This window comes from Amycolatopsis pigmentata (assembly GCF_042684065.1).
In the GTDB taxonomy this organism is placed as follows: domain Bacteria; phylum Actinomycetota; class Actinomycetes; order Mycobacteriales; family Pseudonocardiaceae; genus Amycolatopsis_E; species Amycolatopsis_E pigmentata.
This window is the reverse complement of sequence record NZ_JBHUKR010000024.1, coordinates 1-57671: the sequence shown is the minus strand read 5'-3', so window position 1 is coordinate 57671 and position 57671 is coordinate 1. Positions and strand designations below refer to the sequence as shown.

General features: G+C 67.8%; 44 protein-coding genes, 1 other RNA gene and 1 pseudogene (1 of these 46 running past the window's edge). 28 read left to right on the top strand and 18 right to left on the bottom strand.

The genetic code is table 11. From position 1 onward, the window contains the following. The 3 genes in view from ACFSXZ_RS37065 to ACFSXZ_RS37055 are tightly spaced (at most 10 nt apart) and all read left to right on the top strand, a layout consistent with a single transcriptional unit that may run on beyond the window. Positions 1-750: the 3' portion of a M16 family metallopeptidase gene (locus ACFSXZ_RS37065; RefSeq protein ID WP_378270807.1), read on the top strand. 633 nt of this gene lie to the left of the window's left edge; the window shows 750 of its 1383 coding nt (coding positions 634-1383); the start codon falls outside the window, past its left edge; it ends in the stop codon at positions 748-750. Then, positions 750-1784 carry an NAD(+) diphosphatase gene (nudC, locus tag ACFSXZ_RS37060; protein WP_378270805.1) on the top strand — a complete coding sequence of 345 codons (1035 nt, stop codon included), beginning with the start codon at positions 750-752 and terminating at the stop codon, positions 1782-1784. The genes ACFSXZ_RS37065 and nudC overlap by 1 nt, the downstream gene beginning before the upstream one ends. 10 nt (positions 1785-1794) lie before the next feature. Further along, on the top strand, positions 1795-2649 hold the full coding sequence (locus ACFSXZ_RS37055; RefSeq protein ID WP_378270803.1) for a cobalamin biosynthesis protein CobD/CbiB: 855 nt from the start codon (positions 1795-1797) through the stop codon (positions 2647-2649). Here the strand turns inward: ACFSXZ_RS37055 and ACFSXZ_RS37050 are convergent. The 3 genes from ACFSXZ_RS37050 to ACFSXZ_RS37040 all read right to left on the bottom strand — a co-directional run bounded on the left by ACFSXZ_RS37050 (position 2552) and on the right by ACFSXZ_RS37040 (position 4906). Continuing rightward, positions 2552-3487, bottom strand: a complete 936-nt coding sequence (locus ACFSXZ_RS37050) for an SURF1 family cytochrome oxidase biogenesis protein (protein WP_378271051.1) — start codon at positions 3485-3487, stop codon at positions 2552-2554. The genes ACFSXZ_RS37055 and ACFSXZ_RS37050 overlap by 98 nt on opposite strands. A 142-nt stretch (positions 3488-3629) precedes the next feature. After that, on the bottom strand, positions 3630-4496 hold the full coding sequence (locus tag ACFSXZ_RS37045) for a fructosamine kinase family protein (RefSeq protein ID WP_378270801.1): 867 nt from the start codon (positions 4494-4496) through the stop codon (positions 3630-3632). Beyond that, positions 4493-4906 carry a low molecular weight protein-tyrosine-phosphatase gene (locus tag ACFSXZ_RS37040; protein WP_378270800.1) on the bottom strand — a complete coding sequence of 138 codons (414 nt, stop codon included), beginning with the start codon at positions 4904-4906 and terminating at the stop codon, positions 4493-4495. The genes ACFSXZ_RS37045 and ACFSXZ_RS37040 overlap by 4 nt, the downstream gene beginning before the upstream one ends. A 302-nt stretch (positions 4907-5208) precedes the next feature. Here ACFSXZ_RS37040 and ACFSXZ_RS37035 point away from each other — a divergent pair, with 302 nt between their 5' ends. The 13 genes from ACFSXZ_RS37035 (at position 5209) to ACFSXZ_RS36975 (ending at position 20558) form a co-directional block, all read left to right on the top strand. Then, the gene (locus ACFSXZ_RS37035) at positions 5209-6042 is read left to right on the top strand and encodes a Nif3-like dinuclear metal center hexameric protein (protein WP_378270798.1); all 834 of its coding nucleotides are present in this window, start codon (positions 5209-5211) and stop codon (positions 6040-6042) included. Continuing rightward, positions 6039-6776, top strand: coding sequence for a zinc ribbon domain-containing protein (locus ACFSXZ_RS37030; protein ID WP_378270795.1), 738 nt, complete (start codon positions 6039-6041; stop codon positions 6774-6776). The genes ACFSXZ_RS37035 and ACFSXZ_RS37030 overlap by 4 nt, the downstream gene beginning before the upstream one ends. Beyond that, complete coding sequence (locus ACFSXZ_RS37025; protein WP_378270794.1) at positions 6773-7915, top strand: bifunctional RNase H/acid phosphatase; 1143 nt, start codon at positions 6773-6775, stop codon at positions 7913-7915. Before ACFSXZ_RS37030 ends, ACFSXZ_RS37025 begins: the two co-directional genes overlap by 4 nt. Before the next feature lie 84 nt (positions 7916-7999). After that, an RNA gene (gene rnpB / locus ACFSXZ_RS37020) (RNase P RNA component class A) lies at positions 8000-8415 on the top strand. Positions 8416-8468: 53 nt separating this feature from the next. Beyond that, positions 8469-9338, top strand: a complete 870-nt coding sequence (locus ACFSXZ_RS37015; RefSeq protein WP_378270793.1) for an SCO6745 family protein — start codon at positions 8469-8471, stop codon at positions 9336-9338. A gap of 537 nt (positions 9339-9875) precedes the next feature. Beyond that, positions 9876-10142: a hypothetical protein gene (locus tag ACFSXZ_RS37010; protein ID WP_378270791.1), complete on the top strand. Its 267-nt coding sequence runs from the start codon at positions 9876-9878 to the stop codon at positions 10140-10142. A gap of 15 nt (positions 10143-10157) precedes the next feature. Continuing rightward, positions 10158-10646, top strand: a complete 489-nt coding sequence (locus tag ACFSXZ_RS37005) for a hypothetical protein (protein WP_378270790.1) — start codon at positions 10158-10160, stop codon at positions 10644-10646. A gap of 5 nt (positions 10647-10651) precedes the next feature. After that, positions 10652-13510, top strand: coding sequence for an ATP-binding protein (locus ACFSXZ_RS37000; RefSeq protein ID WP_378270788.1), 2859 nt, complete (start codon positions 10652-10654; stop codon positions 13508-13510). A 67-nt stretch (positions 13511-13577) separates the two neighbouring features. Beyond that, a complete protein-coding gene (locus ACFSXZ_RS36995; RefSeq protein WP_378270786.1) occupies positions 13578-15641 on the top strand; it encodes a magnesium transporter in 2064 nt (687 codons plus the stop codon). 4 nt (positions 15642-15645) lie between these two features. Then, positions 15646-16239, top strand: a complete 594-nt coding sequence (locus ACFSXZ_RS36990) for a hypothetical protein (protein ID WP_378270785.1) — start codon at positions 15646-15648, stop codon at positions 16237-16239. Positions 16240-16247: 8 nt separating this feature from the next. Further along, positions 16248-17246, top strand: a complete 999-nt coding sequence (locus ACFSXZ_RS36985; RefSeq protein ID WP_378270784.1) for a C40 family peptidase — start codon at positions 16248-16250, stop codon at positions 17244-17246. A 111-nt stretch (positions 17247-17357) separates the two neighbouring features. Beyond that, positions 17358-18302, top strand: a complete 945-nt coding sequence (locus tag ACFSXZ_RS36980) for a hypothetical protein (RefSeq protein ID WP_378270783.1) — start codon at positions 17358-17360, stop codon at positions 18300-18302. Positions 18303-18488: 186 nt separating this feature from the next. Next, positions 18489-20558: a tetratricopeptide repeat protein gene (locus ACFSXZ_RS36975; RefSeq protein ID WP_378270782.1), complete on the top strand. Its 2070-nt coding sequence runs from the start codon at positions 18489-18491 to the stop codon at positions 20556-20558. On the opposite strand, the gene ACFSXZ_RS36970 is transcribed toward ACFSXZ_RS36975, so the two are convergent. From ACFSXZ_RS36970 to ACFSXZ_RS36960, 3 genes are read right to left on the bottom strand one after another with little or no spacing between them, the layout of a single operon-like run. After that, the gene (locus tag ACFSXZ_RS36970; protein ID WP_378271049.1) at positions 20443-21501 is read right to left on the bottom strand and encodes a carbohydrate kinase family protein; all 1059 of its coding nucleotides are present in this window, start codon (positions 21499-21501) and stop codon (positions 20443-20445) included. The two genes, ACFSXZ_RS36975 and ACFSXZ_RS36970, sit on opposite strands and share 116 nt — an antisense overlap. A gap of 5 nt (positions 21502-21506) precedes the next feature. Continuing rightward, complete coding sequence (locus ACFSXZ_RS36965) at positions 21507-21809, bottom strand: hypothetical protein (protein ID WP_378270780.1); 303 nt, start codon at positions 21807-21809, stop codon at positions 21507-21509. Beyond that, positions 21802-23028 carry a CDP-glycerol glycerophosphotransferase family protein gene (locus ACFSXZ_RS36960; RefSeq protein WP_378270778.1) on the bottom strand — a complete coding sequence of 409 codons (1227 nt, stop codon included), beginning with the start codon at positions 23026-23028 and terminating at the stop codon, positions 21802-21804. Before ACFSXZ_RS36960 ends, ACFSXZ_RS36965 begins: the two co-directional genes overlap by 8 nt. A 220-nt stretch (positions 23029-23248) precedes the next feature. Here ACFSXZ_RS36960 and ACFSXZ_RS36955 point away from each other — a divergent pair, with 220 nt between their 5' ends. The 5 genes from ACFSXZ_RS36955 (at position 23249) to ACFSXZ_RS36935 (ending at position 30809) form a co-directional block, all read left to right on the top strand. Continuing rightward, entirely contained in the window at positions 23249-26143 is a 2895-nt protein-coding gene (locus tag ACFSXZ_RS36955) for an ATP-binding protein (RefSeq protein WP_378270776.1), read from the top strand. A gap of 446 nt (positions 26144-26589) precedes the next feature. Next, positions 26590-28002: an RNB domain-containing ribonuclease gene (locus tag ACFSXZ_RS36950; protein ID WP_378270775.1), complete on the top strand. Its 1413-nt coding sequence runs from the start codon at positions 26590-26592 to the stop codon at positions 28000-28002. 15 nt (positions 28003-28017) lie between these two features. After that, complete coding sequence (locus ACFSXZ_RS36945; RefSeq protein ID WP_378270773.1) at positions 28018-28827, top strand: helical backbone metal receptor; 810 nt, start codon at positions 28018-28020, stop codon at positions 28825-28827. Positions 28828-28950: 123 nt separating this feature from the next. Then, positions 28951-29904 (top strand): undecaprenyl-diphosphate phosphatase, encoded by a 954-nt coding sequence (locus ACFSXZ_RS36940; RefSeq protein WP_378270772.1) that lies wholly within the window; start codon positions 28951-28953, stop codon positions 29902-29904. Then, complete coding sequence (locus ACFSXZ_RS36935; protein ID WP_378270771.1) at positions 29901-30809, top strand: cytochrome c oxidase assembly protein; 909 nt, start codon at positions 29901-29903, stop codon at positions 30807-30809. Before ACFSXZ_RS36940 ends, ACFSXZ_RS36935 begins: the two co-directional genes overlap by 4 nt. Positions 30810-30817: 8 nt before the next feature. Here ACFSXZ_RS36935 and panB read toward each other — a convergent pair whose 3' ends face one another. After that, positions 30818-31681 carry a 3-methyl-2-oxobutanoate hydroxymethyltransferase gene (panB, locus tag ACFSXZ_RS36930; RefSeq protein WP_378270770.1) on the bottom strand — a complete coding sequence of 288 codons (864 nt, stop codon included), beginning with the start codon at positions 31679-31681 and terminating at the stop codon, positions 30818-30820. A 128-nt stretch (positions 31682-31809) separates the two neighbouring features. Here panB and lysX point away from each other — a divergent pair, with 128 nt between their 5' ends. Further along, positions 31810-35100, top strand: a complete 3291-nt coding sequence (lysX, locus tag ACFSXZ_RS36925; RefSeq protein WP_378270769.1) for a bifunctional lysylphosphatidylglycerol synthetase/lysine--tRNA ligase LysX — start codon at positions 31810-31812, stop codon at positions 35098-35100. 90 nt (positions 35101-35190) lie between these two features. Here lysX and ACFSXZ_RS36920 read toward each other — a convergent pair. Both ACFSXZ_RS36920 and ACFSXZ_RS36915 read right to left on the bottom strand, forming a co-directional pair. Further along, positions 35191-35852 (bottom strand): annotated as a pseudogene (locus ACFSXZ_RS36920) (response regulator). Continuing rightward, positions 35849-37006: a sensor histidine kinase gene (locus tag ACFSXZ_RS36915; protein WP_378270767.1), complete on the bottom strand. Its 1158-nt coding sequence runs from the start codon at positions 37004-37006 to the stop codon at positions 35849-35851. Before ACFSXZ_RS36915 ends, ACFSXZ_RS36920 begins: the two are co-directional and overlap by 4 nt. 174 nt (positions 37007-37180) lie before the next feature. On the opposite strand from ACFSXZ_RS36915, the gene ACFSXZ_RS36910 reads away from it, so the two are divergent. Next, positions 37181-39334, top strand: a complete 2154-nt coding sequence (locus ACFSXZ_RS36910) for an MMPL family transporter (RefSeq protein WP_378270766.1) — start codon at positions 37181-37183, stop codon at positions 39332-39334. Positions 39335-39421: 87 nt separating this feature from the next. Here the strand turns inward: ACFSXZ_RS36910 and ACFSXZ_RS36905 are convergent, their stop codons facing one another. The 4 genes from ACFSXZ_RS36905 to ACFSXZ_RS36890 are packed head-to-tail and all read right to left on the bottom strand — an operon-like array spanning position 39422 to position 43464. After that, positions 39422-40105: a response regulator transcription factor gene (locus tag ACFSXZ_RS36905; protein ID WP_378270765.1), complete on the bottom strand. Its 684-nt coding sequence runs from the start codon at positions 40103-40105 to the stop codon at positions 39422-39424. Positions 40106-40122: 17 nt separating this feature from the next. Beyond that, entirely contained in the window at positions 40123-41481 is a 1359-nt protein-coding gene (locus ACFSXZ_RS36900) for a sensor histidine kinase (RefSeq protein ID WP_378270764.1), read from the bottom strand. Between the two features lie 29 nt (positions 41482-41510). Then, on the bottom strand, positions 41511-42227 hold the full coding sequence (locus ACFSXZ_RS36895) for a type 1 glutamine amidotransferase (RefSeq protein ID WP_378270763.1): 717 nt from the start codon (positions 42225-42227) through the stop codon (positions 41511-41513). Further along, complete coding sequence (locus tag ACFSXZ_RS36890; RefSeq protein ID WP_378270762.1) at positions 42217-43464, bottom strand: DUF1727 domain-containing protein; 1248 nt, start codon at positions 43462-43464, stop codon at positions 42217-42219. The genes ACFSXZ_RS36895 and ACFSXZ_RS36890 overlap by 11 nt, the downstream gene beginning before the upstream one ends. Before the next feature lie 646 nt (positions 43465-44110). Here ACFSXZ_RS36890 and ACFSXZ_RS36885 point away from each other — a divergent pair. After that, positions 44111-44716 carry a DinB family protein gene (locus tag ACFSXZ_RS36885; RefSeq protein WP_378270760.1) on the top strand — a complete coding sequence of 202 codons (606 nt, stop codon included), beginning with the start codon at positions 44111-44113 and terminating at the stop codon, positions 44714-44716. Here ACFSXZ_RS36885 and ACFSXZ_RS36880 read toward each other — a convergent pair. The 3 genes from ACFSXZ_RS36880 to secA2 all read right to left on the bottom strand — a co-directional run bounded on the left by ACFSXZ_RS36880 (position 44713) and on the right by secA2 (position 49574). Next, positions 44713-45252, bottom strand: coding sequence for a methylated-DNA--[protein]-cysteine S-methyltransferase (locus tag ACFSXZ_RS36880; RefSeq protein WP_378270759.1), 540 nt, complete (start codon positions 45250-45252; stop codon positions 44713-44715). The genes ACFSXZ_RS36885 and ACFSXZ_RS36880 overlap by 4 nt on opposite strands. A 124-nt stretch (positions 45253-45376) precedes the next feature. Beyond that, positions 45377-47107 carry an NAD+ synthase gene (locus ACFSXZ_RS36875; RefSeq protein WP_378270758.1) on the bottom strand — a complete coding sequence of 577 codons (1731 nt, stop codon included), beginning with the start codon at positions 47105-47107 and terminating at the stop codon, positions 45377-45379. Positions 47108-47246: 139 nt separating this feature from the next. Continuing rightward, on the bottom strand, positions 47247-49574 hold the full coding sequence (secA2, locus tag ACFSXZ_RS36870) for an accessory Sec system translocase SecA2 (protein WP_378270756.1): 2328 nt from the start codon (positions 49572-49574) through the stop codon (positions 47247-47249). Positions 49575-49642: 68 nt separating this feature from the next. Here secA2 and ACFSXZ_RS36865 point away from each other — a divergent pair, with 68 nt between their 5' ends. Then, on the top strand, positions 49643-51286 hold the full coding sequence (locus tag ACFSXZ_RS36865; protein ID WP_378270755.1) for an alpha/beta hydrolase: 1644 nt from the start codon (positions 49643-49645) through the stop codon (positions 51284-51286). A gap of 22 nt (positions 51287-51308) precedes the next feature. Next, positions 51309-52904: an alpha/beta hydrolase gene (locus ACFSXZ_RS36860; RefSeq protein ID WP_378270754.1), complete on the top strand. Its 1596-nt coding sequence runs from the start codon at positions 51309-51311 to the stop codon at positions 52902-52904. A gap of 89 nt (positions 52905-52993) precedes the next feature. Here ACFSXZ_RS36860 and ACFSXZ_RS36855 read toward each other — a convergent pair whose 3' ends face one another. Further along, positions 52994-53677 carry an LppX_LprAFG lipoprotein gene (locus ACFSXZ_RS36855; protein ID WP_378270753.1) on the bottom strand — a complete coding sequence of 228 codons (684 nt, stop codon included), beginning with the start codon at positions 53675-53677 and terminating at the stop codon, positions 52994-52996. Positions 53678-53695: 18 nt separating this feature from the next. Beyond that, positions 53696-54649: a GlxA family transcriptional regulator gene (locus ACFSXZ_RS36850; RefSeq protein ID WP_378270752.1), complete on the bottom strand. Its 954-nt coding sequence runs from the start codon at positions 54647-54649 to the stop codon at positions 53696-53698. Positions 54650-54668: 19 nt separating this feature from the next. Between ACFSXZ_RS36850 and ACFSXZ_RS36845 the strand changes: the two genes are divergently transcribed. After that, positions 54669-56000, top strand: a complete 1332-nt coding sequence (locus ACFSXZ_RS36845; protein ID WP_378270751.1) for an MFS transporter — start codon at positions 54669-54671, stop codon at positions 55998-56000. 9 nt (positions 56001-56009) lie between these two features. Next, positions 56010-57353 carry a type I glutamate--ammonia ligase gene (glnA, locus tag ACFSXZ_RS36840; RefSeq protein ID WP_378270749.1) on the top strand — a complete coding sequence of 448 codons (1344 nt, stop codon included), beginning with the start codon at positions 56010-56012 and terminating at the stop codon, positions 57351-57353. Positions 57354-57671 lie beyond the last annotated feature (318 nt).

The window sequence follows — 57671 nt, the reverse complement described above, 5'->3', positions numbered from 1 at the left end:
CCCCGCGGTGCGGTGCTGGTGCTCGTGGGCGACATCGACCCCGAGCAGGTGGTCGCCGATATCCGGAAAGCCTTGCAGGGCTGGCAATCCGACCGCACCGCCTCGGTACTGCCCGAACTGCCGGAACTCGCCGGTGGTGACGTGCTGCTGGTCCCGCGGGCGGGCGCGGTGCAGTCCCAGATCAGGTTCATCGCCCAGGGACTGCCGCGAACGGACCCGCGCTACCCCGCGCTTCAACTGGCGAACCTGGCCTACGGCGGATACTTCTCGTCGCGGCTGGTGGAGAACATCCGCGAGGACAAGGGCTACACCTATCACGCGCATTCCGGGTTCGAATTCACCGGTTCGGCCGCCACCCTGGGAGTCGATGCGGACACCGCGAACGAAGCGACCGCCGCCGCGGTGCTGGAGACGCGGTACGAGCTCGGAAGGCTCGCTCTCGTCCCGCCGGACGCCGACGAGCTCGAAGCGGTGCGCCAGTACGCGGTCGGGTCGCTCGTGATTTCCACGTCGGCCCAGACCGGACTCGCCGGCCAGTTGGCCGCGCTCGCGTTCAGCGGTCTCGGCGTCGAGTGGCTGACGGCGCACCCGGAGCGACTCGCCGCGGTCACCCTCGACGACGTGGCCCAGGCCGCGCTGGACTTCTTCGCCCCGGCGAGGTTCACCGGAGTGGTCGTCGGAGACGCGGCGAGCCTCGCGCCGAAACTGGCCGCGCTCGGCGGTTTCACGGTGGGAGAGCCTGCTTCCTGATGACGACCCCCTTCCGGCTCGACAAGCTGCCCACTCTCTCACGGTCCACTGTGGACCGTCAGGAGGGCTTGCGTGCCAACCCGGACCGGCTCCGGGCCCGCTGGCCGACCGCCCTGGTCGTGGTACTCGACGATCGGTCACGTTCGCCGGTCCGGGAGGGGGAACACAGCCTCGCCACGCGGAAAGCCCTGTCCTTCGGCGATATGCCGCCGGAAGAGGCGGTGTTCCTCGGCGAATGGCGTGGGCTTGATTACTGGTCGCTGCCCGGCGCCCCCGAGGGCGAGACGGAACTGACCGAGACTCGAGGAAGCTGGGGGTTCCGCGAGGAGGTCCCCAAGGCCGGCGACGAGTTCTGGGTGGACCTGCGTGGGTACGGTGACCTGCTCGACGACACGTCGGCGGGCCTGTTCACCACCGCGCAGGCCCTGCGTAACTGGCACCGTCAGGCCCGGTTCTGCGCTCGCTGCGGAGCGCGCACGCGGAGGATCCAGTTCGGGTGGGCGACCCAGTGCGAGGGGTGCGGCCGGGAGGAATATCCGCGCACCGATCCGGCGATCATCTGCCTGGTGCACGACGACGTCGGCGTCAATGGCGAGCACGTGCTGCTCGCCCGTCAGCCGATATGGCCTCCCGGGCGGTATTCGGTACTCGCCGGATTCGTCGAGGCGGGGGAGTCGCTGGAAGGCTGCGTCACCCGTGAGGTGAGGGAAGAGTCCGGGGTCGAGGTCCGGGACGTGCGCTATCTCGGCAGCCAGCCGTGGCCGTTCCCGCGGTCGATCATGCTGGGTTTCGCCGCCCGCGCCGACGCTTCGCAGCAGCCAGTCCCGGCGGATGGCGAGATCGAGGACGCACGTTGGGTCTCGCGGGCTGATGTCCGTGCGGCGTTCGAAGCGGATGGTGAGCCGGTGCCCGTCTCGGGGACGACCGCCACAATGGTTCTCCCCGGCAACTCGTCGATCGCCCGGGTCATGCTCGAATCCTGGGCCCGCGCGGAAGCGGGCACCGCCGCCCGGCCGGAGGACACTGGGCAGTAACCTCCGTCGGGTGAGTGGGGCACGAGCGATCGGACTGCTTTTGGGGGCGGCCGCGGACGGGGTGGTCGGGCAGCCCCGGCAGGTCGAGCGAATGGTCAGGGAAAAACCGAGGGCGCTGGTGGCCGGCACCGCCGTGGTGACCGGTCTCTGCTTGGAGCGGGCGGGCCGGAACCGCCCGATCGTGCAGGCGGTAAGCACCGCGGTGGCGACCTGGGCCGTGCTGGGCGGCGCGCGACTGGCGTCGGAGGGCACCACTCTCGCGCGGGAACTCGAACAGGGCGAACTCGACTCCGCCCGGAGCACACTCGCGGTGCTCGACACCCGCCGCACCGACACGCTGGACCTGATCGGCCTGTCCCGGGCCTCGGTCGAGTCGGTCGCGCGGCACACCGCGCAGACCGTCGTCGGACCGCTGTTCTGGGGAGCGGTCACCGGGGTGCCGGGCCTGCTGGGAGCGCGCGCCATATCCGCGCTGCGCGCCCGGAGCCGGCCTTGCGCGCGGATCCGTGACCTGACCGCACTCCCGTCCACCTGGGCGACCGCCGCGCTCACCGTCGCCGGGGCGCCGGTGGTCGGCGGCTCCGCGAGCGGGGCATGGCGGACTTGGCGGCGAGACACCATCGCGCATCCCAACCCCAACGCCGGACGCGTCGAGGCCGCTTTCGCCGGAGCGTTGGAAATCCGGTTGGGCGGCCGGACGGTCTATCCGTACGGAGTCGAGGAACGACCGGTGCTCGGCGACGGACGCAACCCGGACGCCGGGCACGTCACGCGCGCGGTGGAGCTTTCCCGGGTGATCGGCTGGCTGACCGCCCTGGGCTCGGCTCTTCTGGCGGCCGTGCTGGGGCTTCGCCGGTCTCGCTGACCCCGGCCCTTTCGTGCTCGTCGTCCTCGGCGAGCATCTGCGCGACGGACTTGCGCGACGTGCGCCGTCGCCGGGCGTTCTCGCGATCGCCCAGTTCCGCCAGCACACCCCCGGGTTTGAGCTCGCGCACGGTGAAGTACCCGAGCCCGGCGATGGCCATCACACCGAACGCGATCCATTGGAGCGCATAGGAAAAGAACGGTCCGGAGTCGATTTGGGGGAGCGGAAGGGCGGCGATCACACCGGGCTGGTTTTCGTCGAGCTGAAAGTAGCCCGGCCTGATGGGCAGGCCCTCGGCGCGGGCCACCACCCGCGAGTCCACGATGTAGCTCTGTGGCCGGGGACTGGCCGCGGGATCGGTGAACACGTCCCGGTTCTTCGGGTCTGTCTCGTCCTGCCGGATCCGCGCTTCGATGCGCACGATCCCGCCCGGCGGCGCGGAGTACGGCAGCGCGCTGCCGTGCTCGCCCAGCCTGACGTAGCCGCGGTCGACCAGCACGACCTGTCCGTCGGTGGTGCGCAACGGGGTGAGCACCTCGTAGGCCGGCTCACCCTGCACCGTCCGCAACCGCGCGACGACCTCGTCGTCAGGAAGGTAGGTACCGGTGATGGTGACCCGGCTCCATTCCGTCGTGGTGCTCGGCGCGACGCCGGGCGGCAGCACCACGTTCAATGGCCGCGGGCTCGCCGAGAGAGATGCCTGGATGGCGTTGTTCTGGGCCTCCCGCTCGGCGTTCCGGCCGAACTGCCAGGGCGAGAGGAGATAGAAGCAGGCGAACGCGAAGGCGAGCACGCCCACCACGAGCGCGATCCAGCTGGGGCGGAACAGGAACTTCAGTGACCGCCACACCGAGCGCGAGGCAGGGGCGGGGGAAGCCGGTTCGGGACGCCCGTCCGTGCCCGCGGCTTCACCTTGAGCGCTCACCGTTCACCTCGGAAATCTTCGTCCGACTCACCGTCACGGGCACTGACCCGCACTTCTACGTTAGGCGCAGTGCTTCGCGCGCGGCGTCGAGGGCCTGCCGGGCGTAGCCACCACCGAAGACCGCGGCGTGCATGAGAAGCGGAAACAGCTGGTGCAGCCGGACCCGTCCACGCCAGCCCTCCGCCAAAGGCACTGCGGTGCTTTCGGCATAAGCACCGAGGATGTGGCTCAGGAGGGGAGCGCCGAAGAGTTGGAGCATGGCGAGGTCGCCCTCCCGGTGCCCGCCATGAGCTGCCGGATCGATGAGCCAGACGCCCTCATCCGACCAGCGCACGTTCCCGCTCCAGGCGTCTCCGTGCAGGCGCGACGGCGGCTCCGGCGGTCCGGCCGCGCGCGGCAGCGCCTCGCAGAGCCGGTCGAATACCTGAACCTCGCCGGCATCGAACAACTCCTGGTCGGCGCACATCCGGACGTAGGGCTCGATCCGGTGACGGGCGTAGAAGGTGGGCCAGTCCGGCTGCGGCTCGTTGCGCATCGGCGCGAGTCCCATCCAGGCGTCCGCGGGCCCGCCCGGCGGCGGGCTCCCGTACGCCGGGGCGCCCCGCAGGTGGAGCGCCGCCAAGCCCCGCCCGAGTTCCTCGGCGGCCCGCTTCGACGGGGGCCCTGGCGGAACGTAGTCCATGACGAGCCAATCCTCGTCGTGCGCGTGGACCGCGGGCAGCCGGACGTCCCCGTACTCGGCCAGCCAAGCCAGCCCGGCCGCCTCGGCCGCGATCGCGCCCTCGCCGGTGCCGTGCTTGGCGACGAGACGTTCGCCGCTGTCGAGTGTCACCACGAAGATCGCCCCGCCACCTTGGCGGACTTCGGCCACCGTGCCCCCGTGCAGTCGTTCGACGGCCTCGCGGACCTCCGGTGGGCTCACAACTGCTCCCGGACCCACCCGAGCAGTCCAGGCACGGCGCGTTCGAGCATGTCGAGCACCTCGTCGAAGCCGCCGTCACCCCCGTAGTAGGGATCCGGGACCTCGGCGCCGGGTCCGGCCTCGGGATCGAACTCGCGCAGGAGCCTGACCCGTCCGGGATCCTCCACTTCGCGCCGCAGCATCCGCAGGTGCCCGGCGTCGGCGGCGAGCAGCAGGTCGGCCGTCAGCCGGTCGGCGTCGATCTGCGCGGCGATGTGTTCACCGTGGTAACCGCGCGCGGCCAGCGTCGCCCTCGCCCGCGGGTCGGCTGGCTCGCCGGCATGCCAGGGCCCGGTGCCCGCGCTGGTCACCCGGACCCGGTCGTCGAGCCCCGCGCGCCGGAGATGCTCCCGGAACACGATCGCCGCCATCGGGGAACGGCAAATATTACCGGAACAGACAAAACAGACATGCAGCAGATCGCTCACCCTCACGAGTCTGCCGAACCCCGTCCCGCAACCTCGCGGGAAGGTGCCTTCTTTGTGGAGCAAGGAGCGTTTACTACGGATGATCCGTGCCTAATCGGCGGCCGGACGAAAAGCGTGTCCGGCCGCGTGCAGCGGCCTCCGGCGGACAGCTTTGTCGTGATGGGGCACCGTTGCCGCCTCCGGCCGAGCAAACCCACCTTGCTCCACTTCACAACCCCCGGCGGCGACCGTGCGAGGATCCCGGTATGCCCGCCCTTTCCGAGATGATCAAGGCTCTGGAGACCGCCTACCCGCCCGGACTCGCCGAGAGCTGGGACGCGGTGGGCCTCGTCTGCGGAGACCCCGCGGAGCGGGTGAACCGGGTGCTGGTGTGCGTCGACCCGGTCACGGCCACCGTGGACGAGGCCTTCGAGATCGGTGCCCAGCTGATCGTCGCGCACCATCCGCTGTTGCTGCGCGGCGTGCACGGCGTACCGGCCGACACGCCAAAAGGCCGCCTGGTGCACCGGCTGATCCGTGGTGGCATCGCCCTGTACTGCGCGCACACCAACGCGGACTCGGCCAGCCCTGGCGTCTCGGACGCGCTCGCCGAGGCGATCGGACTGCGCGTGACGCGGCCGCTGGACCCGCGTCCCGACGGCCTGACCGGTCTTGGCCGCATCGGTGAACTCCCCGAGCCGGAACCGTTCAGGGCCTTCGTCGACCGTGTCGCCGCCGCCCTCCCGAGAACCGAGCCCGGCGTGCTGGGGGCAGGCGACCCCGACCGCGTGATCAGGACGGTGGCGGTGGCGGGCGGCGCCGGAGACAGTCACCTCGCCGCGGCCGCCGCGGCGGGAGTCGACGCCTACGTCACCGCTGACCTGCGTCATCATCCCGCCGGCGAGCACCGCGAAGCGGACGGACCCGCGCTCGTGGGCCTCACGCACTGGGCGAGCGAATGGCCGTGGTGCGGGCAAGCCTCGGCCGTTCTTCGCGAGTCCGGTGCGGGTAACGTCGAAGTTCACGTGTCCACGCTCCCGACCGATCCGTGGACGATCCGCGCATCGGTCGCCACCGCTTCGAGGGAGAACCACCAGTGAAGGCAGAACCCGCCGTCCAACGCCAGCTGCTTGAGCTCGCGAAGGTGGACGCCGAGTTGTCGCGCGTCGAGCACCGCCGCCGGACGCTGCCGGAGCTGGCCGAGATCGACGCGGCCGAGAAGACACTGCGCGAGCGGCGGGACGCGCTGGTGTCGGCCCAGACCGCGGCCTCGGACCTGGACCGGGAGATCGCGCGCCAGGAAAAGGAGATCGAGTCGGTCCGCGCCCGGGGCGACCGGGACCGCAAGCTCATGGCCTCCGGCTCGGTGTCGGCCAAGCAGATGACCGACATCCAGCACGAACTCGACACCTTGGCCCGGCGGCAGACCTCGCTCGAAGACGACCAACTGGAAGTCATGGAACGGCGTGAGGCGCTGGAGATGGACGCCAACCGCACCGCCGCCGAGGTCGACCAGGCCGAACAGGCGCTGGCGGACGCCCAGCGCCGCCGGGACGAGACCTTCGCCGATCTCGACACCACCCGGGCCCGGCGCGAGGAGGACAGGGCCAAGCTCGTGCCCCGGTTCCCCGAGGACCTGCTGCGGCTGTACGAACGGGTGCGCGCGGCCAAGGGGATCGGCGCGGCGCTGCTCCGGGCCCGCCGGTGCGGCGCCTGCCAGCTCGAACTGGACCGGAGCACCGTCTCCGAGATCAAGGCGGCTCCGGAAGACGAGGTCGTGCAGTGTGACAACTGCGGCGCCATCATGGTCCGGACTCTGGAATCCGGTCTATGAGCGCCGGGCCGAAGGTCGTCGTCGAGGCCGATGGCGGATCGAGGGGAAATCCCGGTCCGGCCGGCTACGGCGCGGTGGTGAAGGACGCCGAAACCGGGGCAGTGCTCGCCGAACGCCAGGAAGGCCTCGGCGTCGTGACGAACAACGTCGCCGAGTACCAGGGCCTGATCGCCGGCCTGCGCGCGGCAGCCGAGGTCGGAGCGTCCACTGTGGACGTCCGGATGGACTCGAAACTGGTTGTCGAGCAGATGTCCGGCCGATGGAAGATCAAGCACGCGGCGCTGCAACCGTTGGCGCTGCAGGCACGCGATCTCGCGGCCCGGTTCGACCGCGTCCGCTACGAGTGGATTCCCCGCGCGCGCAACGCACACGCCGACCGGCTGGCCAACGAGGCGATGGACGCGCAGGCCGGCCGGGGCGGAAACCCGGGCGGCGACGCGCGGTCCGAAGCGGCGGCCCCGGAGGCCCGGCGAACCACCTCCTCGCCCACCCGGTGGACCGGCGCGCGCGGTGCGCCGACCAGGATGCTGCTCGTCCGGCACGGTCAGACCGAACTGTCGATCGACCGCCGTTACTCCGGCCGGCGCGACGTACCGCTGACCGAGCACGGCAGGCAGCAGGCGGCCGCGGTCGCCAAACGTCTCGCGGGACTGCCCGGTGTGGCCGACGGCGAGCCGGTCCCGATCATCGCCTCACCGCTGAGCAGGGCCAGGCAAACGGCCCAGGCCGCGGCCGACGCGATCGGTGGCCGGGTCACCACCCACCAGAGACTGCTGGAGGCCGACTTCGGCGAATGGGAGGGACTGACCTTCGCCGAGGCCGCCGAACGCGACCCGGACCTGCACGGCCGCTGGATCACCGACACCACCGTCGCGCCGCCCGGAGGAGAGAGCATCGACGCGGTCTACCGGCGGAGCCGTGATGCCCGTGACGAACTGCTCGCCGACCACCGTGGCCGGACGATCATCGTGGTCAGCCACGTCACGCCGATCAAGTCGTTCCTGCGCCTGGCGCTGGACGCGGGGCCTTCGCTGTTCTTCCGGCTGCACCTGGACCTGGCGTCGCTGTCGATCGCCGAGTTCTACCCCGACGGCAACGCGTCCGTCCGGCTGGTCAACGACATCTCGCACCTGGGCTGAGGCCACCGCGGCAGTCCGAAATGGACTGCCGGTGGGGGGAACACGGTCATGGTGCGGCGCGGGGGACTATTCTGGTTGCGCGGACGAGTTGGCCGGGCGGCCGCGAGGGGTATGCCCCTCGAGGAAAGTCCGGACTCCGCAGGGCAGGGTGGTTGCTAACGGCAACCCGGGGCGACCCGCGGGAAAGTGCCACAGAAAACAGACCGCCCCGGCCCGCGCGCCGGTGCTTCCGGCGAGCGTGGCGCGGGGTAAGGGTGAAACGGTGGTGTAAGAGACCACCAGCATCCCGGGTGACCGGGATGGCTCGGCAAACCCCACCCGGAGCAAGGCCAAGAGGACGCCCTGACCGGGTGTCTGCGCAGGCGTTCGAGGACGGCCCGTCCGATGCCTGCGGGTAGGCCGCTCGAGCCTGCCGGTGACGGCAGGCCTAGATGGATGGCCGCCACCCGGCCGCCGTGAGGCGCCGGGGACAGGATCCGGCTTACACGCCAACTCGTCCGCCCCGGGCCCGGAGCCGCTTCCGTGGGGCTCTTCTGCGCGCTAGCTTCGACGAGTGGATCACGAAGAAGCCCGCACGCTCGCTTACCGGTGTCATCGGAGCCTCGACTCGCTGCACGCCATGGTCTATTTCGCGCCCGAGGCGGACGAACGCTTCTCCGCGGCAGGGCTCCAGCCCGGGCAGATGGGGTACTTCGCCAGTCGTTCGGCGCCGATGGGAGCCGTCGAACCGGGCGTCGTGGCCGCCACGTTCTACAACTTCAATCCGGAGCTGGTCGCGCGGCACATCCCCCGAGCCTGGACGCTGGCGAGCCCGGAGAAGATCCTGGCCGCGCGATTCGACGCGGCCGACGCGGCGCTGCGCCGCCTTCTGGGAGACGCCGTGTCGTCGCCGGAGGTGGCCGAAGCCGCCACGCTCGCTCGCGAAGCCACCGGCGGCTGCACACCCGAAGGGCGTCCGCTCTACGCGGGGCACGCCGAACTCGACTGGCCGTCGGAACCGCATCTCGCGCTCTGGCACGCGGTGTCGTTGTTGCGTGAGTTCCGCGGCGACGGGCACGTCGCCGCGCTGGTCGCCAACGGCCTCGGCGGACTGGCCGCGCTGATCACCCATGTGGCGACCGGCAAGGGGTTTCGCCCGAAAGCCGCCAAGACCATCCGCGGCTGGTCCGACGAGCAGTGGGACGCGGCGACCGCCGGACTCCGCGAGAAGGGCCTCCTCGATGCCGGGGGAGCGCTTACCGATCAGGGCAGCGAACTCCGGCGGAGGATCGAGGATCAGACCAACGCCGCGGCGACCGGCCCATGGCGGAAGCTGGGCCCGGAGAAGGCGGTCAGGCTGGCCGACCTGGGCCGGGCACTGAGCCGGCAGGTCGTCGAGGCGGGTGCGTTCCCGGCGGGCCTGTTCGCGCAACCACGGGCTTGACCTCGTTGTGGGAGGAAGGTGTGTTTACTACGGATCATCCGTAGTAAACACACCTTCCTCCCCAACAGGGCTCTCCCGTACGTGGGATCACGAAGGGTGACCGCGGATGGAGGGCTCGATGGGTGTGGGGGATGTCTCGTCCGATCGGCTGATCAACTTGGGCGCAACGTCCGATCACTACCCGGGTATCACGCATGCCGCCGAACGGGGCATGCCACACTATCCAGGCCGCGCGCGGGCGGTGGGCCGGCAAACTCAGAGTGAATGCTGCCCTCGTCAGAGCGTGGGCTCAGGCGCAAACTACGAAATACGGGTGGTCGGGGTTAATCCTGGGCGGGGTTGCAACGATGATGGAGGGCGACCGAACTGGCGTGAATGGCCGTAATGTGCCTGGCGTGCCTGGATCACCTGCGACAGAGAGCACTTTGACCGTTACAACTTGTGACGCCATGATGTTCTAGACCAGACCGGACAATCTCTGACCCTCCGTGGGCCCGCAGGGCCCCCCGACACACTCCTCGCACCCGGGAGTACGCGATGACCACCATGATGACCGCCGTTCAGCTCGCCGCCGGCGAGATCAAGACCAGAGGCGTCCAGCAGTGGATGCTCGACAACATCATCCCGCTGGTACTGCTGGCCGTCGCGTTGCTGCTGCTCTGGCTCGGCGGTGGCAAGGGCGACAACGCCGGAGTGATGCGCCGCCTGGCAGGCGTGGTGATCGCGCTCGCGATCATCGGTCTCGCCGTGAGCGGTCTCGGCGTCAACGTCGGCCAGTGGCTCGCCGGCTTGTTCACAGGCTGAGCGCGGGGGACGCGCGTGCGGATTCGAACCGATGACGAGGTCTACCGGGTCGACGCGGTCTGGCTCGGCCCGCCCAAGGCCACCTTCCCCTGGCGTGCCCGGTACGTCGCGTGGGGCGTGGGCATCGCCGTTTTCCTGGTGGTACTGACCGCCGAGCGGCAACTGGGTGTGGGGTTCGGATTCTTCTCGACGGCGTGGGCGTTCGTCGCCACCATCCTCGTGACACGCCTGATCACCGCGAAGATCAGCCATGAACGGCCCCTCGGCGCGGTCTTCACCATGTGGTTGCGCGAGCTCCACACGCCACGGGAACGCACCCGTGGCGATGGCGGGGCGGTCACCGCCACCAAGATCCGGGTGACCGCCGGCCGGCCGCTGCCCAGGCAGAAACGAAAGTCCGGGAGGTCCAGGCCGGTCAAAGGCCGGCCCGGACGCGGAGCACGGGGGTCGCACCTCCACGAAGCACAGCCGTCGCGCCGGTCCTCGGCGCCATTGGGGAGGTAACGCCGTTGTTCGGTCGTGGCGGACGCCGGAAGAACGATGCACGCGGGGCCGGAGCCTGGCAACCGCAGACCGCCGTACCGGCCAAAGCCCGGGGCGGCCGCCGGTTGCCCGGTGAGCAGGCGATCCCGAGCTACACCCCGTCGATCGCCCTGCGCAGCATCGACGGTCACCTGGTCCGAACCAACCACGAGGTCTACGCCTGGTACCGGCTCGCGCCGCAGCGCTGGTCGTTCCGCTCGGATTCCCAGCGCCGGGATCTGATCGCCGCGATCGCCGGGCAGTACGCGGAACTGCAGGGCCGCTGGTTGCACCTGCGGGTGACCACCCGCCCGTATCCGATCCGGATGTGGGCCGAGGCGCACGTGCACAACGCGATACGCCGGCCGCAGGACGTGGCGGGCGCGTTGTCCTTCGACGACTACCTGATCGGCGAGCAGCAGCAGCTGATGGGCCGCTCGATGGCCGAGAAGGAGGTCTACATCGGCGTCCAGGTGCAGACCCGCCGCATGGTGGACCGCGCGGTGGAAAGCGCCGCCCCGTTGCTGCGCAAGATCCTCCCCGAGGCGGTCGACGCCGAGCTGACCGCGCTGGACTCCGAGGTGGAGCATCTGGACCAGGTGATCGGGTCGTCGGGCCTGGAGGGACGTCCGGTGCACGCCGAGGAGATGTCCTGGCTGATGCACCGGTCCTGCTCGCTGGGGTTGCCGGCGCCGCGCAACCTCCCCGCCGTGCCGGGTGCGGCCTGGGAACCGGAGGATCTGGCCAGTTTCACCGACGCGGCGGACTTCCACGCCGAGCCCTACGCTCCCACCCTCACCGTGCGGGGCCGCACCGGCTCGAACGCCGGCATCGCCCGGCACGTCGCGGTGCTCACCGTCGGGCAGATGCACGGCCTGCAGATCCCCGAGGTCGACGACCCGTGGGTGCAGCACGCCGACCGGCTGCCCGCGCCGGTGGAATGGTCGGCGCGCATCTACGTGCGACGGCCCGAGGAGGTCGCCGGCGAACTCGCCCGCCAGATGAACAAAGTGCGCTCCCAGGTCAAGCACTACACCGACGAGCACGAACTGGAACCGCCACAATCGCTTTCCCGCCAGGCGTCTCGGGTGCTCGAGATCGACGACGAGATGACTTCGGGCTTCACCGCGCTCGCCACCCGAGTGCGTTCCTGGTGGCGGCTCGCGGTTTCCGGCGCGACGGAACGGGAGGCTCTGCGGCTGGCTCAGCAACTGCTGGACCTGTACAAGCCGAAGATCGCCGTCGAGCATCCGGAAGCGCAGTACGCGATGGCCCGGGAGTTCATCCCGGGCGAGCCGCTCGCGTCCTCGGCCTACATGCGCCGGGGTTCGGTGGTCTGGGCCGCGGCCGCCGTGCCGACCGCCACCGCGGAGGTCGGTGACCGTCGCGGCATCCTCCTGGGTGAAACGTGTACGGCCACCCGCAGGCCGGTGGCCTGGGATCCATGGATGGCGCAGGAGATCCGCGACGGTTCGGGCCTGACCGCGATGGTCGCCGGACTCGGTGGCGGCAAGTCGTTCCTGGGTGGTGGCATCGTCTACAAGACGCTGCGTGCCGGTGCGCATTGGACGCTGCTGGACCCGTCGGGACCGCTTTCCCGGCTGTGCGACCTGCCCGAGATCCGTCCCTACGCGCGGCCGATCAACCTGCTTAACGCCCAGCCCGGCATCCTCAACCCGTACCGCGTGGTAGCCGAGCCGCTGCTCGAGCACTTCATGGACGAGGACGATCCCGAACGCGCGTGGCGCCGCGAGCGTGCGCTGGCCGGGGCGACCCGGCGCCGGCTCGTGCTCGACGTGCTCACCGGCGTCCTGCCCTACGAAGTGGCGCGGATGCCGCAGAGCCGGATCGTGCTGCTGCGCGCGGTCCGTGCGGTGGGCGGCCGCTACGACGCCGACCCCGGTCAGGTCATCGACGCGCTGCGCCGTGACTCCAGCGAGCACCATGAGCACGCGGTCGTGGTGGCCGACTTCCTGGACGAGATGCGGGAGCGGATGTCGCTGCTCATCCCGGAAGACGACGCCGACCCGTATTCGGAGACCCGGGACGACCGCCTGACCGTGCTGACCATGGCGGGGCTCACCCTGCCCAAGGACGGCGTCGGCCGTGAACACTGGACCGACGCCGAGGCGCTCGGCGTGGAGATGCTCAACCTGGCGGCGTGGCTCACCCAGCGTTCGGTCTACGAGAAGCCCAAGGACCTGCGCAAGGGTGTGTGGATCGACGAAGCGTTCTTCCTGTCGGAGGTGCCGACCGGCCGGGTGCTGATGAACCGGTTCGCGCGTGACTCGCGGAAGTGGAACGTGCGGGTGTTGTTGTCGTCCCAGATCCCCGCGGACTTCCTCCGGATGCAGGGTTTCGTCGCGCTGCTGGACTCGGTCTTCGTCGGCCGCCTCGACGACGACGAGGCGCAGGCCGACGCGCTACGGCTGCTGAAGGTACCGGTCGGGGTCGGTTACGAGCAGGTCGTCTCCGCGCTCGGCCGCCGTCCGGGCGCGCACCGGGATGTCGAGCGCGACCGGGAACCACGCCAGTTCATCTTCGGCGACGGTGCCGGGGGCGTGGAACGGATCCGGGTCGACTTCTCCGGTCCCCATCTGGACCATTTGCGCGCGGTTTTGGACACCACCCCGGGCTCGAAGGACGCCCTTCCGGCCGATGCCCGCCAGGCGTCCGAATCGCAGGCCGAGGAAGTGCGCGTACCGGAGCCCGAACCGCCGGACGACGAAATCGAGGCCGACCTCGAACTGGCGGCCGAGCGTGAGGTCGGGCTCACCGAGGAACAGATTCTCTCGGAGGAGCCCGCCGGGGCGGGCAAACGCGGCGGCGGCCGGGACGCCGCATGAGCCCCCTTGTGTCAAGTCGCGGCTGTCAAAGTGACGGCAGCGCGCGCAACCTCGCGGAGGGCACAGCATGAGCACGGCGGCGACCTTGGCGGTCGTGTTCGCCTGCGCCGGGGGGTGGCACGCGCTCAAGAAACGTTTGCGGCCTTCGGAACGGCCGGTCCGCCGGAAAGGGTCCGGCAGGCTCGGCGCGCTGCTCGCGGCCGCGCTGCTGTTCGGGGTGCAGGTGATCTCGTTCGCGCCACCCGCTTCGGCCGCGGCCTGCGGCGAGGCACCGAACCCCGAACGCCCGGGCGCCGGCATGGTCGGCGCCCTCGACCCCGCGCAGGGACAAGGAGAAGCCGGCAGCGCGTACATCGACTACGGTTACGCGGGCATGGTCTGGGACACCTACCAGACCAACTGTGGTCCGTTGGCGGGTATCACCAGTCCGAATTCGACCATTGACACCTGGGCCGGCAACGAGCTGTTCAACATCGCCAAGAACATCGTGGGCGCAACGAACTCGCTGCACTACACGGTCATGCAGGGCGGTCTACTCACCCCGATCTACGACGCGGTGAAGTCCGGTGCGGAAAAAGTCTACAACAATATCTACGCCCAGTTGTTCGGGCTTGCCGCGCTGATCCTGGCCATCATGATGTTCCGCAACATCTGGCGGGGTGACCTGTCAGCGGTGGGCAAACGCGGTCTCTACGCGCTGGCCGGTATGTGGCTGGCGGCGTCTTCGCTGGCGATGTTGCGCTACTTCGACCCGATCGACAACGCCATCGTCCAGACCACGACCAACATCCAGGCCGGGTTCGTGGACTCGACCGATCGCGTGGTGCGGCATGTGCTGCCCACCGATCTGCACACCCATGTGGTCTACGACAACTGGTTGCGCGGGGAGTTCGGTGCGCCCGATGCCGCGCAGGCCAAGCAGTTCGGCCGCCCGCTGCTGGACGCGCAGGCGTTCACCTGGGCGCAACTGCGCAACGGTGACGACGCCAACCAGTCCGTTGTGGACGGTAAGAAGGCTGCGTACAAGAACATCTCGACCCAGCTGGGGCCGGTCACCGGGTATTTCACCGGCGAGGACGGCAGCCGCACCGGCGCCGGGTTCCTGGCTCTGCTGCAGAGTCTGGTGTACGCGCTGTTCCAGTTGCTTGCCAAGGCTTCGGTCCTGCTGGCACAGGTGTTGATCCGGTTGTTCGCGCTGACGGCGCCGCTGATCGGGCTGGTCGCGCTGGTGCACAACGACATCCTCCGCCGAGTCGCGAAGGTCCTCGGTGCGGTCGGGTTCAACCTGCTGGTGCTGTCCGTGCTGGCCGGTATCCATGCACTGTTGTTGCAGGCGATCTTCACCGCGGGCAGCTCACTGACCATGCTGACTCAGATGGTGCTGGCCGGGCTGGTCACCGTACTGCTGTTCCTGGTGGGGCGGCCGGTGCGGCGGCTGTGGCAGATGGTGGAGATGTCGGTGGGCATGGTCGGATCGTCGATCCCGGCTCCGAGCGGTGGGCTGTTCTCGCGGTTCCGCCGCAAGCCGGGACCCACACCACAGGACGAGTTCTGGCAGAACGTACGCGACTCCGACGAGAGCGACCTCGAATCGCGCGGACCCATCGGAGCCACGGCCGGCGGAGGACGTTTCCGCCCGGAGGCGACCATTTTCGCCAACGCGCAGCGGCTCGACGGCGCGGGTTCGATGGCCGCGCGACCGGCCGCGGCCTGGTCCGGCGCGCCCTGGCCGGGCGGTGGGCCCGGACTGCCGGGCGCCGGCGGGCGGCGCGCGTTGCCCGCCAGTGGTGGCGCGGCCGGGGTGTTTCCCGGTTATGCGCCCGTCGGCGCGGATCCGGACGCCTATGTGTATTCCGCGCCGCCCGGCACGACCCGCCGCGCCGACGCGGCGTGGGTCCCGCCGCAGCCGCAGAGCCGCCGGGTCGACACCTCCCCGGTGTTCGACCGGGGCTGGGACGAGCCCGACCCGGTGGTGGTGCCGTCGCGGCTTTCCACCGCATCGCCGAGGGTCGCGGCGGCACCGCAACCACGGCGAGCCGAGCGGGAACTCGTCGGCGGGAAACCGGTCTTCGTGGTTTACCGGCCTTCACGGGGAATCGAGCTCCGCGACACCGACGACGTCGTGAGGTGAGGGTGTGCCTATCCGGACCAACCGCGGAAGAGCCGCGGTTTATCGCAGGCTGTGGGGATTCCCGCTCCGCTCGCCGCGGCATCTCGTCGCCACCGTTGTCGCCGTCGCCGTGGTGGTCATCGGCATCGGCGTGGTGATTCCGCGGCTGCTCGGGCCGCAGGGCGGCAGCGGTCCGGCGGCGGCCGGAAGCAGTTCGTCCACGCAGCCCAGTGCCACCACCGATGTGACGTCCGCACCGCTGTCGACCCGGCTGACCGCGCCGCTGGTACAGCCCAGCTCGGCACCGCCGAGTCAGGAGGCGTTGAACGTCGCGGAGTCGTTCGTGCGGGCCTGGGCGAGTCATCCGGCCGGCATCACCAACGCGCAATGGCTCGACGGTCTTCGTCCCTACACCACCGTGGAGTACCTCAACGCCCAGATGGCCAGCGTGGACCCGGTGAACATCCCGGCCAGCAGGGTTACCGGTGACCCGGTCGTCGTCGCGTCCTACACCAGTTCGGTCCAGGTCCTGGTCCCCACCGACGGGCCCAAGCTCAGCGTCACGGTGTCGCGGACGAGCGATGGCTGGCGCGTGTCCGGATACGACCAGGCGAGCTGAGGAGACCCATGCGCGTCGGGCTGCTTCTCAGTGCGGCGGTGGCGGTGGTGGCCGCCACCGTTCTCGTCGGCGGCGTGCTGGTGAAGGTGGTCACCGACCAGGAAGCCGTGCAGGCGCAGGGAGTGATGAACCTCAGTTGTGACGCCGCGATCGGACCAACACGTCCGGGCGACGCGGTCACCGCCTCGACACAGGCGAACGGCCTGACCGGTGAACAACGCCAGACCGTGTCGCTGATCGTGTCGGTGGGCAAACAACGCAGTCTCTCCCCTCGGGCTTGGCAGGTCGCGATCCAGGCGGGGATGACCGAGTCCGGCTTGCGCAACCTGAACCACGGCGACGCGGACTCGCTGGGCATCTTCCAGATGCGGCCGTCGATGGGCTGGGGAAGCGTGGCACAGCTCCAGGACCCCGTCTACGAGATCAACAAGTTCTACGACGTGCTGCTCGCGGTGCCGGGCTGGGACCAGCAACGTCCGGGCACCTCGGCACAGGCGGTGGAACGGTCGGCCTTCCCGGATCGCTATCACCGGTGGGAGCAGATGGCCGCCTACCTGGTGGAGAACGTGGGTCAGGTGACCAACGTGACCGGTTGCGGTCAGAGCGTCGGACTTGCCCTGCCGGGGAATCCGGCGGCGGCCGGGGCGATCCAGTTCGCACTGGCACAGCTCGGAAAGCCCTACCTGTGGGGCGGAACCGGGCCGAACTCGTTCGACTGCTCGGGCCTGATGCTGCGGGCCTACCAGGCCGGCGGAATCACCCTCGACCGGGTGGCCGCGGACCAGTACAAGGACGGCGCGATGCTTCCGGTCCGTGCCGCACAGGCGGGTGACCTGCTGTTCTGGGCCTACGATCCGGCCAACCCGGTCACGATTCACCATGTCGCGATGTACCTTGGGAACGGAAAAATGGTGGAGGCTCAACAGGATGGTGTGCCGGTCCACGTCCGCCCGGTGTCCTTCGACGAGTCGGAACTGGTGCCGCAGGCCGTGCGACCCGGCGTCTGATCGGCGACCGTAGTGGAGCAAGGTGGCTTTACTACGGATAGTCCGTAGTAAAGCCACCTTGCTCCAAAACCCGGATGGCAGGAAGCGCGCGAAGTAGGGATTGATCGTCAAGTGGCTAAGAAATTCGGCAAGCGTCGCAAGCCCGAACCCCGGGATCTGTTCGGAGCACCTCCGCCCGCCCGCGCGTCCAAACCACCGGCGTCGACCACTCCGCTGGCCGACTACCTGTCCCACGGCTGGCCCGGGGTGGACGAGGGGTACGTGGTGCTGCCGCGCTCGCTGGCCGAATCGATGTCACTGCCGTGGCAGCAGCAGCTGGCGGGGCTGCTTTCCCAGTTCCACGAGACCCATCGTGGTCTGTCCTGGCCCATCTACCGGGTTGTGCCCTCCCGCTACGAGAACCTCGTCGACCTGGACGAGGAGCAACTGGCCGAGGCCGGTTACCTGGTGGAGATCGACACCGAGGGCGAAATGGTGTACCGGGAGCGCGGCGGCCGGAAGGTGGAGGACCCCGGCAACACCACGGTGCTGGTCTCCTGTCTGGACCCGTTGCCCCCTCGCGGCACCGATCGCCGGCAGCCTGCTGCTCCCACCACGGGGTCGTCCAGTCCAGCACCGATGAACATCCCGCCTGCCCCCGTCTGGCGGTCGACGCCGACCAATCCTTCGTCGGCGGTTCCGCCCTTGCCGGTGCCGTCCCGCAAGACCGCGCCCTCCCGGGAACCTGCCGCCCCACCACCCTCACCGTCGGCCGCCGTCCCGCCACCACCGGCCGCCGCCGAGCTGCCCGCCCCGCCCGCGGTCGCCGAGCCCGTCGCCCCGCCCGTCGCCGAGCCTCCCCGGACGCCTCCGGTTCCCCCGGCTCGTCAACCCATCGCCGAGAATCCCGAATCCCCGGCTCCGGCGGAACCCGCGCCGGCCGACGAGGACACGCCTCCTCGCGGCATCCCGTTGGCCGATCGTGGCTGGTTCGACGAACTACCCGCCGAGGACGGAGCCGGGTTCGGGCCGACCGGCAACCCTACGGAGATCCCGTACCGGTACCGCGCGCCCTGACACGGCGGAGCGGCGATAACACGCGGGCGCGATGGGATGCGTTGTGGCGCGTCCGGCGAGCAGCCCGAACTGGGCTTACGGCACCCTGAGTAGCGCGCAGGCAGGCGCTTTCGGCTGAACGGCGGTTATCCGACGCGTCGCGGAAGCCGTATTTTTGGCACGAGGCGCCGTAGTAGGGGTGTGACGGTGAGTGATCGCGAGAGTGACGTGGACAACGCGCTCTCCGGACATTTCACCGGACCTGTCGTGCAGGCTGGGGCAGTGCATGGCGACGTGCATTTCCACACAACCGAAGCGAGTTCCCCCGTACCCCGCCAGTTGATGGCGCCTCCTCCCGGATTCACCGACAGGTCCGCCGAGCTGTCTATTTTGGACACTTTGCTCGAACGGCCCGGTGTGGTGGTGATCAGGGGCCGGGGTGGAATGGGCAAAACGGCGTTGGCTTTGCGTTGGCTCGGTCTGACGGCGGCGCGCTTTCCGGACGGCCATCTCCATGCTGAACTGTCCCTGCCGAACGGCGGCCCTGTCGCGCCCGAGGACGTACTGGGCCGGTTTCTGCGGTCGTTCGGAATACCGCACGACCGGGTACCGACAGGGCTGCCGGAGCGTATCGCGCTCTACCGCTCCGTGACCGCGGAAAAGCTGGTCGCCTTGCTGTTGGACGATGCGGTGTCGGCCGCTCAGGTCCGGGTGCTCGTACCCGCATCAAGCGGTTCCGTCACCGTTGTGACGTCACACCGTCCGTTGTTGGGACTGCTCGCCTCCGGGGCACGAGCAGTCGCGGTAGGCCCGCTCGACTCCGCAGCCGCCCTGGATGCCCTGGGGCACCACATCGGGCACGACCGGGTGGCCGCCGAGCGGGAGTCTGCTGAGCGGCTCGCTGATTTCTGCGGCGGACTTCCTATCGCGCTGAGCGTGGTCGGCGCGAATGCCGCCGCCCGTCCCAAGCGACCGCTGGCCCGCCTGGTCGCCGAATTGGCCGACGAGCGAGCGCGGCTGGACGGCTTGTCCGTGGAAGGAGACATCTCGGTGCGCTCGACCCTCGACATGGCCTACCTCGACTTGCCACCCGAACTCCAGCGCGCCTACCGCCTGCTCGGTCTGCACCCTGGACGTATCATGGAAACCGCCGCTGTGGCGGCGATGCTCGCGACGAAGCCGGATTTGGCTCGGCGCTGGCTAGGGGCCCTCGTGGACGCGTCTTTGGTCGAAGAGCTTGACGACGATCGCTACTCACTGCACGACTTGGTCCGTGTACACGCTTTCGAGCAGGCGCTGGCCGAAGATGACGACAAGGCGCGTACAGATTCCGTCCGCCGTGTCGTGTGCTGGTACGTGTTCGCGACGCAGGCCGCGAATCGGCGTGTCATGCCGGCGCGGGCGACGCTCGCCTTTTCCCCCGACACGTCTTTCGTGCTGCCCGACGACCTGTCCGTCCAGGTGCACGCGCTGGAGTGGCTGGAGCGACACAGACCGACCCTCCTGACGGCTATGACGGACGCGCTCGACCGGGGCTGGTCCGAACTGGCCTACCATCTGGCCGACGCGCTACAACCGATCATCATCCTGCACGGGCACCCCGCTGACGGTCTGAAGACTGCCGAAACCGGATTACTGGCCGCTGAGGCTACCGGTGATCTGGTCGGCCAGATCAGGATGCGAAAGCGTCTCGCACGAGTTCAGGCTGCCGCCGGTGACCTCGAGCGTGCACAACAGAACACCGACGAATTGCTGCGGAGCGCGCGTGCGAGCAATGACCGGCGCGGTGAAGCCAGCGCGTGGAAAACGCGGGCCCTGATCGACGTGGGCCGGGGAAACCTCACCGACGCGGCCGACGCCCTCTCCCGAGCAGTGGATATTCTGCGGTCGCTCGGAAGGCGGCGGGGCGAGGGCCTGGCCTTGATCAACCTCGGCGAAACCCTCACCCGGCTCGGCCAGTCCGATCGCGCCATCGGACACCTTCGCCGCGCCCGCGAACTGCTGACCACGTTAGGGGTGCCCGACCCTTACAACGACGCCCGTGCCGCGCTGGCGCTGGGCCAGGCATACCTCGACGAAGGTGACACGAATTCCGCACGTTCGCTGTTCGACCATGCCCTGATCGTCTTCGCTGAGCACGGGTCGGACCACCAGCGTGGCCTCACTCACCAAGCTCTTGCCCGACTGGCCGCGCGAATCGGCGACGAGGAGCAGTCACGGCGGCACAGTGATCGCGCCAGAACACTGCTGGTCCGGCCCAATTGGTTCGAGTCGTAGGCCGGACGACGCGGTGGCGGACTCCTTGCCACCGCGTAGCGGATGGAAGCCCGTGGCGCAGTCGTAACTCTGCCAGGTGGTCGGCCCCGACGCCGGGTTCTTCGTCAGGCTCCCCACCCACTTTCCAGCCCGCGGCGAGCATCGCCATGCGTGCGGAGGTGAGGGGATCGCCGTCGGCGAAGTAATGGTGCACGAAGGTGGCGAGGGCAAGGTCACCGGCGCCCGCGACGAAACGCACGCCTCGTGGCGCGTGGCTCCGCACGTGCCAGATGGCCTTCCCGGCGCGGACTCCCAGCACGACACCGTCCGGCCCGCAGCCGACCAGAACGATTTCGGTACCGAAGTTCCGCCACACTGACCGGATCCATTGCTCAGGACCTTCCGGAAGCTCCTCGTGTGAGCACGCGAGGATGTGTGCCGCGGCCATCCAATCCCGGTAACGGGGTGGGCTCGCGCTGTCGACCGTGTGCAGGTCGGTGGCGAACGGAATGCCCAGCTCGATCGCGATCGGAATCAGCGACCGAGTGAAACCGATATTCGTCAGGATCGCCGCGGTGCAGTATTTGTCCATAATGGACCGTCCCAACGCGGGAGGGTACTTCAGAAAAGGTGTGGACCGCAGGTCCGATGCGCCGGAACGGCGCCCGTCGGCGTCGTAGAGCACCATCGCCCTGGGGTGTTCCTCGCAGACCAGCGTGGCCGGACCGTAAAGTCCGTGCCGCAGCAGGCTCTGTGCGGTGAACTGCCCGATCTGGTCCGCGCCGACATAGGTCGCGAACGTGACCTGGGTGCCCAACCGCTGAAGGGTTCGGGCAGCGGTCCAGCCGGTACCCGCCAGACGCATGCTGATCCGGCCCGGCCGCGTGTTCTTCGCGACGAACGGAACAGGGAAGCGGCCGACGTTTCGCGCGACCCGCAAGGTCACGACCCCGGCGACAAGCATTCGGTTCACCGCGCCACCAGCCCTTCATGGCGGGCTCGCGCCATCGCCTCCACCTCGTGCTCAGTGAGTCGCTCACCGAAGCAGGGCCGAACGAGGTCGGGTTCCTGGCCACGAGTGGCCAGTTCGCACCAATGGCCGTGATCGTGGCGGACCGCGACCACCAGGCACCCCGGATACCGCGCGAAGACACTCGCGATCCACCAGGCCGCCACGATCGGGTTCGGCGCTTCACCCACGACGATGTCGGCACACTGGAGGGCGGCGCGGTCGCTCTTGCCGTCCACTGCCACGATCTCGTAATCACGCATGACGCCGCCCGCCATGGCTCCCGGGAAGTTCCGCCGGTTCGACGGCACGGTGCCTGCCCTGTGGACGCAGGTCGAGCAGGCGATACATCTCCTCGCGGAGCCGCCGGTGCGCTTGGCCGGGATATGAGGTCAACCGGTCCACCACATCCCTACTCCAAGAGGACGGCAGTGCCAGCCCAGCCCTGCACAACTGGGGCCCGATCGGCTGACTCATCAGCAGTCTGGGAGCTCGTCGGCCGATGAACGCCTGCGGAGACGAAGCGTCGACCTCGTCGAGAGTGAGGTCGGTGTGCAACACCGGTTTCCCGATCGCGGCCGCGTAGACCGTGGCGGAACCGTGGTCACCGATGACGTAGTCTGCGGCCACGACGACGCCGCGCCAGTCTTCTTCCGGTTCGATCAGCACCAGGCCTGCGGCGCGTTCCTCACGCAGCCATGCCCGTATTTGCCGCGGCCCGTGCCCGAACCAGGTGGCCGGGTGAAGCATCGCCACCACTTGGTAGCGGCGCGAGTCGAGCTCCCGCAACGCTTTCGCGTAGAGATCACGACTGCACTCGAACAGCGAGTGCGGCCCCCAGGTCGCCGCCAAGAGCACGATCTCACGATCTGCCGGCGTGCCCAGCGCTTCGCGATACCTCGCCCGCTGCGGCACGCTCGCGCGCAGGATGTCGTAGCACGGATCACCCGCGACAACGGCTGCCTGAGCGGCTTCGGGACACTGCCGCAGCAGGATTTCGCGCTGTGTCTCGTGGGAAAGGACGAGCGCCGACGGTATGACCCGCCCGCCCTGGATCAGATGTTCGGGGGTGAGCGCGTGAACCGGCCGTTCGACCGGTATCCCACCAGCGGCCCGGCGTTCGCGCTTCGCCCGGCCGGCACCGTGTGCCATCATCAAAACCGGTGCGTGCAGTTGTGCGAGGCCGCCGGGCGCGGCCGCGAGCGCCAGGTCGAAACGTTCGTGGATCGCTTGCTGCCACGGTAGTTCGAACGCCCCGATCCCGCGCAGAAAGTCACTTACGCCACTCGGAAACGCGGTCTGGGCGCGGGTCCAGACCACCTGGATCCTCGGATCCTCCTCGACAATGCCGACGATCTCCAGCAGGCGCTGGATGGTGACAACGGTATGGACCACTACGAGCACCGTTCGCCGGGTTTTCCGGGTAACCCAGCGCTCCGCGTCCAGGCCGACCGGGACCGACGTCCACTCAGGCTGACTCACGATCAACTCCCCTCAATCGTGCCGACTGAGCCAGCATTGAGGAACCAGGTAGGCGAACGGGTTGCAATCGGCTTACCAAAGACATGGCCGTGGCGGTAACGATGCTGTATCGGAAAGCGGTTACGTCCATGTGTGGTGGCCGCCGGCGCGACACTGCCTTGAGAAGGACTACGGGGTAGCCCAAGTCGGGGGCGGAGTAGTGGAATTTCAGATTCTCGGTGTGCTGCGTATCGACCTGCAGCGAAATGTGGATCTTCGCTCGGTCAAACTTCGCGGTCTGCTCGGATTATTACTGCTGAACGCGAACTCGCCGGTGTCCGCGAGTTTGATCATGAGGTTGATCTGGGACGACCTCGACGGCAGTAAGCCCAGGCAGGAGCTGTACCGGAACATCTCGAAGGCACGCCGCGTGCTGGGGAAAACGATCTCGAAGCCATCGATCGCCGTCGGCAACGGCCTGTATCGGCTCGACGTCGATCATTCGAACGTCGACTACCATCATTTCCGCCGGCTGGTCGACGAAGGTGTTTCCCTGCATCGTTCGGGGAATAATCGTGGCGCCATCAAGATCCTCAGACAGGCGCTGGCCATGTGGCCGGATGAACCGATGCTGGTGAATGTGCCACTGCCCTGGGTCAAGCAGGCCGAGGAAGAATTGATCGACGAGAGCTTCAACCCGGCCGTACGCGCGTACTTCGAGGCGTGTTTGGCTGAAGGACGTGGCGACTCGGTGATCGTCGAGATCGAGCGCTTGATGCGGCGGCAGGAGTTGAACGAGACCCTCGCGGAGCTGCGGATGAATGCGCTTTCCCAGCTGCGCGGTCCGGACAGTGTCGACAAGTTCTTCCGCGCCTTCGTCCGACGGACCACAGAGGAGCTGGGTGCCGACGTCAGCGCGCATCTGAAGCGTCTGCATCGTGACCTCGTGGAAGGACGGGCCACCGCTGCGGCGGCAGGTCGTCTCCGAGTTCCCGTGATGCTTCCGCGGGACATACCGGATTTCCTCGGCCGCGCAGACGTTCTGGCCAGACTGGACGAGTGGTTGCTGGCTCGGGGGCCGGCCGCGGTGGCGTTGCACGGTGTCGGCGGGGTCGGTAAGACGGCGGTCGCACGGCACTGGGCCACTACACGGAGAGAACACTTCCCCGACGGCCAGTTGTACTTCGACCTGAATGGGGACTCGGATCCGGAGAAGCCCACGGCGGTGGCCACCGGGTTCCTGAAGGAACTCGGGGCGGACATACCGCTCGACGCAGATCGGATGACTTTGCTGAGGCACCGGATCGGTGATCGGCGGATGCTGGTTTTCCTCGACAACGTGGGAAGTCCGGACGAGATCAGGCCCTTGCTGGACGCGACCGCGTCATGTTCGGTCCTGCTCACCACTCGCCAGAAGCCTGACCTGATCGGCTGTCGTGATCTGGTGGTCCCGAGGTTGCGGCCGGTCGATGCCGTGGAGATGATCCGGCGGCGGATCTACGATGACCGCAGGGCCATGGAACCCGCCGCGGTCGAAGAAATCGCCAAACTGTGTGACGGTCTGCCGCTGTGCCTGCGTATCGCCGGTGAGTACGTGGTCGCACGCTCCGGGATGACTATTCGTACCTTGGCCGACCAACTCGCTGCCGAGGAACGACGCCGTCTGCTGGATGCCCACAGCCGAACCGACGGGAAAGGCCGGTCGCTCCGAGCGGTCTTCGACTCTTCCTTGTCCGGTTTCGACCCCAGGACCAAATTCCTCTTCACCGTGCTGGGCCTGCATCCTCACCCGTATGTCAGCCTCGCGGCGGCCACCGCCTGTGCAGGCATGAGCGCGACCGAAGTGGAAGACTGCTTCGACTCTTTGGTCACCGCCGGATTTGCGGAACAGAAATCGGAGACCGTGTACCACCTGCACGACATCATGCATGCCTACGGGAGGGACGTCGCTCGCCGGGAAATCGGCGATCAACAGCGTACGTGGATTCTCCGCCGCATGTTCGACTTTTATCTTCGCACGGTCAGGAATGCTATCCGGTTGATTTCGCCGGAATTGACCGAAGTGCCACCTCTGGCGACCGACGATTCTGTGGTTCCGGTCGCGTTCGCGGATCGTGTGGCTGCGCAGCGGTGGTGTTTCGAGAGCAGAGCGGAGACTCTGGCGGTCGCCCGGTTGGCCGCGGAAGTTGGTTTCCAAGGTCATATGTGGAGGACAATCGGTTTGTTCAGTGTCTGGTCGTGGGAGTACTCGGACGACCTTGACGATGTGATCACCCTGTTGGTGTCGGGGGTCCGGGCGGCAATAAAGGACGCGTCGCGTACCGGCGAAAAGATGCTCTTGAACAACCTCGGTGCGATGTACTTGCAGATCAAGAAGTATCGGGAGGCGGAAGCGTGCCTGGAGCAGCTCCGCAGGTTCAGCGTCGAAAGTGGTGATCTTCTGGCCGAGGCCATCGCGCAGCACAACATGGGGACGGCACTGCTGGGGCGAGGAAGGCTGAACGACGCGGCCAAGCAGTACCGGATCGCTCTGAACCTCTTTACTCGGGCCGGCAACGAGCCCTATCGAGGCCGGGCGTATCTGCGCCTGGGTGACGTGTCACGGCGAATGGACAGGCCGGATGAGGCGAAGCGATATTACGTCGATTCCTTGGCGGTCTTCGGCAAGGTCCAAAGTGATGAGCGGGCCGATCCGTTGCTCGGGCTCGCGTCCTTGGTCGCCGAGAGCGGAGATCTGGAGAGTGCGAAGAGCTACGCGCAAGAGAGCCTCGAACTGTACCGTCACGCGGTCAAGGAACGTGAAATGGGCAATGCCCTGCTCGCGCTGGCCCATATCCAATGCGAGATGGGCGAATTCCCCGAAGCATTCACGCGCGCGCGTGAAGCTGTCAGACTAGCCGACGCCAGGGGAGATCTGGCCGAGAAGGCACGCTCTCTCGAGACTCTCGGTGAGGTTCGTGTCAAGGCGGGCGATGTCGACTCCGCGCGTACCGCCTGGGAGAACGCCCGCTCTCTCTTCGATGAGTTGCACGACGCCCGGGCGTCCGCGGTTACAGATCGATTGACCGAGTTGAATGCGAGTGAGAGCTTGCCCGAGCAACGAAAGCGTTCACAGCAGTTGAGCGAGGGCCACTGATCGCAAGCTTCTCCGTCGTTACGATGTAGCAGTCCGGCTTCATCAGCGCCACGCTTGAGGTGACCGCGGCGTGGGAAGCCGGGGCCGTCATGGTAATCGGCGTGCCCTTAGCTGCGGTGGCATTGAAGGACAGGATGGTCAAGGCGACCGCCCCGCCGGCCAAGAGTGCGCCGACAGATACGACAACTCGGTACCGCAGCCAGTTACGCAGAGCCACTTCTGAACTTCCTACCGTGTGTATCGAGGGTCTCATGTAGGTGTCACCCTATCGGGAGGTAGCGGCCCGGCGTTCCGGGGAGTGGGTCCTCGCCTGCGGTGTGGGCGAGGTAAGATCCACTGAGTTCTTGTGGCCTTCAACAGCTGTTTGTGTGGTGGTTGAGCCAGGCCCGGAGAGTCCAGACTCGATCGGTGGGTGAGCAGGTGCCCAATCGGGTTATGGTCGTTCTGTGGCCCCGGTCAGCGTTCACTCGGCAGACGGTGACTTCGGCCGGCTTCGTGCCGAATTCCAGCTGCCGGACTCGTTCGGGCCTGATGTGCTGGCCGAGGCAGAGGCGTCGGTGGGGGAGACGCCGGCCTTTTCGGCCGAACGGGAGGACGCCACCGGCCTTCCGTTGGTGACGGTCGATCCACCCGGTGCGAAGGATCTCGATCAGGCCCTCATGATCGCGCGCAGGCGAGACGGGTTCCGCGTGCACTACGCGATCGCGGATGTGGCGGGATTCGTGCGGCCAGGTGGCGCCGTCGATCGCGAGGCCCGGCGACGTGGCCAGACGCTGTACCTTCCCGACGGGAACGTCCCGCTGCATCCACCGGTGCTCGCCGAGGACGCGGCCAGTCTCCTTCCCGGTGAAGTCCGTCCGGCGGTGCTCTGGACGATCGATCTGGACTCCGGCGCCGAACACGTCAAGAGCCGGGTACGTCGCGCGTGGGTGCGTTCGACGGGACAGTACGACTACGAGGGTGTGCGGGCGGCGCTGGAAACCGGCACCGCGCATCCCTCGGTCGCCGCGTTGCCGGTACTGGGTGTACTGCGGCGCCAACTGGCGGTAAGCCGCGGCGCCGTAGAACCGCAACTGCCGGAACAGGCGATCGCCGGAGACCCCGGGAACGGCTGGATGCTGGGTATGCGCGCCCGGAACGACGTCGAGGCGTGGAACGCCGAGATCTCCTTGCTCACGGGCATGACGGCGGCATCGGTCATGATCGAGGCCGGGGTCGGTGTTCTCCGGACGTTGCCCGAACCCGACGAGGAGTCGGTGAACTGGCTGCGGCGGTCGGCACACGCACTCGGCATCACGTGGCCGGAAGGGGCCGGTGTTTCGGAGCTCCTCGCCGGGCTGGACCCGGGCTTGCCGGAGTCGATGGCTCTCTACACGTGCACGACGCGGTTGCTGCGCGGCGCCGGATACACCGCCTTCGAGGGCGAACCGCCGCCGTCGACCGGCCACGCCGGGATAGGCGCGCCGTATTCCCACGTCACGGCGCCCATCAGACGGCTCGTCGACCGGTTCGCCGCCGAGATCTGCCTCGCGGTGAGCGCGGGAACTCCAGTGCCCGGCTGGGTCCGGGACGCATTGTCCGAGTTGCCCGTGGTGATGAGCGCTTCGGACACGCTCGCCGCCCGGGTCGAGCGGGCCTGCATCGATCAGGTCGGTGCCTGGATGCTCACCGGGCTGGTCGGCGGCACGTTCGAGGCCGTGGTGCTACGCGCCGAGGAGGCGCGTGCCGAGATTCTGGTGGAGAATCCGCCGGTGATGGGTAGGTGTAGCGGCGTGAACCTGCCCGAGGGCGAGCGGATAGTGGTGCGGTTGTCGGCGGTGGACGTGGAGAAACGGAAGGTTTCCTTTGAGCGGGCGTGAGGCACGGGCCGGGTCATGATCACCTTGTTCGACGACCTCGGCTCGGATGTGGCGCTTCGTGGCGCGCCGGCGCGTGTCGTGTCGCTGGTGCCCGCGCTGACCGAGGCGATCGAGGTGACCGTGCCCGGACGGCTCGCGGGCGCGACCGACTACTGCACGCATCCGTCCACTTTGGATGTCGCCAGGGTCGGTGGGTCGAAGTACCCGAAACTGGACCGGGTCCTCGCGCTGCGTCCCGACCTGGTGCTGGCGAACTCGGAGGAGAACCGGCCCGAGGACGTGGAAACGCTGCGGGCGAACGGAATTCCGGTCTGGGTGATGCGTGCCCCGGCGACGGTTCCGCACGCGCTCGCGTCGTTGCGCAGGTTGCTGACCCAGGCCTTCGAAGCCTATGAGCCGCGATGGCTGGTCGAGGCCGAGGAACTGTGGCGGGCAACGCGACCGGTGCGTGCGCGTGCGGTGGTACCGGTCTGGCGGAAACCGTGGGTGATTCTCGGGCGGGACACCTTCGGCGGCGACGTCCTCCGTCGGCTCGGGATCTCGGTGGTCTACGCCGGACACGAGGATCGATACCCGCGCCCGGAACTGGACGAACTCCGGGCTTGGTTCACCGACGGCTCCGCCGACGTGCTCGTGCTGCCGGACGAACCGTACGAGTTCACCGACGACGACGGGCCCGGCGCCTTCCCGGGGGTCCGCTATGTGCTCGTCTCCGGTCGCTACCTGACGTGGTACGGGCCCTCCCTGATCGAGGCCCACCGGGCACTCGACGCCGCGCTGTCCGCTGTATTGGAGGAAGGAGTGTTTACTACGGATGATCCGTAGTAAACACTCCTTCCTTCACAATGAGGATCCCCGCGCGGCGCTGCCTGTGCCCGTCGTGGCGGCGGCCACCTGGTCGGGTAGCGTCGTGGCGGTTGCCGCGTCGTGCCTGAAGAAAGGTCCTCAATGTCCGGTGTGACATACTTCGAGGGGATTGTCGTGGGCGCCCTGCAGGGCGTGTCGGAGTTGTTCCCGGTTTCCAGTCTTGGGCACAGCATCCTGCTGCCCGCGTGGGTCGGCGGTTCATGGGCGACCGATCTGAGCATGGGGGAAGGATCGCCCTATCTCGCCGTGCTCGTCGCGATGCACGTGGCCACGGCGCTGGCGCTGGTGCTGTTCTTCTGGCGTGACTGGGTGCGCATCGTGCGTGGCCTGCTGACCTCGATCCGCGACAGAAGTGTCACCACCCCCGACCAACGTCTTGCCTGGTTGCTCGTGATCGCCACGATTCCGGTCGGGATCGCGGGCCTGCTGCTGGACAAGGTGGTGCAGGAGTATCTCGGCAAACCGGTTCCCGCGGCGATCTTCCTGATCCTCAACGGAGCCGTGCTTTATGCGGTGGAATGGTTCGGGCGCGGTGGTCATGACGACACCGGAGGGCCGGAGCCGGTACTGGCCACGGAGACGACCATCGACTTCTCGGCCCAGCCCACCATGCCGATGCGCGCCATCCGCGTCGAAGAAGCCTCCGACATGCGCCTGTCCCAACTGCGGATCAGTCAGGCCGTGGTCATCGGCGCCGCGCAGATCTTCGCGCTGCTCCCGGGAATCAGCCGTTCCGGCAGCACCATCGTGGCCGGGTTGCGCCAGAGGTTGTCCCACGAAGACGCCGCGCGTTTCGCGTTCCTGCTGGCCACGCCGGTGATCCTGGCGGCCGGTGTGTTGAAGATGCCGTCCCTGCTGAAGCCGGCGGCCCACTCCTCACTCGGGCCCGCGATCGTCGGGAGTCTGGTCGCTTTCGTGGCGGCCTACCTGTCGGTCCGCTTCCTGGTCTCGTATTTCGAAACGCGCACGCTCACTCCGTTCGCCATCTACTGCGCGATCGCCGGGGCGGCGAGCCTGGTTTACTTCACCTTGTGACCGCTCCGCTTTCCTGGGAAAGGGTGTTCACGTCCTGGACACCTGATTTCGCGGCGCTGGCGTTCGTCCTGGTGCTGGGCGGCGGTTACCTTCTCTGGTCCCGTCGTCTTCCGGACTGGCCGCGGGCACGAACCTTTGCCTTCGTGGCCGGGCTCGCCACGGTCCTGCTGGTCACGTGTTCTTTCCTGGGTGTCTACGACCGGACGCTGTTCTGGCCCCGGGCGGCGCAGACCGTCGTCCTGCTGATGATCGCGCCGCTGTTGCTCGCGCTCGGTGCGCCATTGACGCTGGTGCTGGCGAGCGTGCCGGGCGCGGCCCGGTTGCGGGCTTTCGGACGTGGCCGGACGGCTCGCGCACTCACCTTTCCCCTCGTGGTCAGCGCACTGCTCATCCTGCCTCCGTTCCTGCTCTACCTCACTCCGCTGTACGAGGTCTGCCTGCGCGATCAAGCGGTCGATTCGCTGGCCCGGCTCGGCTTGCTGGCCTGTGGTTTCGTCTACTTCTGGACCCGGCTGAGACTGGACCCGACACCGCGAGACGACCATCACCTGATCTCGTTCAGCATCGGATTCGCCGAGGTGATCGTCGACGCGGCGCTCGGGCTGGTCCTGTGGCTCGGCCCGCTGCGCGCCGCCGGCTATTACCAGGCACTGGCCCGACCCTGGGGGCCTGACCTGCGAACCGACCAGATCATCGGCGCCGGCATCCTGTGGATCGGTGGCGACCTCGCCGGCCTGCCGTTCGTCGGCGCGTTGCTGGCCCGATGGAGACGCGACGACGAACAGCAGGCCGAGCGGATCGATCACGAACTGGACAATCAGGAGACAGACGGCCCAGCACAGGGGATGTGGTGGGACACTGACCCCGTCCTTGCCGAACGGTTCAAGCGTGAACGACAGACGTGAACCCGCTGTCAGTGGAATGCGTGTTCAGGTGCGGGGAACTCGCCTCGGCGGACTTCGTCGGCGAACGCGCTCGCGGCGCCGGAGAGCACCCCGGCCAGGTCCGCGTAGCGCTTGACGAAGCGCGGTATCTTGCCACGGCGCAGGCCCGCCATGTCCTGCCAGACGAGAACCTGCGCGTCACAGTCCGAACCCGCGCCGATGCCGACGGTGGGAATGTCCAGCTCATGAGTGATCCGCTTGGCCACCTCGGCCGGCACCATCTCCAGCACCACCGCGAACGCGCCCGCCTCCTGCACCGCCAGCGCGTCCGCGACCAGTTCGTCTCCGGCCCGGCCACGCCCCTGCACCCGGTAGCCACCGAGGTTGTGTTCACTCTGCGGAGTGAAGCCGATGTGTGCCATGACCGGCACCCCCGCCGAGGTCACCGCCTCGATGTGCGGCGCGAACTTTCGGCCGCCTTCCAGCTTCACCGCGTGTGCCCGGCCCTCCTTCATGAACCGGACCGATGTCGCCAGCGCCTGCTCGGGCGAGAGCTGATAGGACCCGAACGGCAGGTCCGCGACGACCAACGCCCGCTTCGTCGCCCTGGTCACCGCCCGTACCAGCGGCAACATCTCGTCCACGGTGACCGGCAGCGACGTTTCGTAACCGAAGACGTTGTTCGCGGCCGAGTCTCCGACCAGGAGCACGGGGATACCCGCTTCGTCGAAGAGCTGCGCGGTATACATGTCATAAGCGGTGAGCATCGGCCATGGTTCGCCGCGCTCCTTGAGTTCACGCAGGTGAGGGATGCGCACCTTCTTGACCGGCGCACCGGTACCGGCACCGTACGGCGCAGGTTCGGAGTCCGGCCGGGTCGGTTCCGTCGTCATTGTCGTCACCTGTCCTTCCCTCGAGGCCCTCGTCGGGTCCCCGGGTCGTGGATCTGGAGAATCCAGCGTGGCACCCTCGTGGCGATGTCGGAAAGCCGCTGCGATGAGCTTCACATGGGATGGCGAGCATGAGTGAGAAAGCCGTTCCGCGCTGGCGCCGCAAGGCCGGCGGCATAGTCGCCACGGTCGTGCAGTTCGGCGCGTTCATGTCGGTGGCGCTGCTCGTCCTGGGGAACCACCACGCCTTCTACTCGTGGACCACGTGGATCTTCAGCCTGCTGAACATCCCCGCCGACGCCAACGTGCTGATCGCACTGGTGCTGGGGGTCCTCGGCGCGGCCCTTCGCCGCCGCAAGCGCGCCGCGCTGAACACCCTGATCCTGTTCCAGATCGGCGGCCTGCTCACCACCGGGGCATACGAGATCGCGCTGATCTGGGCGCCGCCACGGTTGCCGCGCGCCGAGCCGAGGCACGTCCCGCCGTTGCTCGGGGTCATCACCGGGATGGAACTGCTCTCCATCGGGTTGATCGTGTTCCTGCTGTTGCTGCGGCCCGCGTTCCAGGCACGGCTCGCGCCGGGCGCCTGGTGGCGGGCGCTGATCGTCGGGGCCACCGGGATCCCGGCGGTGGTCGTCGGCGGATGGCTGTTGATCGAGTTGTTCCCTGGCTCGCTGAAGACCACCACCGACCGGTTCCTGTGGGCGGCCAACCACGGCACCGGTGAATTGCTCCAACTGCGCAGGGTGGGTGTCCGGGGGATGGGCCCGGACTGGATCGACCTGGTGATCGACGTGAGCGCGACGCTGGTCGCGGTCGCCACCCTGTACGTGTTCTTCCGCGGAGTGCGCAGTCGCCGGCACCGCACCGACGACGAAGAGCTGAGGCTGCGGACGTTGCTGGCCAAGTTCGGCGAGGACGACTCGCTCGGCTATTTCGCCACCAGGCGTGACAAGAGCGTGGTGTTCGCGCCGTCCGGACGGGCCGCGGTGACCTACCGTGTGCTCGGCGGTACGAGCATCGCCAGCGCCGACCCGGTCGGTGATCCCGAGGCCTGGCCGCAGGCGGTGGAAGCGTGGTTGGCCGAGGCACACACCTACGGTTGGTCACCCGGCGTGCTCGGGGCGAGCGAGCGGGGAGCCAAGGCCTACACGGCGGCCGGGCTACGGGCGCTCGAACTCGGTGACGAAGCCATCCTCGACGTCCGGGACTTCACGCTCAGCGGCCCGGAGCGCCGTTCCGTGCGGCAGGCGGTGAGCCGCATCGAGCGCGCCGGATACACCTCGGTGGTTCGCCGGCACGCGGAGATCTCCCAGCAACAGATGGATCAACTGCTCGAGGCGGCGCAGCACTGGCGCGGTGCGGAGAGTGAACGGGGTTTCTCCATGGCCCTGTCCCGGCTCGGTGACCCGACCGACGGCCGGTGCGTCATGGTCGAGGCTTACGACTCGCACGGCATGCTGCGCGGACTGCTGTCGTTCGTGCCGTGGGGGCGGCGGGGCCTGTCGCTGGACCTGATGCGGCGTGACCGGCTCGCCGAAAACGGACTCAACGAGTACATGATCGCCAAGCTGGTGGAAAACGCGGGACGGTTCGGCGCTGCGCGGATCTCGCTGAACTTCGCGATGTTCCGGGCGGTGTTCGAGGCCGGGGAACGGATCGGGGCCGGCCCGGTGTTGCGTGCGTGGCGTGCCGTGCTCAGCCTGTTTTCCCGGTTCTTCCAACTCGAGTCGCTGTACCGGTCCAACGCGAAGTACGGCCCGGAGTGGGAGCCGCGGTTCCTCTGCTACACCTCCGCGCGGAGGTTGCCGAGAATCGGGCTGACCGCCGGTGCGCTCGAAGGCTTCTTGCCGGCCAGCCCACGGCCGAGCTCACGGGGGATCACCTCCGACGCGGTGAGCGAGGAATTCCTCGCCAAGGTCAAGGAAATCGACGCGCTCGCGAAGCCGAGCGAGCCGCGACCGATACGGCGCCCGGAGCAGGTGCGGGTGCGGGTGGCGAAACTCGAACGATTGAGGCAGGCGGGGGTCGACCCGTACCCCGCCGGCTTCGAGCGAGACACCGTGCTGGCCGACGTGGTGCGGAAGTTCGGTGGCTTGGAGCCGGACACGCGAACCGGTCACGAGGTCCGGGTGACCGGGCGGGTCGTCGCCATCCGGGACTTCGGTGGCCTTTGCTTCGCGCGATTGCGGGACTTCTCTTCGGAACTGCAGTTGATGCTCGCCGACGACAACCTCGGTGCCTGGCGTGACGGCGTCGATCTCGGTGACCACGTGGGTGTGCGTGGGCAGGTGGTCACGTCCAAGCGCGGTGAACTGTCCGTGCTCGTGGACGAGTGGACGATCACCGCCAAGTGCCTGCATCCCTTGCCGGACAAGCGAAAGGGCCTGACCGACCCGGAGACGCGGGTGCGCCAGCGATACCTCGATCTGATCGTCAACCCGGACTCGGCGAACATGCTGAAGCTGCGCAGTACCGTGATCCGGGCCGTGCGGGAGCGGTTGCACGCACGGGAGTACGTCGAAGTCGAAACGCCCATGCTGCAAACCGTGCACGGTGGCGCGAACGCCCGGCCGTTCGTCACGCACATCAACGCCTACGACATGCGGATGTATCTCCGGATCGCGCCGGAACTGTATTTGAAGCGCCTGTGCGTCGCCGGTGTCGAGCGAGTCTTCGAACTCAACCGGAACTTCCGGAACGAGGGTGTCGACGCGACCCACAACCCCGAATTCACGATGCTCGAGGCTTATCAGGCCTATGCCGACTACGCCACCATGCGGACGCTCACCCGGGAACTCGTGCAGAACTGCGCCGAAGCGGTCTACGGCGCGCAGATCGTGCGCAGGGGCGGCGAGGAACACGACATCTCGGGCGACTGGCCAGTGATCACCGTGTACGACGCTGTCTCGGAGGCGCTGGGCGCTCGTGTCGGGCCGGAGTGCACGGTGCCTCGGTTGCGGAAGCTGTGCCGCGCCGCGAGCGTCCCGGTCGACGACGACGCGGGTCACGGCGACCTGATCCTCAAGGCGTTCGAGCACCTGGTCGAGCCGAACACGGTCCTGCCCACGTTCTATACCGACTATCCGACCGAGGTCTCTCCGTTGACCCGTCAGCACCGACGCGACCCGCGACTGGCGGAGCGCTGGGACCTGATCGCCTTCGGTGCGGAGATCGGCACCGCCTATACCGAACTGACCGATCCGTTGGAGCAGCGTCGTCGCCTCGAGGCGCAGTCGCTAAGGGCGGCCAGCGGAGATGTCGAGGCGATGGAACTCGATGAGGACTTCCTGCTCGCGCTGGAGCACGGCATGCCGCCCACCGGTGGCCTCGGCCTCGGCATCGACCGTCTGATGATGATGCTCACCGGTGCCTCCATCCGGCAGACCGTGCTCTTCCCCTTCGCCAGGCCCCGCGCCTAGCTCCCCCGGGTTTTGTGGAGGAAGGTGGCTTTACTACGGATGATCCGTAGTAAAGCCACCTTCCTCACAAACCCCCGCATCCGCCACCGATCACGACCCACCGGGCGTCACGAGCCCGGACTCGTACGCGAGCACGACGAGCTGCGCACGGTCGCGGGCGTTCACCTTGGTCATCGTTCGGCTGATATGCGTCTTCACGGTGAGCGGGCTCAGAAACAGCTTCCCCGCGATCTCGTCGTTGGACAGCCCCGCGGCCACCATCGCCAGCACTTCCCGCTCACGTTCGGTGAGCCGGGCCAGCAGATCCGGCCGCATCGGATCGCGGTGCGGCCGGGCCACGATGTCAGCGATCAGTCGCCGCGTGATCCTCGGCGAGAGAAGGGCGTCACCACGGGCCACGACCCGGATGGCTGAACCAGTTCAGCGGGTTCGGTGTCCTTGACCAGGAATCCACTCGCTCCGGCCTGGAGCGCCTGGTACACATACTCATCGGCGTCGAAAGTGGTCAGGATCAGTACGCGTACCCCGGCCAGATCTTCGTCGGCCGCGATGATCCGCGTCGCCTCCAGACCGTCGACGCCGGGCATCCGGATGTCCATCAGCACCACGTCCGCCCGCCCCCGGCGCGCCGCTTCGACGGCCTCACGGCCATCCGTGGCCTCACCGACGATCTCGATGTCGTCGGACGCCAGCAACACGCGGAAGCCGGCGCGGATGAGTGCCTGGTCGTCGGCCAGCACCACCCGGATCATGCCGGGATCCTGGCGCGGACGCGGAAGCCACCGTCCGGTCCTGGGCCGGCGTCAAGGCTTCCGCCGACTGCCGCGGCTCGTTCGGCCATGCCGCGCAGTCCGTGTCCGGAGCCGTTGAACGGCATGGCAGGCCCGGTATCGGTCACGTCGATGTCGAGGCGGTCGTCGCCGAAGCGCAGCATGATCGTCGCCGTCGCGGTACCCGCGTGGCGGATCGTGTTGGTCAGCGATTCCTGGACGATCCGGTACGCCGCGAGCTCGGCCGCGGGCAGCAGCGGACGCCGGTCGCCGATGATGCGCAGCGTGGTCGGCAGACCGGCCCGGCACGTCGCGGTCACCAGAGCGTCGAGCTGCGCGAGGCCGGGGGCCGGCTGCGTGGGCTCGGCTTCGTCGCACTGTCTCAACACGGTGAGAATGGCCCGCAACTCGCGCAATCCCTCCTTGCTCGCGGACTTGATGAACCGCAGCGCTTCGGCAGCCTGGGCCGGTTGCTCGTCGAGTACGTGACCGGCCGCCGCGGCCTGGACATTGATCGTCGCCATCGTGTGTGCCACGACATCGTGCAGTTCACGGGCGATCCGTAACCGCTCGGCGTCGACCTGCCGTTTCGCTTCCTCTTCACGGGTCCTCTCGGCGTGCTCGGCGCGCGCGATGACTTCGGCCACGTACGCGCGGCGGTTCGCCACGGCGAGTCCGAGGAACACGGACGCCGCGATCACGAACGGAGCCACCGTGCTCGTTCCGCCCCCCAGACGGTACGGGCCGAACAGAGCCGACGTGCCGACCAGCGAGCCGATCGTCGCAGCGGTGTAGAAGGCCGTACGGCGAAGGGTTCCTTCGGCGGCGATCGTGTACAGAGCGATCACCGGAGCGATGAGTGCGGCACCGTTCACGTAGCCCATCACCGTGTAGGTCAGCACGGCGACGAGGGAAAGCCAGAACACCGGGACTGGCCACCGCCGCCGCCGGATCAGGACCAGTCCGGCGAATACGACCAGAAGGTACGCGGCGGGCGGCGGCACGGCGTCGGGCGGAATTCGGTCCGACGGGTCCATCGGATAGCTCTCGCCGATCGCGCCGAGCAGAAGCAAGGCGGTCACCAGCACCGCGGACACAGCGTCGGTCACGGGTGTCGGCAACCGCCACATTCTCATGGACCGAGCGTAAAGCCGGAAAAGCCGGAGGTCCTCCTCCAGCGGATGTACTTCCCCGGGAGTACGCCGGTCCTGGCGAGACTGCTTCAGGAGCAGACGGATTGCCTCCCCACGTGCGACGACCCAGCAGGCCTTGGCAGCAACGCTGGCAGGGCATCACACACGGAGGTCCACATGTCCGTCATCACGAGATTCGTGTTGAACCACAAGCTGTTCGTACTCGCGTTCTGGCTGGCGCTCGCGGTGGCCGGAGCCTTCGCCGCCGGTCCCGCGGCGGCGCGGTTGACCACCAGCTTCGCCATGCCTGGTCCGGCCACTCAAGCCGACCAGGCGATCGCTGAGCGCTATCACGTGGGTGTCACGGACCCGGTGGTTCCGGTCGTCACGCTTCCGGCCGGCCAGACCGTCACCAGTCCGGGCATCACCACCGAACTCACCCGCGTTTTCTCGGCCGTCAACCGGACCGTTCCGGGTGCACGGGTGGTCGATTACGCCTCGACGAGCGACCCGGCCTTCATCACGAAGGACGGCAGGAGCACCTTCGCCCTGGTGACGATCCCGCGGTTCAACCCGATGGCGGGAACGAACGCGCCGGAAGAGATCGGGCGTGCGGTTCGGGCCGCGGCACCGCCCGGCTGGCAGGTCGGTGTCACCGGTATCCAGGCACTCGGTGACTCACAACCGCGGAGCGGAGGCGTGGACGTGCTGGCCGAATCGATGCTCGGCGCGCTCGGCGCTCTGGTGGTCCTGGTCTACGTCTTCGCGAGTTTTCTCGCCATGCTTCCGTTGCTCATCGCGGGGATCTCGATTTTGACGACGTTTCTTACTGTTTTCGGTCTTACCCAGGTCACCGGTATCAGTCAGATCGTCCAGTTCCTCATCGGGCTGATCGGCCTGGGCGTGGCGATCGACTATTCGTTGCTTGTCGTCACACGCTGGCGTGAGGAACGTGCGCACGGTCGCGACAACCGTGCCGCGGTCGAAGCCGCGATGGATTCCGCCGGCCGAGCGGTGGTGTTTTCCGGCGTGACCGTCGCCATCGGGCTGCTGGCCCTGGTGGTGCTGCCCGTACCGTTCCTGCGTAGCGCGGGCCTCGGCGGAGTGCTCATTCCGCTGATATCGGTGGTCGTCGCGATCACGCTGCTTCCGGTACTCCTCGACACCGTCGGGCCGCGTCTGGATTGGCCGCGCGTCCGCGACGAGAACACCGCCAGCCGCGGGTGGACGGCATGGGCGAGAATCACCTTTCGCCGCAAGGGTTTGGCGGCGTCGATCGGAATCGTGGTGCTGGCACTGCTGATGATTCCGGCGTTGTCGCTGCACGTCGGCGAACCACGCACGAGCTCACTCGCCCAGTCCGGCCCGGCCCACGACGCCCTGACGATCTTGACCGCCGGGGGAGTGCCCAGTGGTGTGCTCACGCCGATTGTCGTACTCACCGATGGCGGGCAGGCGGGGACCGTTGCCCATCGGCTGTCAGGTTTGCCGGGGGTGGACGGCGCGGTCGCGCCGGCCGCGGGCGGCAACCGGGCGGCGGGCACAGCGCTGGTCACGGTGCTGCCGAAGGAAGAAACGTCGATGCCCAGCGGTCAGGACACGGTGCGCGCGGTCCGTGCCGCGGCCGACGGCGAGGCGGCGATCCTCGGAGTGGACGGTTCGGGCGCGTCGACGATCGACTTCGTCCACGGCGTCTACGGCAGCTTCCCGCTCATGCTTTCCCTCATCGCGCTGGCGACTTTCCTGCTGCTGGCTCGTGCCTTCCGGTCATTGCTGCTCGCGGCCAAGGCCGTCGTGCTGAACCTGGCTTCGCTCGGTGCCGCCTACGGCGTGATGGTGTTGATCTGGCAGTTCGGCTACGGCTCCGTGACGGTCTGGGGCATTCCCGCGACCGGTTCGATCACCATGTGGGTGCCGATCATGGTGTTCGCGTTCCTGTTCGGGCTGTCGATGGATTACGAGGTGTTCATACTGGCCCGGATGCGCGAGGCGTTCGACACCACGCGTGCCACCGGCGCGGCGGTGGTCGAGGGTATCGGGCGCACCGGCAAGCTGGTGAGCAGCGCGGCTCTGATCCTCGTGCTGTCGTTCCTCGCGATGTCCACCGCGCCGCAGACCGACCTCAAGATCCTCGCCACCGGTCTCGGCGCGGGCATCCTGGTCGACGCGACCGTGATCCGGTGCCTGCTGGTGCCCGCGCTGGTCGGGTTGTTCGGAAAATTCAACTGGTGGCTGCCCGGTTGGGCGGCGAAGATCCTCCGCACGAAACCCTCCCTGCTACCCGCCGTCCCCACCACGCACCCACCCCACCCAGCCACCACCTCCAGCTAGCTGTATTGGCCCGTGGGTTGTGGAGGAAGGAGTGTTTACTACGGAACATCCGTAGTAAACACTCCTTCCTCCACCAAAAAGCAGCCGCTAGGCCCCGGCCCCGGAGGCTGAGAGCCGGTACCCGACCCCTCGCAGCGTCTCGATCGTGTGCTTGCCGAACGGCGTGTCGATCTTCCTGCGCAGGTACCCGATGTAGACCTCGACGACGTTCTCGTCGCCCTCGTAGTGCGCGTCCCACACGTGGGTCAGGATGTCGTTCTTGGTCAGCGCTTCTCCACGCCGCCGCAGCAGGTACTCCAGCAGACCGAACTCCCGCGCGGTCAACTCGATCTCCGTTTGACCTCTGTGGACGGTGCGGGCGGCGGGATCCAGCCGCAGGTCGCCCGCGGTCAGCACGGCAGGCCGCGCCGGCGCGCCACGCCGCAGCAGAGCCCGTAGCCGGGCGAGGAGGACCACGTACGAAAACGGTTTCGTGAGGTAGTCGTCGGCGCCCAGGTCGAACGCGTCCGCCTCGTCGTATTCGCCGTCCTTCGCGGTGAGCATCAGCACGGGTGTCCAGCGCTCTGTGGCGCGAAGCCTTTTCAGCACCTCGTATCCGGACATTTCGGGCAGCATGATGTCCAGCACGATCACGTCGTAGGTCTGCTCGGTGGCGGCCCACAGCCCTTCGGGCCCGGTATGCGCCAAATCGACACTGAAGCCCTCGGCGATCAGTCCTCGGCGCAGAGTTTCCGCGAACGGCCGTTCGTCCTCGACCACGAGCACACGCATGCTCCCAGGATCCCTGGTCACTCGGCACCGTCCGCGATGGGGAGCTCCAATCGGAAACGGGCGCCTGGGTACTGTGGGTCCTCGGCGTCGACACAGCTGGCCTGGCCGCCGTGCCGCAGCGCGATACCGGCCACGATCGACAGTCCGAGGCCCACCGCGCCACCTACTCGCCGCTCGCGTGAATCGTCGAGCCGGACGAACCTTTCGAAGACGCGGAGTCGCTCGGCGACGGGCACCCCAGGCCCGTCGTCCGCGACTTCCAGCACGGCCATCCCCTCGACGGTGCTGGTGGCCACCCGGATGCGGCTGCGCGCGTAGTCGCGCGCGTTGTCCACCAGGTTGCGGATCGCCCGCCGCAGTTGCTCGGGGTTGCCGCGTACCTTCGCCGGCAGAGCGCGGATCTCGACATCGAGATCCGCCGTACGGATCCGTTCGCCCTCGGCCCGCGCGAGATCGTCCAGGTCGACTTCCTTCCACGTCGGGGTGTCCGTGGTGTCGTCGGTGCGTGCCAGCACCAGCAGGTCGTCGACGAGTTCCCGCAACCGCGCCACCTCTTGCGAAACGATGTCGACCAGCTCGTCGCGGCTCATCGTTTCCGGATGGTGCGCGGTGACTTCCAGTGCCGTGGTGATCGTGGACAGGGGGGAGCGCAGCTCGTGGCTGGCATCCGAGACGAACCGCCGTTGTGCCTCCTGAGCGGAAGCCAATCGGTCCAGCATGCCGTTGAGCGTGGCGGCGAGCCGGTAGACCTCGTCCTTGCCGGGTGGTAGTGGCACCCGGAGGGTGACCTCACGGGCGGGGATCTCGGCCACCGTCCGCCGCATCCGTTCCACCGGGCGCAGAGTCGAGCCGACCGCGCGATGCACCGCGAGCGCCGCGATCACCAGCAGGGGCAAGGACGCCAACGCCAGGAGCAAGGTCAGCCGGATGGAGGCGGCACTCACCGGATCGAGGGAACGGGCGGAGATCACGATGAAGGAAGCGCCCCGCGCTCGCACGCCGACCGAGACCAGACGGAAGGACTGCTCGTTGCCACTGACCGACAACGGGACGGTCTCCACGATCTCCCGGCCCGGGGCCGGGCGCGCCGTGGTCAGCGCGTCGCGGCCCGCGATCACCGGGTCGCTCGCGATGGGAAACCCCGCACCGTCCAGCACCTGGATCACGGCAGCCGTGTCCCCGGTGCTCGCCACGTCGTTGTCACTGAGGTTCGAGGGACCCTGGCGCACGAGCTGAGTCGCGATCTGGCGGGCGGTACCGCGGGCACTGTCCGTGGTCGTCTTGTCCAGCGACCAGTTCAGCAGGACGACCACGCCCGCCTCGGCGACCACCAGCGCCAGCGCCAGCACGACCACCGCGACCGCCGTGGCGCGCATCCGGACTCCCGCGCGGGACTTCATGGGTCCTAACGGGTCCGACGGCGTGCCAGTCGTTCTTGCCTGAGGATTTCCACCTCCGGGACCTCCAGCGGCGGCAGCGGGTACCCGACCGTCCAGCCGAGCACCAGGTCGGCCAGCTCCGGATTGCGGGCGAGCACCGGTCCGTGCAGGTAGGTGGCCAGCACGTGCCCCTTGACCGCGCCCTCGGTCTGATCACCGTTGCCGTTGCCGCGCACAACCTGCCCGAGCGGCTCGCTGTCCCCGCCGACCATGGTGACGCCCTGGTGGTTCTCGAAACCGGTCACCGGCTCCGAGCCGAACCGTGCGTCCGGCTGCACCACGACCTCGCCGATTGAACGGCGCTGACCCGGTTTCGTGGTGACATCGAGCAGTTCGAGACCACTGTGCTCGACTCCATCCGAGGTGGTGAAGGAGCGGCCCAGTACCTGCAAGCCCGCGCACACGCCGAACACGACCGCGCCGCGCGCGGCCGCGACCCGCAGGCCGCGGTCCTCTCGAAGGTAATCGGCGGCCAATGCCTGTGCGTCGTCCTCGCCGCCACCCATCACGTAGAGGTCGAGAGACGACGGAGTCGGCTCACCAAGCCGGACCGGGAGCACGGTGGCATCGATGCCACGCCACTGCAACCGCTTGCAGAGAACGGTGGCATTGCCTGAGTCGCCATAGGTACCCAGTACGTCGGGCAGGATCAGGCCGATCTCGATCTTTGATTCAGTGGGCATCGGCCAGCCTGACGTTGACTTCCCGGAAGGCGGTGTAGTTGGCGATCAGCTCCACCGGGCCTTGGTCCAGTGAAGCGACGGCTCGCAGTGGATCCGGCTGCGAGACGGAATCCACTTCGGCGTAGCGGAGCCGGACCGCGAGATCGGCGGAACGTTCTCCGGTGGCGATCACCCGGCGACCGCGCAGTTTTTCGAACGGCACGTCCCACAGCCAGGACAGATCCCGGCCGTCGGCCTCCCGGGCATTGACGGCGATCACGACCGGTTGATCGGGTTCGAGCATCATCAGCGTTTCGGACCACCCGGCGGGGTTCTTGGCCAGCAGCACGCGCACGGCATGCCCCGTGTAGGGCACCCGCTGGTACCGGCCGGCGACTGCGGTGATCGAGCGAATCCGCTCGACCGCCTGGGACAGGGGAACGCCCACGGATGTGGCGGCAGCCAGCGCGAGCGCGGCGTTCACGGCGTTCACCCGTCCCGGCAGGCTGAGTTCCAGCTGTTCGGGTGGGTTGTCGGGTCCGGTCAGATAGTCGCCGTCGAGAACCCAGTCGGGCGTCGGGCGCGCGAGCCCGCAGACACAGTCCCACTCCATCTTGTCCTGGGGATGGTGCCGGACGGCGCGGCCGCAACGAGGGCAGGCGACCGAATCGTCGCGCCAGCTCTGTCCCGTACTGACCCACACAGGATGATTTCCCGCGCCCGCCGCCGAAGCGACCAACACGTCGTCACAGTTCGCGACGACCGCGGTGTCGGAGAGCCGGGCGATGCCCGCGCGCAAATCGCGTTCGATCTTGCGGACCTCGCCCACCCGGTCGAGTTGGTCGCGGCTGAGGTTGAGCAGCACCAGGGCGGCCGGGCTGACCCTCTCGGCGACCCACGGCACGTAGGTCTCGTCGACTTCGAGCACCGCGAACCGGGCGTCGAGGTTCGCCATCAGCGCGGCGAGTACCCCGTCGGGCATGTTCGCGCCGTCCCCGTTCGAGGCCACGGGCGCCAGCGCCTCGATCGCGCGCCTGAGCATGAGGGTGGTCGTCGTCTTGCCGTTCGTACCCGTCACCAGAAGCACCGTGCGGCCGCGAGAGAGGCGCTCCAGTGCGTGCGGATCGAGTTTGAGCGCGATACGGCCGCCGATCATGCCGCCGCTCCCGCGTCCGGTCCACCGGGAGACGGCCGCCGCGGTGCGGGCGGCCGCGATCGCGAAGCGTGTTCGCAACGGCAGGTCACTCGTCACCAGCATGGCGCATAGAGTGCGAGAAGCAAGCTGTGAGGACCCTGAGAATGTGACTTTGAGTTGCCTGATTGGGCCGGGCGACGGACCTTCGCCGCGGAGTGCACCGCTTCGCGCACGCGCTGACATGACCCAACCGGCCCCGGCGCTTCGGCTGCGATCCAAGCACAGGTTCTGACCTGGTGCAACGGCGAGGTGATGATCACCCGTAACCTGGCGGCTACGGTGTGGCGTCGGGTTTTCGCCGGGAACCCCGACCGTAACCGCACTGGGCAGTCCGCTATTATCCCGCACTTTCATCGCAGCGTCGGTGCTTGCGTGCCACGGGGCGGGTTGCCCGGGCAGGACGCACCATCGTGGACGCGGCACGAGCGGACGAGCGAAGCGGAATCGAGTGCGTGACACGATGATTTCGTCGGCCACGTCCGGTCTTCCACCGATCCCCGAACCCGTCAATTCACCGAATCGGCTTTGGGCGCCACGGTACCGAGACGGCGTGCTGCTAACGGGGCTTCGTCCGGGGCCGGCGCGGTGCACGGTTCGAACGATCTCATCCGCGCGCGGCAACGCCTTCTCGCCGCGACCGTCACCGGCCGTCGCGGAATTGTCGGTACCCGATGTGACCATGTCCTCACCCCGAGAGAGGAGTCCTGTCATGAACAACCATGTTCCCCCGGTCGCCGACGAGCGTGAGGGTTTGCTGGCGTTCCTGGCCCAGCAGCGCCGCGTGCTGCGCAACGCCGTGCATGGCCTGACCGACGAGCAGGCGCGCCTGGTGCCCACGGAGAGTGCTCTGAGCGTCGGCGGGCTGATCAAACACGTCGCCCATGCCGAAAAGGGGTGGATGGACACCATCCTCCGGCGTGACGTGCGGGGCACGATGGCGGAGCGCGAAGCACGGCACCTCGCCCAGTTCCACCTGGCCCCCGACGAAACCGTCGCGGATGTGTTGTCCTTCTACGCCGAGGTCGCCCGCGAGACCGAAGAGATCATCGCCGGCATCCCCGACCTCGGCAGGCCGGTCCCGGTCCCGAAAGGCGTGCCGTGGTTTCCGTCCGATGTGGACGCATGGTCGGTGCGATGGGTGCTCTTCCACCTCATCGAGGAAACCGCACGCCACGCCGGACACGCGGACATCATCCGGGAACACGTCGACGGCGCGACTGCGTTCGCGCTGATGGCCGCGGTCGAGGGCTGGCCGGAGACACCGTGGCTGAAGCCGTGGAAACCGCCCGGTACGACAGCGGCACACCGTCATTAGAACAGGGTGGGCTCCACGGTCGGTACGCCCTCGATGAGCAGCATCCTCCGCTTGGTCTCGACACCACCCGGTGCGGAAAAACCGGTGAGCTTGCCGCCCGCGCCGAGCACTCGGTGACAGGGGACGACTATAGGGAACGGATTGCTGCCCATGGCCCGTCCGACGGCCTGCGCCGACCCCGGCATATCCAGCCGGTTCGCGATTTCGCCGTAGGTGACCGTTCGGCCCGGCGGGATCGTGCGCGCGATGTCATAGACACGACGATGAAACTCGGGGACTCCGTCGAGATCGAGTTCGATGTCGGCGAGGCTCCGGGGCTCACCACGCAGCAGGGCGACAATGTCCTCGATGCCCTGCCGGATCGCCCGAGGCGGCTCGAGCTCGCCCGCTTCCGGGAACTTGGAGCGGAGCCGACCGCGGGTGATCGCCGCGCTGCGGTCCGGCAGTCTTACGCTGACCACGCCGTGCTCGCCCCACGCGATGCCGCAATGGCCGATCGCGGTCTCGAACACGGCGAAGCCTTGAGCCGTCGTCACGCAGTCGATTCTCCTGGATCGCGCCGCAACCGTCACCTCCCGGTTCCACACTCACCCGCTGCCGAAGTGGAGCAAGGGACGTTCACTACGGACTATCCGTAGGAAACATCCCTTGCTCCGGTTTTCAGTGCTGTTGCCCCTCGCGCCATCCGCTGGTGATCGGCAGTCGGCGATCACGCCCGAACGCCTTGAAAGTGATCTTCGTGCCGATCGGGTACTGACGCCGCTTGTACTCCGCCCGGTCCACCATGCGGATCACCCGGTCGATCGTTTCGGCCTCGAAGCCGGCCGCGAGCAGGTCCTCGTAACCGCGGTCGCCTTCGACGTAGTCATCGAGAATGTCGTCGAGCAACGCATAAGGGGGCAGCGAATCGGTGTCCAACTGTCCGGGACGCAGCTCGGCCGAAGGCGGTTTGATGATCGAGTTCTCCGGGATCGGCGGCACCTCGCCGCGCTTCTCCGCCTCGGCGTTGCGCCACCGCGCGAGGGCCCACACGTGTGTTTTGAACACGTCCTTGATCGGGGCGAAGCCGCCGACCGCGTCGCCATAGATCGTCGAGTACCCCACCGCCAGCTCCGTCTTGTTGCCGGTGGCGAGGACCAGATGACCCTCCAGGTTCGACAATGCCATCAGCAGCATGCCCCGGGCCCGCGCCTGGATGTTCTCTTCGGCCAGGCCAGTGCCGCCGAGGTTCAGCTGCTTGACGTAGACGTCGACCATGTCCGCGACCGGCTCGACGCGCAGGTGGCATCCCAGGCGCCGGGCCAGTTCGGCCGCGTCCGACCGCGAGTGTTCCGACGAGTACTTCGAAGGCATCGACACGCCGTAGACGCCATCGGCCCCGAGCGCGTCCACGGCGAGCGCCGCGGCGACGGCGGAGTCGATGCCGCCGGAGAAACCGAAGATCACCGACCTGAAGCCGTTCTTGTGCACGTAGTCGCGCAGGCCCACGACGAGTGCCGACCACACTTCGGCTTCCTCGGAGAGCGGCTCGCTGATCGGGGGCTCGCTCAATGGCTCGTAGGCCGGCGCCGGGTCCGTGCTCGCGACGCGGCGGCGAACCTGGAGCCCTTCGAATTCACCTTCCGCGGCCTGCCCGCTCCCCGGCAGGTCGAAATCGACCACCAGGAGGTGCTCGGTGAACTGCGGTGCCCTGCCGAGCAGTTCCCCATCTTCGTCGACCACGATCGAGTCGCCGTCGAAGACGAGGTCGTCCTGGCCGCCCACCAGGTTCGTATAGACGATCGGCGCCCCCGCTTCGGCCGCACGCCGAGCCACGAGCGGGAGCCGGATGTCATCCTTCGAGCGCTCGTAAGGTGAAGCGTTCGGTGACACGACCAGATCGACCCCGGCCCTGCCGAGCGCCGATACCGGACCGCCTTCCTGCCAGATGTCCTCGCAGATCACCATCCCGATCTCGAGTCCGCGAAAGGCCACGACGTCGAGGGTTTCGCCGGCCTTGTACCAGCGATGTTCATCGAAGACCCCGTAGTTGGGGAGGTGGTGCTTGTACTGGCGGGCGACCACCTTGCCCTGGTAGAGGGCGGCGGCGGCATCGCGAGGGCCGACCTGGTCCCGGTCGAGGTATCCCACATAGGTCAGGATGTCGCCGCACCCCGCTTCTGACAGCCTCAGGGCCAGGTCGTCGACCGCCTGCCGTGAAGCCTGGGCGAAGGTCTCCCGGAGCGAAAGGTCTTCAACCGGATACCCGGTCAGTGACATCTCGGGGAAGACCACGACGTGCGCCCCGGCATCGGCGGCCTTGCGTACCCAGTCGACGGCCGACCGTGCGTTGCCCGAAATGTCTCCGACGGTCGAGTTGACCTGCGCGAGCGCGACTCTCAGCTGCGGCATAGCCACATTGTCACCCCACACGTCGCCTCCGACGACACAATGTGCCGAACCCCGCGCCCGCCCCGGAACCGGAGGAAGGGGCGTTTACTACGGATAGTCCGTAGTAAACGCCCCTTCCTCCACGAAAAGACCGGGCGGTTCAGTCCTTCTTGCGGCGCATCAGGCTCCGCACCTGCTTCAGCGTCTGCTCGAAGTCCGAGTCGAACGGGTTGTCGTGCACGAGGTAGGTCCATGTCGAGGTCGGCCGGCGCACTCCTGACGCGGCGAGGTTGATGCCGTCCGAGCTGATCTCGGCATCGTCGAGCGTCTTGACCGACCGCTCCTCGACCTCCGGAATGATCTTGTGGAACGCCGGGATCGCGGTCCGGTGGAACTCGTCGAGCGGTGTTTCCCGCGCGAGCGCCCGCAGATGGATGCTTTCGCGCACGTCGGTGAGGAATGCCAGGTGATCCGACCACAGCTCGTCCAGGTGATACAACATGATTTCCCGGCACACCTGCACCAACGTGTCCTTCTCCAACGCCTCGGCGAGCTCGGCGTAGCGGTCCGCCGAAGCCTTTTCCAGCGTCTCGGCCGCCAGTTCCGAGCGCAGCAGCTTGCTCCGGTGATCGAGCAGTTCGCGGCGTTGATGCTCGATCAGCCGGGTGTAGCGCCAGGTGTTGCGATGGACCTCCAGATGCACACCTTCGGCCACTCGCTGCGCGTGGTTGATCTGCCGCTGCGCGGCCGGGTCGCTGATCTCCCCGGTCTCGTCGTCGGCCTCGATTCCCTCCGGCACGTCCGGCGCGTGTGCCAGGACCAGTTCGTCGTTCAGACTGGCGAAGAAGACCGCACTGCCCGGGTCGCCCTGCCGGCCGGACCGTCCGCGGAGCTGCCCGTCGAGCCGGCTGCTGGGATAGCGCGCGGTGCCGATCACGTGCAGGCCGCCCAGTTCGGCGACACGCTCGCGGTCCTTGCCGTCGGCCCCGCCCAGCCGGATGTCGGTGCCCCGCCCGGCCATCTGGGTCGACACGGTCACCGCACCGTAGGTGCCGGCCTCGGCGATGATCGCGGCTTCTTCCGCGTCGTTACGGGCGTTGAGTACGACACACGGCAAATCGACCTTGGCGAGCTTCTCGGCCAGCTCCTCGGATTCGGCGACATCCTGGGTCCCGACGAGGATCGGTCGCCCGGTCTCGTGCACGCTGCGGATCTCGGCCTGGATGGCTCGCAACTTCTGGGACGGCGACGCGAAGATCCGGTCCGGCTGGTCCTCGCGAACGTTCGGCTTGTTGGGCGGGATGACCGCCACCTCCAGCCGGTAGAACTCGCGCAGTTGCTCGGCGACCGCCACCGCGGTACCCGTCATGCCGGCGACCTGCGGATAGCGGGCCAGCAAAGCCTGGACCGTGATCGAATCGAGGATCTCCCCGCGGTCGGTCGCGGGCAGCTGCTCCTTGGCTTCGACGGCGGCCTGCAACCCGTCCGGCCAGCGTTGCAGTTCGGCGACGCGACCCCGGGACGCGTTGATCAGCTGGACTTTGCCGTCCCGGACCAGGTAGTCGACATCGCGGGTCAGCAGCGCATGGGCATGCAACGCCACATTCACCGCCGCGAGCCGGTCCGACCCCGAATCCCCATAGAGGTCGATGCCACCCAGCGCCTTTTCCACCACGGAGGCACCGGCCGAGGTCAGCCAGGCGTTCCGGCCGTCCGAGTCGGTCTCGTAGTGCAGTCCCAGCCGGAGCCGGCGTACGACGTTGGCGACCTCCACGTCCGCGACGGCAGCGTCCACCGAACCGGCCATGACCAACGGCACCCGGGCCTCGTCCACCAGTACCGAGTCCGCTTCGTCCACGATCGCGACTTCGGGCTCCGGCTGCACGACGTCCTCCGGCCGTGTGACAAGCCGGTCACGCAGGACGTCGAAGCCTATTTCGCTGACCGCGCCGTAAGTGACCTCCGCGGCGTAGGCAGCCCGTCGTTCCTCGCGGGTGAGCGCGGGCTCCACCCAGTTGGCGGAAACACCGAGCAGCCGATAGAGCGGCCCCATCCACTCGGCGTCACGACGTGCCAGATAGTCGTTGACCGAAATGACGTGCACTCGCTTGCCCTGAAGGGCATATCCGGCCGCCGCGAGCGCGCCGGCCATGGTCTTTCCCTCGCCGGTCTCCATCTGCACCACGTGGCCCGCCAGCAGTCCCAGGGTGCCGAGCAACTGCACGTCGAAGGTGCGTTCGCCGAGCGCACGGCGTGCGGCCTCACGGCCGAGCGCACAGAGTTCGACCAGCTCGTCGTCACCGAACTGCGGGTGCTCCCTGAGCTTGGCGGTCCGCTCGGTCAGCTCGGCGTCGGTGAGCTTCTCGACGTCGGGCTCGAGCTCCCCGACGGCCGGGAGAAGGGCTTCGTACCGAGTCAGCTCGATGCTGGCCGGACGCTCGATGAGGCGGCGAAGCCGCTTGCCCATCCGGCTGATCAGTGCTGGCACCCCTGGTCTCCTGTCTTGTGTCCGGTAACTCACACCAACGTGCCACACCTGATGCCACAGTGGTGCATATGTGCTCCCTGCCAGGATGGCACGATCACGCGGTGCCCCTCGTCAAACGAACCGCTCGGGTAGCCGTTTTGTCCTGTGTCGTCCTACTGGCGTCGGTGGCCGCGTGCTCCCCGCAACAGCCGGCGACCGGGCACCAGCAGACTTCGATCGAGTCGAAGGGACCAACCGGCCCGGTGCCGGCAGGTTTGGAGAAGTTCTACTCGCAGCCCCTGGCCTGGGGTGACTGCGCCCCTTACGCGAAGTCTCAGGACGCCCAGTCCGCCTTCAGCGGCGAAGGACTGGACTGTGCCCGGCTGACGGTTCCGTTGGACTACTCGAAACCGCAGGGTGACACGATTACTCTCGGCCTTCTACGCCACAGGGCGACGGACTCCGGCGCCCGCGTGGGAGCCCTCGTGATCAATCCGGGTGGTCCCGGCGCGTCGGGTATGGAACAGGTTGCCGGGTTGTCCGGGCAACTTTCACAGAGTGAGGTCAGGCGGCGTTTCGACCTGGTCGGCTTCGATCCCCGGGGCATCGGGGCCAGTGAGCCCCAGGTCCACTGCCTGACCGATGCCGAACGGGACACCGAGCGCGCCGAAGACCTCGACACCGACGGCTCGCCCGTCGGCGTGGCCAAACGAGAGGCGGAAGCCAAGGACTTCGCCGTCAAATGTGCGCAACGGACGGGGCATGGGGCGGCGATGCTGGAGAATCTGGGCACTCGCGACGTGGCCAAGGACATGGACGTGCTGCGGTCAGTGCTGGGCGAGCGGAAACTGACCTATCTCGGCTATTCCTACGGCACCCGGCTCGGCTACACCTATGCCGAGCAGTTCCCGGACAACGTCCGGGCGATGGTGCTGGACGGGGCGCTCGATCCCAACCAGGACGAACTGGACTCGATGGTCGAGCAGGGTGCCGGGTTCGAGAAAGCCTTCACCCAGTTCGCGGCATGGTGCGCGCCGCGCCAGGACTGCGCGCTCGGCAGTAACCCCGCCGCGGCGAGCGCGATGGTCCAGAACCTGGTTCGTCCCTTGATCAGTCACCCGGTCGACGTAGGCGACGGGCGAAAGCTCACCTTCGACGACGCGACGCTCGGAGCCATCCAGGCGCTCTACACACAGCAGCTCTGGCAACCACTCAACGCCGGTTTGAACCAGCTGAAGCGTGGCCGTGGTACGAGTCTCATGGCGCTGGCCGACGAATACAACGAGCGCGACAATCGTGGGCACTACTCGAACACGCAAGACGCCTTCACATCGGTGCGCTGTGTGGACGACCCGCCGGTGACGGACAAAACGAAGATCCTCAACGCGCAAACCCGCTACGACCAGGTGGCGCCGTTCCTCGACGATGGCCGGCCGAACGGAGCGGCGCTGGATTCGTGTGCGTACTGGCCCGTGCCGAACACCTCGAAACCGCACGAGCCGAAGGCCAGCGGCGTGCCACCCGTTCTGGTGATTTCGACCACTAATGATCCAGCTACTCCCTACCAGGCCGGAGTGAACCTCGCGAAGGCGATGAACGGTGCACTCCTGACCTTCGAGGGCACCCAGCACACGGTTTTCCTGCAGGGCAACCAGTGCGTTGACGACGTGGGCGCCGCCTACTTGATCAACGGCACGCTTCCGGCGGCCGGACAACGTTGTGCCAGTGGGTGATCGCGCTGGCACGATGTGACCGATGCTCGCCGAACCGGACCGCCGACCGCTGAAGGGCAGGAAGGGGCGTTTACTACGGACTATCGGTAGTAAACGTTCATTGCTCCACTACGCAGGCGTCGCTCTGCTCATCGGCACATTGACGACGTGCACCACGACGCACGAGCCGCAACATCCGGCGCCATCGCCCGTCGCGGATGCCCACGTCCTCGACCGTTTCTACGAACAGAAGCTCTCGTGGGGTGACTGCGCGCCTTACGCGACGGATAGCCAGAGCAGCGAGGCGTTCCGCGCGACAGGGATCGAGTGCGCCAGGCTGACCGTCCCCCTGGACTATTCACGACCGCACGGTGACACTATCTCCGTCGGCGTCCTGCGCTACAAGGCGCTCGATCCGGTGAATCGGATCGGCTCGTTGGTGATGGACCCCGGGGGCCCTGGCGAGTCGGGCATGGAGGCGGCGGCGCGCCTGGTGAACACCGTCTCCAGCGACGCGATCGGGCTGCGCTTCGACCTGGTGGGGTTCGACCCACGCGGCATCGGTGCCAGCGAACCCCGGATCCGGTGCCTGACCGATGCCGAATGGGACTCAGAGCGCGCGAGCGGCGATTTTGGTGACTTCGCGGCGAAGTGTGCGGAGCGCACGGACCACGGCACCGAGATGCTGGCGAACGTAGGCACCCGGGACGTCGTCAAGGATCTGGATGTGCTCCGCGTCGTGATCGGCGACGAAAAGCTGAGCTATCTCGGCTATTCGTACGGCACCCAGATCGGTTACCGCTATGCGGAGGCATTTCCCCGGAACGTCCGGGCGTTGCTGCTCGACGGCGCGGTCGATCCCACCGAGTCGGAGCCGGATTCGTTGATCGCACAGGGACAGGGCTTCAATCGTGCGTTCGCCTTGTTCGCGAAGGAGTGCGCGCGCCACACCGGCTGCGCACTCGGCTCGGACCCAGCGCGGGCGACCGGTGTTTTCGAAAATCTGGTCCGGCCGCTGAAGACCGTTCCGGCGGCGACAGGGGACAGGCGCAAGCTGTCCTTCGACGACGCGATCACCGCTGTCGTCGAAGCCATGTACTCCGAGCAGTCGTGGCCCGTGCTGAACACGGCATTGGGTCTGCTGGGGTCCGGCGACGGGAGTGTGCTTCTCCGGCTCGCCGACCGGTATTACGAACGTGGACCGGACGGGCATTACTCGTCCCTTCAGGACGGGTACTACGCGGTTCGGTGCGTCGACAACCCCCGCGCGACCGATCCGGCGGCGATCGACGCGGCCCGCCGGCGGGCTAACGACATGGCACCGTTTCTCGGTGACGGGCGTCCGGATCGCGCCGAACTGGATATCTGCGCTTCGTGGCCGGTCCCCGGCACCTCACATCCGCACCGACCGTTCGTGCCGGGCCTCGCACCGCCGCTCGTCATCTCAGGGACCGACGACCCAGTGACGTCTCACCAGGCCGGTGTCAACCTCGCGTCGGCGTTGGGCGGCGGACTCCTCACCTTCGACGGCGCTCAGCACACCGCCTTCCTGCACGGCAACCAGTGCGTCGACATCGCGGCGCTCGCCTATCTCGTCGACGGCACCATGCCCGCCCCGGGCACCCACTGCGCCCCCTGACGCCCGCCTGCGCTCGTTGGGGAGGAAGGAATGTTTACTACGGATAGTCCGTAGTAAACATTCCTTCCTCCCCAACCACCGCCCCCGCCTCACCCCGAGGCAACCGTGCTCATCGGCGCGTTCACGTCGGACAACCCGAGTTCCAACATGACCGCGCCTTCGTTCGGTTGCCGAGGCGGCACCTGCATCCACACCCGCACCAGCTCACGCGGTTCGCTCTGGGTCACCCAGAACTTGACGTCCACGTCAGCCTGAATCGCCGGCACCACACTCGACACGACAGACCGCGCGAGTTCGCCGGTGATCCGGTAGGTCTGCACTCCCTTGACGTCCTCGCGGGTCTCCGTCTTCAACTCCGTGGCTCCACTGAGCAGCCGTGGCAAGCCCCGCGACGGATCGAGCAGCACGTCAGGGCCGTAGGGCTCCGGAACCGGGCGTTGTGTCCGGTTGCCGTGCTCGTCGGTCAGGTACAACGCCCGCCCGTCGACGAGGAACGTCATCTGCATCCGAGTCGTCCCCTGCTGCACATCGGCATGCCCGTAAGCCGGACCATCCCGCCCGGCCTGCCCGTCGACCTCACGGACGTCGAGCCCCGGAATCGTGCCGCTCACGTTCAATTCGTACCGCACGGTGCGGATGGCGTCGAAGCTCGCCGCCGCGGCGGAAAGGAGGTCACTCCCGCCAGGTAGGGGGCCACTGGCGTCGGGGGAAGATTCGCAGCCACTCACCAGCGCGAAGGTCAGCAGGAAAACACCAGCGGTGCGGCTGAGCATGTCGCTAACGGTAGCCGGTCAGGACCGCGAGAAGGTGCGGCGGTAGGCCAGCGGTGCGACGCCGATCGCGGCTTGCATGTGCTGCCGCAACGACGCGGCGGTACCTAACCCGGCCTCGGCGGCCACGCGGTCGATCGGCAGGTCGGTGGTCTCGAGCAGGTGTCGCGCGTGGAGCACCCGTTGCTGGTTCAGCCAAGCACGGGCGGACAGCCCCGTCTCGGCCCGGAACCGCCGGCTGAAGGTCCGCACGCTCATTCGTGCGTGCCCGGCCAGCGTCGCCAGGTCGAGTGGTTCGTCCAGTCGTTCCAGCGCCCAGGCCCGTGTCTTCGCCGTACTTCCGTCGCCAGGCTCCGGCAGCGGCCGGTCGATGAACTGCGACTGGCCACCGTCTCGCCAGGGCGGCACGACACAGTAGCGCGCCGCGTGGTTGGCGACAGCGCTGCCGTGATCGGCTCTGACGACGTGAAGACACAGATCGACTCCGGCGGCGAGGCCCGCCGAGGTCAGCACCTTCCCGTCGTCCACGAAGAGCACGTTCTCGTCCAGGTCGACCCGTGGGTAAAGCTTCCGGAAGGTGGCGGCATGGGCCCAATGCGTTGTCGCCCGCCTTCCATCCAGGATGCCGGCGGCGGCGAGGACGAATGCCCCGGTGCAGATCGACATGATTCGGGCGTGCGGAGGAATGAGCGCGAGCGCATCCGCCAAGGGCCCCGGCAAGGTCCCGTTCCGGCGCGGCCCATGAACCCGCGTTCCCGGGATGATCACGGTGTCCGCATCGGCCAGCGCTTCCGGCCCGTGGTCGAACTTCGCCGTGTAGCCGAAACTGGCCCGCACCGGGCGATCGTCGACGCCGCAGATCCGCACATCGTAGAGCGGCCGTCCGTCATGAGAGGCCGACGAGAAGACCAGCGGCGGGATGTTGAGGTCGAAGCCGACCACTTCCTCGATGGCCAGGACGACGACTCGATGCATGGCCGGATTCTTGCACATAATGGCGCTCCGGCCACTCGAATGCCTGCCGGAGATCGATCAAGCTGATCCGGTGACCCGACTGAAAACGATTCACAGAGCCTGGTTCGTCGCTTTCGCCGCTTTCGTGGCCCTGGTCGGCGCCGCGGGTTTCCGTTCCGCGCCGGGAGTGCTCATAGAGCCACTGCACGCCGAGTTCGGTTGGTCGCGAGGCACGATCTCGGCCGCGGTGTCGATCAACCTCGTCCTTTACGGCCTGATTTCACCGTTCGCCGCCGCGCTGATGGAGCGGCTGGGAATGCGCCGGGTGGTCGCCGGCGCCCTCGTGCTGGTCGCCGCCGGCAGCGGGTTGACCGTGATCATGACGGAGAGCTGGCAGCTTCTGCTGTGCTGGGGTGTGTTGGTCGGGGCCGGTACCGGCTCGATGGCCCTGGCCTTCGTCGCGACGGTGACCGGACGCTGGTTCGTCCGGCATCGCGGCCTGGTGAGCGGAGTGCTGACCGCCGCCGGAGCGGCGGGACAACTGGTCTTCCTGCCACTCGTCGCCGCGCTCGCCGCCACGAGCGGGTGGCGGTCGGCCTCCCTGGTCATCGCGGGAGTGGCCCTCGCGGTCGTGCCGGTGGCCTTGCTTCTACTGCGTGATCACCCCGCGGACGTGGGTACGACACCGTTTGGCGCGGCGGGACCGGAACCCAGGCCGGAACCGGTTCGGGGTACGGCGCGACGCGCGCTGACAGTTCTTGCCTCCGCAGGCCGCACCGGTGCGTTCTGGCTCCTGGCGGGCGGTTTCGCGATCTGTGGCGCATCGACGAACGGCCTGGTCGGAACCCATTTCGTGCCCGCGGCTCACGACCACGGGATGCCGGCCACGACTGCCGCCTCGCTGCTCGCCTTGGTCGGACTGTTCGACGTGGCGGGCACGATCGCTTCCGGATGGCTGACCGACAAGATGAACCCTCGCCACCTCCTCGGCGCGTACTACCTCCTGCGCGGCGGGTCGCTGATCCTGCTCCCACACCTGTTCGCGCCGACGACCGAACCGCCGATGTGGGCGTTCATCATCTTCTACGGACTCGATTGGGTGGCTACGGTGCCTCCCACCGTTGCCCTTTGTCGCGAGCGGTTCGGTCTCAGTGGCCCCATCGTCTTCGGCTGGGTGTTCGCCTCGCACCAGATCGGTGCCTCGGTGGCGGCGGTGGGGGCCGGCCTTATCCACGACCACATGGGCAGCTACGACCTCGCCTGGTATCTCGCAGGTGGGCTGTGCGCCTTCGCGGCGGCCATGTCGATGTCGATTCCCGCCTACACGACGGCGAAGGAGGCCGGAAACATGGTGTTAACACGGCGAGCATAGGGTTCGGACATGGATCGCCAGCAGGAGTTCGTGCTGCGCACGCTGGAAGAACGTGACATCCGGTTCGTCCGGCTCTGGTTCACCGATGTCCTGGGATTCCTCAAGTCGGTGGCGGTGGCGCCGGCCGAACTCGAGGGTGCCTTCAACGACGGCATCGGGTTCGACGGATCGGCCATCGAAGGTTTCGCGCGGGTCTACGAGTCGGACATGGTCGCCAAGCCCGATCCCGGAACGTTCCAGGTGCTGCCCTGGGAAACCCCCGAGGGGGGCCACTACTCCGCCCGGATGTTCTGCGATATCGCGATGCCCGACGGGTCACCGTCCTGGGCGGATCCACGCCATGTGTTGCGCCGCCAGCTGTCCAAGGCGAGTGAGGCGGGCTTCACCTGTTACGTCCACCCGGAGATCGAGTTCTTCCTGCTTTCGAGCCTGCCTGAGGACGGCCGGGAGCCCGAGCCGGCCGACAACGGCGGGTACTTCGACCAAGCCAGCCACGCCACCGCCACGCACTTCCGGCGTCACGCGATCGAGACCCTCGAGGCGATGGGAATCTCGGTCGAGTTCAGTCATCACGAAGGCGCGCCGGGCCAGCAGGAGATCGATCTCCGCTACGCCGACGCGCTGACCATGGCCGACAACGTGATGACCTTCCGCTATGTGATCAAGGAGGTCGCGCTGACGCAGGGGGTGCGGGCGACGTTCATGCCCAAGCCCTTCACCGCCCAGCCCGGCTCCGGGATGCATACGCACGTGTCCCTGTTCGAGGGCGACCGTAACGCTTTCCACAATCCGGAGGAACCGTACGAGTTGTCCGAAACGGGCAAGGCCTTCGTGGCCGGTGTGCTTTACCACGCGCGGGAGATCTCGGCGGTCACCAACCAGTGGGTGAATTCGTACAAGCGGCTCATCAGTGGCGGAGAGGCTCCCACGACCGTCTCCTGGGGCCGGGCCAACCGCTCCGCACTGGTCAGGGTGCCGAACTACTCACCCGGTAAGGCGTCGTCGCGGCGGGTGGAGATTCGCACGATCGACTCTGCCTGCAACCCCTATCTCGCCTATTCGGTGGTCCTGGCGGCCGGCCTGAAAGGGATCGAGAAGGGATACGAGCTGCCTCCGCCCGCGGAGGACAACATCTGGTCCCTGAGCGACGCCGAGCGGAAGGCGGCGGGTTACGAGCAGTTGCCACAGAACCTCGGCGAGGCGCTGTCGGAGATGGAGCGTTCAGAGCTGCTCCCGGAGGCGCTCGGCGAGCACGTCTACGACTTCTTCCTTCGCAACAAGCGAGTCGAGTGGGACAACTACCGGAGCGCGGTGACCCCGTACGAGCTGCGCACCTTGCTACCGGTGCTCTGACCTGCGGTTTTCACGAACAGGGGACCCCCTGTTCCGGGGTGGTTCCGCCCCGTGTAATCTTTTCTTCGTCGCCAGGGACACCGGGCCGACGGGGTGAAAACCTCCGAGGTCAGGTTTCGGGCCGGGTGGTGTTGACACCACGAGCCGAACCGAGTAACGTTCCGCGATGGCCCTGGGGAGGGTCGGCCAACTACCACTACAAACAAGTAGGGGTACGGGCTTCCCTTCTTCAGGACATGAACTTCAGAAGCAGCTTGGCTGCGTGTTGTTTGAGAACTCAACAGTGTGCTAGTGAACTATAGCCAGTAGAGCTTTGTT

Excerpts from the sequence above, each read along its gene's own strand:
- ACFSXZ_RS36915 (WP_378270767.1), bottom strand. The coding sequence starts at position 37,006 with ATGAGAATGTGGCGGTTGCCGACACCCGTGACCGACGCTGTGTCCGCG.
- ACFSXZ_RS36995 (WP_378270786.1), top strand. The coding sequence starts at position 13,578 with ATGAGCACGGCGGCGACCTTGGCGGTCGTGTTCGCCTGCGCCGGGGGG.
- ACFSXZ_RS36855 (WP_378270753.1), bottom strand. The coding sequence starts at position 53,677 with ATGCTCAGCCGCACCGCTGGTGTTTTCCTGCTGACCTTCGCGCTGGTG.
- ACFSXZ_RS36860 (WP_378270754.1), top strand. The coding sequence starts at position 51,309 with ATGCTCGCCGAACCGGACCGCCGACCGCTGAAGGGCAGGAAGGGGCGT.
- ACFSXZ_RS36900 (WP_378270764.1), bottom strand. The coding sequence starts at position 41,481 with ATGCGCGCCACGGCGGTCGCGGTGGTCGTGCTGGCGCTGGCGCTGGTG.
- ACFSXZ_RS36845 (WP_378270751.1), top strand. The coding sequence starts at position 54,669 with ATGGCGCTCCGGCCACTCGAATGCCTGCCGGAGATCGATCAAGCTGAT.
- ACFSXZ_RS36865 (WP_378270755.1), top strand. The coding sequence starts at position 49,643 with ATGTGCTCCCTGCCAGGATGGCACGATCACGCGGTGCCCCTCGTCAAA.
- ACFSXZ_RS37040 (WP_378270800.1), bottom strand. The coding sequence starts at position 4,906 with ATGGCGGCGATCGTGTTCCGGGAGCATCTCCGGCGCGCGGGGCTCGAC.
- lysX (WP_378270769.1), top strand. The coding sequence starts at position 31,810 with ATGAGTGAGAAAGCCGTTCCGCGCTGGCGCCGCAAGGCCGGCGGCATA.
- ACFSXZ_RS36970 (WP_378271049.1), bottom strand. The coding sequence starts at position 21,501 with ATGCTTGTCGCCGGGGTCGTGACCTTGCGGGTCGCGCGAAACGTCGGC.
- ACFSXZ_RS36910 (WP_378270766.1), top strand. The coding sequence starts at position 37,181 with ATGTCCGTCATCACGAGATTCGTGTTGAACCACAAGCTGTTCGTACTC.
- ACFSXZ_RS37010 (WP_378270791.1), top strand. The coding sequence starts at position 9,876 with ATGACCACCATGATGACCGCCGTTCAGCTCGCCGCCGGCGAGATCAAG.
- ACFSXZ_RS36895 (WP_378270763.1), bottom strand. The coding sequence starts at position 42,227 with ATGCCCACTGAATCAAAGATCGAGATCGGCCTGATCCTGCCCGACGTA.
- ACFSXZ_RS37025 (WP_378270794.1), top strand. The coding sequence starts at position 6,773 with ATGAGCGCCGGGCCGAAGGTCGTCGTCGAGGCCGATGGCGGATCGAGG.
- ACFSXZ_RS36885 (WP_378270760.1), top strand. The coding sequence starts at position 44,111 with ATGAACAACCATGTTCCCCCGGTCGCCGACGAGCGTGAGGGTTTGCTG.
- ACFSXZ_RS37035 (WP_378270798.1), top strand. The coding sequence starts at position 5,209 with ATGCCCGCCCTTTCCGAGATGATCAAGGCTCTGGAGACCGCCTACCCG.
- glnA (WP_378270749.1), top strand. The coding sequence starts at position 56,010 with ATGGATCGCCAGCAGGAGTTCGTGCTGCGCACGCTGGAAGAACGTGAC.
- ACFSXZ_RS36945 (WP_378270773.1), top strand. The coding sequence starts at position 28,018 with ATGATCACCTTGTTCGACGACCTCGGCTCGGATGTGGCGCTTCGTGGC.
- ACFSXZ_RS36940 (WP_378270772.1), top strand. The coding sequence starts at position 28,951 with ATGTCCGGTGTGACATACTTCGAGGGGATTGTCGTGGGCGCCCTGCAG.
- ACFSXZ_RS36890 (WP_378270762.1), bottom strand. The coding sequence starts at position 43,464 with ATGCTGGTGACGAGTGACCTGCCGTTGCGAACACGCTTCGCGATCGCG.
- ACFSXZ_RS36850 (WP_378270752.1), bottom strand. The coding sequence starts at position 54,649 with ATGCATCGAGTCGTCGTCCTGGCCATCGAGGAAGTGGTCGGCTTCGAC.
- nudC (WP_378270805.1), top strand. The coding sequence starts at position 750 with ATGACGACCCCCTTCCGGCTCGACAAGCTGCCCACTCTCTCACGGTCC.
- ACFSXZ_RS36905 (WP_378270765.1), bottom strand. The coding sequence starts at position 40,105 with ATGCGTGTGCTCGTGGTCGAGGACGAACGGCCGTTCGCGGAAACTCTG.
- ACFSXZ_RS36875 (WP_378270758.1), bottom strand. The coding sequence starts at position 47,107 with ATGCCGCAGCTGAGAGTCGCGCTCGCGCAGGTCAACTCGACCGTCGGA.
- ACFSXZ_RS36965 (WP_378270780.1), bottom strand. The coding sequence starts at position 21,809 with ATGCGTGATTACGAGATCGTGGCAGTGGACGGCAAGAGCGACCGCGCC.
- ACFSXZ_RS36985 (WP_378270784.1), top strand. The coding sequence starts at position 16,248 with ATGCGCGTCGGGCTGCTTCTCAGTGCGGCGGTGGCGGTGGTGGCCGCC.
- panB (WP_378270770.1), bottom strand. The coding sequence starts at position 31,681 with ATGACGACGGAACCGACCCGGCCGGACTCCGAACCTGCGCCGTACGGT.